The organism is Magnetococcales bacterium (assembly GCA_015232395.1).
GTDB lineage: Bacteria > Pseudomonadota > Magnetococcia > Magnetococcales > JADFZT01 > JADFZT01.
The window spans coordinates 1-57,671 of record JADFZT010000007.1 but is presented as its reverse complement, the minus strand read 5'-3'; the positions used below and the strand labels follow the sequence as shown (position 1 = coordinate 57,671).

The window sequence follows — 57,671 nt, the reverse complement described above, 5'->3', positions numbered from 1 at the left end:
CATCCACGAGGACCTGACAGACAACACCCGCATCGCTGGTGCGCTCTATTCGTTCACCTCCAGAGCCGAGCGGGACGCGTGGGTTTCCGAGGGATACGACCGCCGCGTGTCACACGACGTTGGCGAGTTTCGCCGCGCCATGACTCTCGACAATCTCCCCTCTGGCTGGATTGCCGAGGAGGCGATGCTGCTTCAGGCGAGTGAAAATGGCGACTGGGATGAAGCGGAATTTTAATCGGTAGCCGCCCGCCGGGAGCGTATCCCGGCAAACCTCAAACCAGAGGGATCGACATGCGTTTCTGGATAAAATTTGGCGGCGAAGTTTGGCATTTCCCCCTAAAGGTCAACTTTGCAACCAGAGGCCCTGGCGCGGGGCAAGCCACGTTCGGCCAGATGGAAAGAGGCTTTTTCTACCCGGAGACCCCCCTAGAGGCGGAGACCGCTTACTTCCATGCTGTCCGGAGCGTCAGGAGGGGCGACCCCGGCTCGATCAAACTCACCAGCGACATCCCGGGATTGCCCGGGGCGTATTTTCGCACGGATAGCGATTGGAGCGGCCCCAGAGAGCAGAACCCGGAGCGCCACAAAATGATCTGGGCCACCCCAGAGGAGGGGTGGACAGGCCCGACCAGGTGGCAACTCAAGGGGTCTGTCAAGGTGGCCGGGCTGACAAAACAGGGAGCCGCTGAATTGGTAGGAAAAAACCTTTCGCAGTGGAAAAAGTGGGAGTCTGACCCGGCAACAGCGAAAAATCACCACGGAATCCCCTGGGCATCCTGGTTTGCGTTCCTGATCAGGACGGGGATGTATCCCCCGCCGTATCCAGCTATCGAAACCCCATAAGCCGTCTATTTCTGAATCCAGCGGCTGCCGCGCGCACTGGCACGGCTTCTGGACCGGCCCACGCTCCCAGCCGGAGAAGCGAAAATTGAGGGTGAAGTGGGTCCCACCGATTGTGGTGGGCTCGCCCAGCCCGCTAGGCGTGACGGTGAAGAAGGTGACCAAATAATAGCGTCCGAGAAAAGCGGGCGATAGCTACCGACAAGCCTCAAATAGACACCCCAGACGGCCATCCGAGAAGAAAAAATAGACACCTGGGGTGGAAATTAGTGTTTTTAGTATAGATATCAATACACTGCATTAACTCGGATGGCGGGTGGTGCCGGACTTCCAAAGCATCCGAGAAAGAAAAAACCCCTTACACGCTCACCCACCCCCCCCCACCAAAGCCCCAGGCACGCACACCAAAACCAACCGAAACCCCTGATACACCGCCACTCTGAGGCTCTTTTGACCGCCCCACCCCCCCCAACACCCAAAACCCGCCCAAAACGCACCCCTTCCCGCCCAAAAATGCCAAACCAAGTGGACCAAACGCACAAAATCCGGCCAATCCGTCCAAAATCCCAGGCCGCATGGAATGGCACGGGAAAATGGACAAATGCTGGATTTTTTTGACTTTTTTTGGTTTTTTCCTTCTTTTCTTCTATGTCATTTCAATCGTAACCCCACAACATGGTGAAACTGGCAGGATGAATTTTTTTCCGTCTGCCCCGATCCGTATTCCAACCACATACCTCGGGAATTGGGTAAGGTCACACTCTCCAAGCGGCACGAACATCCATGACGTTTGGAACTTTTCTGTTTTCACAATACTCAAATTACTTAAACTCTAAAAAAAATGTCCAGTGAAGGCCGCCGGTCACGAAGTGGACCGGTCATCGTTAAGGGGACAGTTTGTCCTAGGAAGGGACGAACGGTCATCATTTCTGGACAGAGGCCATGTCGCTTGACTCCCCCGATACCGCTGCTTTTCTTACGACAGCTGAGCTGCCTGATCGCAGAGATGCTGGCAACAGGTTGAGCCTTGAGCTGAAAATCAGTAACGCCCTGGCTACACTATCCCGCCACCTGATGTCTGATGACTTCACCATCGAAGCCATGGCTGGCAAAGTGCTGGAGGTTTCCCTCAAAGTTTCCGCAAGCAGACACGGATATGTCGGTGAGATCGATCCTGATACCAAAGATCTGGTCGCCCATACCCTCACCGACATGATGGGCCGGGAGTGCTCCATTACTGCACTCAAAGACAAGATCGTTTTTCCTCCAGATCCAGACCTTACCTTCCCGAAGCTTTGGGGCGTCTCCCTGAACACACGGCAGGGTTTTTTTACCAATGATCCCCAAAACCACCCCTCATCAGGGGGAACCCCCGAAGGGCATATCCCCATCGAGCGCTACCTTTCGGTTCCGGTTATCATCGGCGGTGAGTTGGTGGGCCAAATCGGACTGGCCAATGCCGACCATCCCTACGATCATTATTGTCTGAAAAATGTCAGCCGGATCGCTGAACTTTTCGCCATTGCCATCCGCAATAAACGCTCCAAAGAAAAAATTCTCGAATCTGAACGGCTCTACCAGGATCTCTATGACAATGCGCCGGACATGCTTGCGTCGGTGGATTCCAAAACCACTCACATTGTCCGATGCAACCAAACCCTGATCGACAAAACGGGGTTTTCCAAGGAAGAGATCATCCATCACCCCATATTTGATCTCTATCATCCGAGCTGCCGCAATAAATCCCGGGAAATTTTCAAGCAGTTTCAAACGACCGGCAGTGTCCAGAACGCCGAACTTGTTTTTCGGACCAAAGATGGCTCCAAACTTTGGGTCATTCTCAACGTTACCAGTGTTCGGGACAGGCAGGGCCACATCCACTACAGCCGCTCCAGTTGGCGGGACATCACCAAACACAAAAAAGCCGAAACAATTATCCGGGAGCGGGAAGAAAAAATACGGCTTCTGCTGGAAGCGACGGGAGAGGGTATTTTTGAAACGGATCTCCACGGTAACTTTACCTTGGTCAACCGCGCCTGCCTGAAGCTGTTGGGCTATGATTCTCCTGGCGAACTTTTGGGAAAAAATGCCCATCAACTCATTCACTGCACCACCCGTAACGGTCCACATCATCCAGTCAAGGATTGTCCCATCCTCGATCCCATTTCCAAAGCGACCGGTATCCATGGTGATGGGGAGATTTTTTTTCGCAAAAACGGCACCCATTTCCCAGTGGAGTTTCACTCCTACCCCATTTTGCGCTACGGAAAAAATATCGGTTTTGTAGTCAATTTCAGCGACATATCCGACCGGATGAGAATTCAGGAAGAGACCCAACGCTCATTGGCAGAAAAAGAGGCCTTGCTCAAGGAAGTGCACCACCGGGTCAAAAACAACATTCAAATCATTTCCGGATTGCTGCAACTTCAGGCCAGCCGCCTGAAAAAAAAGAAAGCCTCCAAAAAAAACGCCTTGGCAGCTCTGGAAGCCAGCCGTGACCGCATACGCTCCATGGCTCAAATCCATGAGCGCCTCTATCGTTCCGAAAATTTGAGCCGGGTTAATCTGGCCGACTATATACAGGAATTGGCAACAAACCTTTTTCTTTCCTATGGCGCCAAGGAAAAAAATATCCGCCTCAAGCTGACTTTGTCGCCCGTATTTCTCAAGATAGAACAGGCCATTCCCTGCGGCCTGATCCTCAATGAGTTGATCTCCAACAGCCTCAAACATGCTTTTAATAAAAAGGGTGGGACGATAAAAATCCTGCTCTGCCAGATAATCAACAACTGGATCGACATGACGGTGATCGACAATGGCTCGGGTTTCGACTTTGACTTAGATAGTCCCAGGGATGGTTCTCTGGGTATCCAGCTGGTGAAAACGTTGGTCCGGCAGTTAAATGGTGAGGTGAATTGGAAAAATAATCAGCCTGGAACACGGGTCAGGGTGCGATATTTGGGGAGGTAACCATGAACGGTGACGGAATCCTGGTGGTGGAAGATGAAGGGATCACAGCCATGGCCCTTGAGGAGTCGCTATTGGATCTTGGTTACCACGTCGCCGGAGTGGTGGAAACCGGTGAGGAGGCGGTCACTCTGGCCATGAAAAGCCACCCCAAACTGGTTCTCATGGATATCCGGCTCAAGGGAAAAATGGATGGTATAGAAGCCGCCACTCGAATTCGGGCCAACCAGGACATACCCATCGTCTACCTCACCGCCCACACCGACAAGCAGACCCTCGCCCGTGCCAAGTTGACCGAACCCTACGGTTACCTGCTCAAGCCGTTTGATTCCCGGGAATTAAAATCCAACATCGAAATCGCCCTGCACAAATACAACATCGAAAAAGAAATCCGGGCCAACAGTGAGGAGTTGCGGTTTATCGTCAACTCGGTCAATGAGGCCATCATCACCGCCGATGAAACCGGTTGTATCCTGTTTTGGAACCTGGGGGCTGAAGAGGTTTTCGGTTACGGGGAGTCGGAGGTTTTCAACCAACCGGTGACGATGCTCATGCCGGAAAAATACCGCCTGTCCCACAGCGAAGGGCTTAGGCGTGTCAGCCAATCCGGACACAGCAATCTGGCAGGCCAGGTGTTGGAACTGGAAGGCCAGCGGAAAAATGGTCAAATTTTTCCCATGGAAATGTCCCTCACCACCTGGAGCCGGGCAGGCAAACGCTATTTCGTCGGTGTCATCCGGGACATTACCGAACGCCGCCGTCTGGAGCAGCAGGAGCATTTTGCCTCATTCCAATCAGGTGTGGCTGAAATGAGCGTGGCCATCCTCCACAATATCGGCAATGCCATCATGAGTATTTCCCATCGGGCGGAAAAAATGGTGACGGCCAGCCGGGAATTGGAAAAAATGGCGGCTATTTTTATGGATTTCAATACGTTATTGGTCAATAAGAGGCAACAGGGGGAGAGCGATCACAATATATTGAATGCTTTGGAAGGGGTGCTCGTTGAGGTCGGTGAGCGCTTGAAACATTTGGGGGCCGGCCTCTTCAGCAAGGAATCCCAGACCATTCAGCAGGGTGTGAACCACATTTCAGAAATCATCAAAATACACCAGGAAACGGCCCAACCAGCCATTCACAGTTCCCGTTTCAACTTGGCGGAACTGGTGGACAATGCCCTGCGGCTACAACTGGACCACTTGGACAAACACCAAATTCGCACGCAGATCAGCACCGATTTATCCCTGTATGAACTCAATATGCCACGCAGCCAAATGGTGCAGTTTCTAGTCAACCTGGTCAAAAACAGTGCTGAATCCATCTTGGAGCGTAGACGCTCCGAGACGGTGGAAGGTTTGATACAAATCACCGCCCAGTCCGACTCCAACGGTTTGGAAATTCGGGTGGTAGACAATGGCCAAGGCATTGCCCACGAACAGCTGGAAAATATTTTTTCCTTTGGTTTCACAACCAAAAACCGTGGGACCGGCTATGGATTGCATTCGGCGGCCACTTTCATCCAATCCCTGAACGGTTCGATTCATGCTGAAAGCCGGGGGCTCAACACAGGAGCGGAAATGGTCATTCGGTTGCCAAAATCGTGTCTGGAGAATAGCCATGACAAACCGAAACGTGTTGGTGGTCGATGACGATCAAAACATAGTGGATAGTTATCGGGAAATTCTTTCTCCCACACAGCCATCGAGTGGGATGTCCCAATTGGATAGTTTTGTCCACTCTTCATCTTCAAAGGAGGCCCCTCCTGAGCAGCGAACTCCGTTTCAGGTCAAAACCGCTAACCAGGGATTGGATGCTGTTTTGCTGGTAGTGGAGTCCCTTGCTCAGAAAGCCCCGTTTGCGGTGGCCTTTATCGACATCCGCATGCCTCCAGGAATCAATGGCCTGGAGACAGCCAGACGCATTCGGGAGTTGGACGAACGAATCCACATCATCATCGTCACAGCCTACAGCGATAAACATATCGAGGAGATCCAGGAAACCCTCTCCCATGACGTGATCTTTACCCGCAAGCCATTGGCCGGGGATGAAATTTACCAGCTGGCAAGAAATGGCTGCCTGAGCTGGGAAGCCCAGCAAGCCCATTTGCAGGAGCAAAACCGGCTGGAACATCAAGTGGAAAACCTGGATGCGATGCGTTGGTACTTCACCGACATCATCTCCTGCCTCAACGAAGGAATCATCGTCTGCTCACCATTTGGCCGAATCCGGTATATGAATCCTGCAGCTATCCGAATGAGTGGATACAAACCGTGGGATCTGACCATGAAGGGGGTGGGTATTCTGTTCCGGCAAACCGATGTCAGTCAGTTGGTGCGACGTATCGTCGAGACCAACGCCAAACCCCGGCATATCCACAAAACGTTGGTTCGCGCCGACCGTTCTACACTCCCGATTCTCATGAGTGGCACCACCATCTGCTCCACGGATGGGCGGGAACAGTCGGTTTTATTGGTATTGAATGATTTGACCGTCCTGAAAAACGTAACGCCGTGATGAAGTAAGTCTCAAGGAGGAACTCCCATGTCCCATGCCACCCACCGAATTTTGGTTTTGGATGACGACCAGCAGCTATTGGAGGTCTATCAGGACATTTTTTCTCCTTCCAGAGAGGAGCCATCCCTGCTTGATGGCTTTGCGGCCAACTCTGAATCCATTGGGGAGCCAAAACCCATTTACCAGGTCACCACTGCCACCCAAGGAGAGGAAGGGGTGGAACGGGTTCGGGAAGCCCTTGCGGACAATCACCCATTCCAGGTGGCCTTTGTGGATATCCGCATGCCCCCCGGTATCGATGGTCTGGAAGCAGCACGCCGTATCCGGGCCATGGATGATCGGATCTACATCGTTATCGTAACCGCCTATAGCGATAGATCCGTTGACGAAATTCAGGAAAGCATCCGCCATGATGTACTCCTGGCTCGCAAACCCTTAACCCGTGAAGAAATCCTTCAGCTGGCTCGTAACGCCTGCAACAGCTGGCGGGAAGATGATCGTCTGCGGCGTCTCCAGAGCGATCTGGAAAGACAGGTTGAAGAGCACGCCATGGCCCGTTGGTATTTGGAAAATCTCGTGTCTTCCCTGTCGGAAGGGTTGTTGGTTTGTACCGGGGAGGGATTGGTGACCTCTGTCAATCCAGCCACGGTCAAGTTTCTGGGCCGGAGTGAAGAGGCGCTGTTGGGATCTTATGTCAGTGAGCTTTTTCCAGAGAGTGACCTGACCGATTTGATGACCCGGATTCTCCATCAGGGTCCCCAGCGCAATATTCCTCAGACCTTTTCGACACAGGCGGGAAAGGAGGTCACGCTGATGGTCTCCGGCTCCATTCTCCAACAAGGAGATGCTTCAGGCCTGGATGGATCCCACTCCCTGGTCCTGGTCATCCACCAGCCGTCTCCTCCAAAAAAGGAGTGACTCCCGATGCATGGATTCGTTTTCCATAAATTGCAGGAGTTTTTTCTCTCCAGGGCTGATGGCAAAAGCTGGGCTGCTGTGGTGGCCAATATCAACCAGCGCCCCAGGGCTTTTCATGTGGGGATGATCTATCCCGATGAAGTCTTCGTCTCACTCTTTCAAAGTATGGCAGCCCAGCTGAATCTGGACCCCTATCAGGCCATGGTGGCGTTTGGCCGGTTCATGGCCAAAACGCTTGTGGAGACTGGGGGGCTTTTGGGGCTTATCCAGCCCGGTTGGAAAACTCTCGATGTCATCGAAAACACCAAGCACCTCATCCACTCTGCTTTGCACTCCTACAACCCCCAGCTGCAACCGCCGGATATCCGCTGCGTGCGTTTGCGGAGCAACGAAGTAGCCATCGCCTATCAATCCCCAAGAAAATTATGTGGGGTGGTCAAAGGGATTGTTATGGGGCTTGCAGACTATTTTGGCGAACAGGTGGATATCCACGAAAACATTTGCATGCTGAAAAAAGGACGCCTTTGTCGCATCAATGTACGGTTACTGGGGGTCCATGGTGAGTCGGAAGTGGGCGCCAATCATGAAATCAAGGAAATATTGAATCATGGCGGTGACCTGAAGCTGTTCAACCTCTACAAGGGAGTGCCCATTTCCTATCCCGCTCTGCTTTTGAAATATTCTGAAAATGCCATTCTGATCAAAGCGCCCCGAACCCAACTGGTCGCAGCTCAAGCCGAGGGGGTCACTTTCATGTCCAGCCCTTGGGTGGATATCGGCCTGCGTGGTCGGGTCAAGGGCATCAACTGGCAAACCATGAGCTTGACCCTCAGCCATATTGTCTATGCTGAAGGACAGGTAGGACAACGTGCTGCTGTCCGAATTGAACCTGGCGAAGAGGTGTCGGTGATCATCCGTTCTGCAGAGCAAACGCTCACAACACGTTTGCTGGATATTTCCATGAGTGGCATCAGTGTGGAGAGTCCATCATCCCATTTTTTCAAAGAGGATGAACTCTACCAAAACCTGGAGTTGGAACTCTCTCTGGCCGTAAAAAATTGGGATCCATTCCTGGGAGATCTTGAGCAGCGCCAAGTGGAACTCAAGCCTACCGGAGAGCTTCTGGGAATTTCATCAAAAGCTGATCGGCAAATCATGCGGTTGGTCTTTAGTGACATTTCAACCAAGGATCTGGCCACCATGGAGCAATACATCATGCAAATTCAATTGGAAGTACTTCGGGATCTGCGGGAACGCATTCAGTAGTCGGGTAAACCGCTTTTTTCTGAGGACCGACATGAGCTTGACCTTCAAACAACCGCGCCGAATCATAACCGACATTCTGTTGTTGGATGTGGTCGATTTTTCCACTTTGAGGGATGAGGATCAGTTCACGACTGTTTCCATCATCAACCACGGCATCATCGATGCGATTCATTTTATCGGCATTCCGGCCGTTCTGGATGAGCGGGAAATTGTCCGTGGTATGGTCCCGACCGGAGATGGTTGTTATCTAATCCTCCACGAAAGCCTGATGGGATATGCCCCTATTCTGGCTCTGGGTCTCAGAAACATCATTTTATTCAAAAGTCGGCAGGCCAGTCAGGTTTTTTCCGGAATTCGGCTTTCGGTACACAATGGAGTGGTCATTCCCTTTCAGGATGCCACTGGTAAGGTGAACTACATTGGCAGCGGCATGAACGACTGTGCCCGCCTGCAAAGTCTGCCGGACCATTTAAAACGAACAGCTGAAAGCTTTTCCGGAGACAAAAACTGGGTGAACGTCTCACAGGAGTGTTGGAACGCCTCCATTAAAAAATTTGATTATACACGATTTTCACAGATGAATTTTCGTTATTCCGATGAAGTGGGTTTCAAAGACAAGCACAACATCAGCCACATCTGCCGCTTTCTGGAGCTGTCGCGAGTTTGGGTCTCCGGGCTGTAGGCATCGCAAATGGTGGAAAAAATGGCCAATCAACCTGCTTTAGAACCCTATGAATTGATTGTTGGGAATGCATCGGAATGCACCAAACTGCTTGCTGCCGCCTTAACGGAAGGTCATCCTGTCCAGGTGGAGATGAGCAATGATGCGATTTTATTTTACTCCCGATTTGAAAACGAACTGGAGCGGATGGAGGATATTGTGGCCGGACGGTTTTTGGAAATCGGACCGCTGGATCCGCCAGTGGGAAATATCCGCATTCGTCGAAGTGAATATGTGAATCTCCATTTTTTCACCACCCGGCATGTGGCTGAGGCGCAGGTCAAATTTTTGGAAATGAGCCCAACCCGCTGCATTCGTCTTTCAGTACCTGAAAAACTGTTCCTGAACCGCCAAAAAAGAACGGCTTTCCGGGTGGATGTGGAGCCTTCCTGGAGATTGACGGTAAAAGTGATTCGCCCTTCCGGGATCTCTTTTCTAGCCAACCCTCTGGATCTGAGCATAGGTGGAATGCGTCTGGTCACCCTGGGTCCGGTTCCAAAAATGTCCAACAATGCTCGTATTGAAGTGGTGGTTGACTGGAAGGAGCGGGGGATTCAGGCGACAGCAAAGGCCAAAATTCTTCAACAGATACCCGTGGCTGGAAATATCAGTTTCCGGCTTCAGTTTTTGATCAGTTCAAGCAAACAAGCCCAACTTTTCGAAAATCTCGTCACTGCCCTCCAAAGACGGCGGATTGAAAAACGCAAAGAGCTGTTTGGCAAAACATAAAAAACAGTGGTGGCGGCCTATACTCAACCAGGAATTTCGGATGGAAGCGTTTCGGATTCCGATCATCCGGAGCTTGGGGGCTGAATCATCGGTCGGGAACAGGGCCGGGTGTTTCTCCTCCAGGGTGGTGAGTAGGGCCAATATCTTGATCTGATTGGGGGTGGTTTCGTCCTAAGGACGGTGGAGACGGCAATGGCGGTCTTGGTGACGGGCATGTCATATATATGCCCATCTGTCCCAAGAGAATGTACGCTGAGCTGTTCGTGTCTTGGATGGCCTGGAAAGAAAAGATGGGGTGGGGGGTGGGAATGCATGGCACAAAATCGGTGCATTTTCCCAAGGGCGGCACATTTTTCCAAGGGCGAGGGCGAGGGCAAGGGCAAGGGCGAGGGCAATAAAAAAGGCAGTTGGGAATGAATCCCAGCTGCCTGATTTTTCAGGAAAAAATGGTCGGGGCGAGAGGGTTCGAACCTCCGACCCCTAGCACCCCATCTTCAACAGCAGGCATGTTAATCTTCAAAAACAACAAGTTGCCATGATGGTTTCGTTCCCATTCTGTCAATATTGGCTATGGAAAATGTGAGGATGATCCTGGGCTGACACAATTCTGGCACATCCATTCCCCTCCCCATGGGGGGGCTGGTCGGGCATCGAGCGCCTTTGAGCGCCAGCCCGACCGAAAACCCGAAGGGTGAGGCGTGCGGCCTTCCCTTCGGGTTTTTTGTTTTTGGTCTCTTTACGTAATTGCTACCTGACACGTTCCTGGTTACACTTAGCCCATGATTCGACACTTCCGGCATAAGGGATTGAGAGCGTTTTTCGAGACCGGTTCCAAACGGAAGATCAAGCCGGAACACCTCAAGCGCCTTCGTGTCATCCTGGCCCGGTTGGAGGCGAGCGGTAGCCCTGAAGATATGGATTTGCCCGGCTTGGGGCTCCATGCGCTTGGGGGAAGCCTGAAAGGGCATTACGCCGTTTCCGTTTCAGGCAACTGGCGGGTGACCTTCCGGTTTGAGGGAAAAGACGCCGTAGACGTGGATTATCTGGACTACCATTGAGGGGCAACCACCATGCGCATGCACAACCCACCCCACCCCGGTGAAGTGATTCGAGAGCTTTGTTTGGAGCCCCTGGGGCTGTCGGTGACCAAGGCGGCAGAAGGGCTTGGCATTACCCGCAAAACCCTGTCGGCTGTGCTCAATGGCCGTTCCGGTATCTCCCCCGAAATGGCCATACGGTTGGCCAAAGCCTTCGGCGGCAGCCCCGAAAGCTGGCTCTCCCAGCAGATGCTTTATGACCTGTGGAAAGCAGAACAGAAGGTGGGTAATATCCAGGTTGCCACCTTTAAGGCGGCTTGACTCTGCACCGGGCATCGAGCGCCTTCGAGCTCCAGCCCGGCCTAAACCGAAGGGAGTTGGAGAGCCCACCTTATGATGTCTTCCAAAACGCTATCCTCAGTTCGCCTTGAGGATCTTCCAGCATCTTTTCAAGGGGTAGGCAGGGAGATCGGTCTTGATGCCGCATTGAAGCTTGTCGAGGCGTTTGGTGGAACAGATGTCCGGCTACCTAAGGAGCTGTCCACAAATAACTTGAACATTCTATGGGCCGGCGATAACCTGGATGCATGACCGGAGACACAGATCATGTCATTCGTGAGAAGTATGAATCGCTGAAGACCGTGCTGGATGAACGGACCCGCCGGTTATGGGCTGCCGCCGAGGCCAATGCTCTTGGCCGAGGGGGAATTTCGTGTATTTCCAGAGCCACCGGCGTTTCGCGTACTACGGTTCACCAAGGCATTCGAGAATTGGCGGCGGCCAAATCTGGAAAGGGAGCCAAGGCACTGTCGAAGCGGGTTCGTTCTCCCGGTGGTGGACGCAAACGGGTCACCGAAAACGATCCAACGCTACTGGCAGATCTGGAGCGGTTGGTTGATCCTATGTCCCGTGGCGACCCGGAATCTCCCTTACGCTGGACTTGCAAGAGTGTTCGCCAGCTTACGTCTGCCCTTGGAAATCAGGGTCATGTCATTGGGCGGCAGAAGGTGGCTGATTTATTGGAAGTTCTTGGATACAGCCTGCAGGCAAACCAGAAAAAACGGGAAGGATCACGACATCCGGATCGGGATGCCCAGTTTGAGCACATCAACAATCAGGTCATGGATTTCCAAAGGCGGCGCCAGCCGGTCATCTCCATCGACACCAAGAAAAAGGAGTTGGTGGGCGACTTCAAAAACGGCGGTCGGGAATGGAATCCCAAGGGAAAGCCAGAGCCGGTCCGTGTTCACGATTTTGCCGACAAGGAATTGGGAAAGGTCAATCCATACGGCGTTTATGACCAGACGGCAAACGTGGGCTGGGTCAGTGTTGGCACCGACCACGATACGGCTGAATTTGCGGTCGAAAGTATCCGGCGATGGTGGTACAAAATGGGGGCGAAGATGTACCCCACCGCCACGGAAATGCTAATCACCGCCGATTGCGGAGGAAGTAACGGCTACCGGGTCCGGCTCTGGAAAGTTGCCTTACAGAACTTGGCCAACGAAACCGGACTGCGGATTCATGTTTGCCATTTCCCCCCTGGGACCAGCAAGTGGAACAAGATCGAGCACCGTATGTTCTGCCACATCACCATGAACTGGCGCGGAAAACCTCTGACAAGTCATGAGGTGATCGTCAATCTGCTCGGGAACACCACAACCAAGGGTGAACTTACAATTAAGGCAGAACTGGATACAGATAGCTATCCCAAAGGGGTTAAGGTTTCCGATGAGGAAATGAAAGCGGTTAACCTCACCAAAGACGCCTTTCATGGCGAGTGGAACTATTTTATTGACATTAACTATTCAAGTTAAATATGGACAATTCCTTCGCCAAATGGAAACTTGATGATTTCCATGCGGCAACCTGGGGCGCGCAACCGCCCCGCACTTTCGATGAAGTGATGTTGAAATATTTGGAGGCCACTAGAGAGATTAAAAAGAGTTGGCAGTTGGACCAGTATGGAGCAAAGGCGCTGTATCGGTTTTTCACAGGCCAAAGACTGGACAGGATCGTGGGTGCGGATCTTCTTCAGTTCCGCAAGTTTCGGGAGTCAGAGGGGTGTGGAATGCACACCATTCGGCGGGAGTTGGCTTTGTTCAATCGTGCGATTTCATTCGCACAGGATGAATTGGGATGGATGATTCCTAATCCGGTCAAGGGGAGAGTCCCCCCTTTGCCAGAAGGTCGACTTCGTTGGATCAGTCCAGCAGAAGCAGTGGCTCTGGTTGAGGCAACCGGGAAGGTTGTTCGAGCGACACACTTGGCCGATTTCATCCTGTTGGCGTTGCATACGGGTTGCCGTCGGGGGGAGCTTTTGGGACTGGAGTGGTCCAGGGTGGATTTTCATGGGGGCTTGATCCACATGGAAGGGGAGCACACCAAGGCCGGAAAGCGCCGGTCGGTTCCCATCAATGAAACGGCACGGGCGGCGCTGTTGAGCCGTGCAAGGTTCAGGGCGGCCCACTGCCCCCACTCACCTTGGGTTTTTGCTCATCTGGATGGAAACCGGCTGGGATCTGTCAAAAACAGCTTCCGAAAGGCTTGTCAACTGGCCGGGATTGACGATTTTCGGGTGCATGATCTTCGGCACACCTGTGCAGCTTGGTTGGTTTCCAGTGGTGTGCCTTTGTCTGAAATCAGGGATCTCTTGGGGCATGCCTCTATCAAGCAGACAGAAAAATATGCCCATCTGGCTCAAGAGAATGTACGCTGAGCTGTTCGTGTCTTGGATGGCCTGGAAAGAAAAGATGGGGTGGGGGATGGGAATGCATGGCACAAAATCGGTACATTTTCCCAAGGGCGGCACATTTTCCCAAGGGCAAGGGCAATAAAAAAGGCAGTTAGGAGTAAATCCCAACCGCCTGATTTTTTAGGAAAAAATGGTCGGGGCGAGAGGATTCGAACCTCCGACCCCTAGCACCCCATGCTAGTGCGCTACCTGGCTGCGCCACGCCCCGCGACCATTATTTCAGACCCCTTGGGGTGGCTTTGTTGGGTAAAACCCAAAGCCCGGGAGCTGAAATCCGCACACAACTTACCCCACCCGTTTGCCGATGTCCAGACCTGCCATGATATAGTTTGCAGATGGTGGGGAGGGTTCTTGATAAGCAGTTGTTTTATTTGGAAAAATATCATCATTTTTCCTTGGGCCGGGGCTTTTGTCTCTACGGGATTGGAGAGAGGCCGGTATCAGCGTCGGGGAAGTCTCTGGCTGTGGGAAAGAATATCCAGCTGATCCTGCACATCCAGGAGGGTCATGAAGGAGATCATGATCGCACCGGGTTGGCCGTTGCGGATTTTGTGAAGTGCCTTCCAGGGATTGCGATTGGCTACCGTCCCCAGATAAATCGGAGCGTTCTCCTGCCCCAGATTGATCGCTCTACCCGAGGGGCCATGACAGATCGCACAGATCGACTGATAAAATTGCTCGCCGTTCTGGGCGATCCCCAATGCTTTGTTGGTGTCAGGGTCGATGAAGAGGTCCATATCCACCTGCCCCCGACTCAAAAAAGCCGCCAGGCGTTTTTCCGAAGCTTCCGAAATCATCTCAGGTGAAAACTGGTGGATATCGTCCCGGATGATGCCAACGATTTTTTCCACCGGCTTCCCCACCATCCGGCGCAGCCCCTTGATGCCGGTAAAATGATTTCCCAAGCCATACACACCGTCCCGCCCCTTGTAGTCCCAGCCGTGACAGGTGTGGCAAAGCCAGGTAGTCGGACCCTTTTCCTGGCCTTCAATGGGATAGCTGGGGTGGGTGGATTGGGGGAGGGGGGTGTCCTGGACGATGGCCCAGTTGTCGTAGAGAAGCCCCCCCTGGGTGATTTCCCAAAGCTCGGAGTGGGAGCTGGGGCGGGAACCACCTGAGGAATTGCCGGAAACCGCCGGTGAAGAAAACCACACCAGAGTCAGCAACCCAATCAGCACTACCCCACTTGTCAGAAAGCCGCGTTTTGCCATGATCTCTCCCACTGAAGACAAAGAAGTGGCAAATGGTAGCCAATCCCCTCTTGGCATCCAAGCAAATTCGACCGGGGGAGGGGGCTTGAGGGATCGGAAAGGGCAGCAGAACCCCCAAAAGTGGGGAGGTTTACTGGCAGGTTTGGCAGTGGTGGACCTCTACCGTGACATGATCCAGGCCGGGAAGTTTTTCCAGACGCTCCCGATAGTGGCTGGTCGGTTTGGGATCGTGGGTCACCAGGGAGACGATGCAGGCGTGGCTTGATGGACCTACCCGCCAGCGGTGAAAATCAGCAATTTCGCAAAGCTCTTCCGATGTGTCGTTCAGGGCCTTGAGACTCTTTTCCCGCCAGCCGGTGTTGCCCTCGGCATCCAGTAGCACCTGCCCGGTCTCTCTGAGTAGGCCATAAGACCAAAAGCCGATCACAACCGATCCGACGATACCCATGAAGGGGTCCATCCACACCCAGCCCAGATACATGCCACAGGTGAGTGCGATCAAGGCGGTGACAGAGGTCAAGGCATCCGCCAGTACATGGAGGTAAGCCGCCCGGAGGTTGTGATCCTTATGGTGGGGCTGTTCGGAGTGGGGGGAATCCGCCTGGTTGGCGTGCGCATGCCCATGGTCGTGACCGTGATCTTCTGCGTGATCGTGATTGTCATCATGTCCATGTCCGTGCCCATGTCCGTGTCCATGCCCGTGTCCATGCCCGTGTCCATGCCCATGATGATGATCCGCCCCACCCAGCATCCAGGCGCTCACCACATTCACCACCAAACCGAGAGCGGCGACCATCAAAGCCGATTGAAAATTGACCGGAATGGGGGTGATCAGCCGATCCAGGGACTCCACGGCCATGAGTACGGCAACCAGGGCCAGGGCGACTGCGCTGGTAAACCCTCCCAATGATCCGACCTTGCCGGTGCCGAAGGTGAATCGGGGGTTTTGGACATGTTTGCGGGCAAATACATAGGCAAAGGCGGTGATGGAGAGAGCGGCTGCGTGGGTGCTCATGTGCCAGCCGTCGGCAGTCAAAGCCATGGAGCCGGTGATATGGCCTGCCACAAGCTCCACCGTCATGGTGATCAGGGTCAGGCCAATGACCCAGTAGGTGCGGGCTTCCCCTTTTTGTTTAACGTCGAGACCAAAAACGTGCCCATGCGTCCATGCATTGAGATCGTGTCCGTTCATTCAACAAGCTCATTTTTGTTGGCAGGATGTATTGGTTACGCCCCATCAGTGATCCGGACCATCCCTTGAGGCGGGTGTATCTTCAGTCACGATGTGAATACCTGAAAATCACCGCTCAAGGGATGGCAGGGGACAGAGCCGACAATAATACATCTGATGCGTGCATCATCCAACAAGAAATGATTCTTATTCAGGATCTTTTTTTGTGGTCTCTTCCACCGGGGCTTGAATATGAGCCAGAACATTGACCAGCAGCATGCCATCCCCAGGGGTCAGGGAGTGGCCGGTAGCTGTGGGAATCACCCGGGAGCGGCCTCTGAGGGGGAGGATGTTATTCATATCCTGGCTGTAACCGGGCACCAACACATCCCCCATCAGCGGGAAAGATTGGCTGCGAATGACCGAAACATAGGTCACTGCCGGGTGGGGTTGCAGGTTGAGCCAGTGGAGCAGGGTGCCGGGACGGGGGCGGATGATATCCACCAGCAGAGGGCGGGAATATTCGAGATAGTTATAGGTTCCACCGCCAAAGAACTCTTTGATGATATCCAGGGGGCCGTCACTATCGGTCACATCCAGGGCTTGCTCGGCCCGGGGGGTGCCCAGATGGGGAGAGGCGATGGTGATGAGCGCTTTGACGTTGGGGCCGCCACTGCGCACGAGGGCCAGGCGGGCGACCACGCCCCCCACTGAATGCCCGGCCAGAATGAGATCTTCATCCGGATGGCGTTGGGCGATCAGGTTTAACATCCCTTCCAGTTGTTGGGTCTGTACCAGGATGGGGGCTTCCGAAGGCATGTTGACCACATAGACCTTATTGGCCGCATTGGCCCCTGGAGCCGGAGCCAGGTGAATCCCGTTGGGGCCACCCACTGTAAGCATGCCTGCACGGGGCCAGCCGTGGGCCTCTAAAATGGAAACAACCCCGCTTCTTTCCCAGGAGAGGGCATTACCCGAATAGCCGTGGGCCAAAATCAATACATCGGCTCGGAGTGGCGTCACCAAAAAGAGAAGAAAGAGAGCGGAAAGGAGGCCTGCGGTTTTTTTCATCGGATTGGATCCCTCTTAAAGAATGGTAACCCCGTCGCCATTGAAGGTGGACTGTGGGGTTTGTTCTACAGGTTATGGTGACAGGTCAAACAACAGGGTGCAATAGAGTAGGACACCCTGATGAAATGGAGGTTCCCAAGGGAAAGTGCTGGAATGCAGGCGATGGAAAAAAGGCCGAAGATGGGGGGAATGGCAGGGGCTTGAAAGAAAAAAATGGTATGGTTATCAAAAGCCTGGCAGGGAAAATTGTCAGAAGTTATCCCGGAATATTGAGAGATTCGGGCAGGTAAAGAGAACTTCAGCGGTTCCTGGCACTTGAAATTTTGATGAGAGAGTGGGAGTATGCGAAAAAGCCCAAACTTGGGCACCCCCTGTTGATTTTCCTGGCTGGGAAGCGCCACCATGGATTCACAAGTAAACCTGAAAAAAGCAGGCCTCAAGGCCACCATCCCCAGGCTCAAGGTGCTGGACCTCTTCCTGTCTGATCAGGGAGGCCCCCACATGACCGCTGAGGATGTCTACCGGCGTCTTCTTTCCGAAGGGGAAGAGATCGGGCTTGCCACCATCTACCGGGTGCTCACCCAGTTTGAGCATGCGGGGCTGCTGGTGCGCCACCACTTCGAAAGCGGCAAGGCAGTCTTCGAAGTCAATCAAGGAGACCACCACGATCACCTGGTCTGCCTGCAGTGTGGCAAGGTGGAAGAGTTTTATGATGAGGGGATCGAAAAAAGGCAAAAAGAGATCGCCATGGAAAGGGGCTTCCAGGTTCAGGATCACGCGCTCTACCTCTATGTGGATTGCCTGGATCCCAAATGTCCCAACAAAGAAAAAAAATAACGCTCTCCTCTTCTCTCCCGTTGCAGGCATTTCCTGGCCAAAATCATCCCCTCTGCGGCTGAAGTCCAGTCTGCCTGCGTTGTTCGGGGAAACGGCTGATGTCGCCTCTTTAGGTAAAGCTTTTCGATAGCTCCCGCCTTGTTGGCCCGCGATTGATTCCCCATTGGTAACGCTACGTACTCCAAGATTTTGATCCATCCTGGTCCTGGTTCGGAGGTGGGGTTCGTACGGCTGACCATATCCCGGGTGATCCTAATGAGGGTATTCGCCTGTCCGGGCCACGCGTGTGTGCCCTCCTTGAATTGGAACGGCTATATCTCCGACCCTTTTTGATCGGACGATCTTAAGCTGAAAGCCTCATTCACGGTTTGGCAGAGGGCGGCTTTTTGGATCGGTTTGGGGAGATGGAAAACAGCGGGAGGGAGGTGGCTGTTATCTTTGGTCGGGGCCTCATCGGAGGAAAAGAGTATAACGGGCAGGTGCGCAAGCCCCACTGTTTGGCGTAGTTCCTGAATCGCTTTGGTGGCATTTTCCGGGGAGTAGGCGCAATCGAGAAAGAGAAGCTGGTAGGGGGGGGCACCGTTGACCGTGAGGGTTTCACGGGTGGTGTCGCAATGGGCAGCTTCGGTCACCTCCAGCTCCATGCTGGTGAGGAGCTTGGTTAAAATCATCCGCTCCAGGGGATTACGGCCCGCGACCAAAACCTTGGCTCCCCGGTGCATCATCTCGAGGATTTCTTCACCACTGCCCTCAGAGGGGCGTTCGAAGGGCACCTCCAGAATGAAGGCGCTGCCCTCATCCATCTGACTCTCCACATGAATCTGCCCCCCCATCAGCTCTACCAACCGTTTGGAAATCGCCAAGCCCAGACCGGACCCCCCATAGCTGCGAGAGGCTGAAGAGTCCCCCTGGGTGAAAGCGCCGAAGATGGCATCCTGTTTTTCCTCTGGAATGCCGATACCGGTGTCCCGGATGGTAAAGCGGATGGTGGCTGTATTATTCCCTTGGCTGGATGGATTTTCCACCTTCAGAGTGACCCGGCCCTTGGGAGTAAACTTGATACCATTACGCAAAATATGCAGCAGCACCTGTCGCATGCGGATGGGGTCGCCAATGACCGTGCAGGGGGTTTCCGGGGCGATGTGGCAGAGCAGCTCCAGCCCTTTTTCGCTGGCTTGGGGAAGGATGGTTTCCCGGGCACTGCGGACCAATCGGGGGAGGTTGAAGGGGCTTTTTTCCAGGATAAACTGCTCGGTATCCACCTTGGAAAGATCCAGCAGGTCGTCGATCATCGACGTCAGGTTGTCGGCGCTTTCGAGGACATTTTTGAGATATTTTTTCTGTCCTTTCTGAATCGGGCCCAACTCCCCTTCCAGGATCAATTTGGAACAGCCGGTAATGGTGGCCAGGGGGGTGCGAAATTCGTGGGTAATGTTGGCTAAAAAATCATTTTTCATCTGGTTGGCCGCTTCAGCGGCAGCCTTGGCCTGCTCCCGATTGACCTCTATTTCGATATCCTTGGAGATATCCTCCTTGATGGCCAGCAGATGGGTGATCTCCAAGCGGGCATCCCGGATGGGGGAGATGGTGTTGGCTTCCCAATAGGAGTCACCGTTGCGACGATGGCGTTGCAGCTCCCCCCGCCAGGTGCGACCGGAAGCGACGGTGTTCATCACCTCACGGCGGATTTTCGGTGGAAAGTCGTCGGAATCCGGAAAGCCGAAATCCTGCCCGACTGCCTCTTGGGCCTGGTAGCCGGTGAGTTGGGTAAACTGCTGGTTGACATAGAGAATGCGGCCATCAGGATCGACAATCATCACCCCAGCCGGGCTCTGCTCCACCGCCTGGGAAAGCTTGCGGATTTCCGCTTCGGCCCGTTCCCGCTCGTGGAGTTCCTCCTGGAGATTGTCCCGGGTGAGGATGATCTCCTTCGTCAGGTGCTTGAACTGCTCGGCTAAAATGTGAAGCTCATCCTTGTTTTGCATCGCCTGGGGTTTGATGCCCAGAGCGTTCCAGGAAAAGTCGATGATACCCCGGGTCACCCGTTCAATCTGACGGGCGATGTGGATGACGATGATCACGCAGGAGAGAATCAATACGAACGCGGTGATGGCCCGTTGTTGCCGTTCAGCCAGCAAAATGGTGCCGCTCATCGATTCGAACTCTTCCGGGGAGACCAGGGTGATGAGCCGTACCATCAGGTCTGAAGAGCCGTAGTCGAAGGGCTCTTCCCCCTCAACCAAAAATTTATTACGAGCCCCACCAAGAGAGATGCCCGGTGGCACCAGAGTCGGTTGGTTGGAGGCGATGATTCGCGGGGTCTCTCCTTCGAGGAGGGCGACAATCCCCATATATTTGCGACCTGGATTGAGCAGTGCATCGGAAAGAAAGGTGTGATCCAGGGGGTTGGCGAGCATCAGGGTCGCCTTGGGCTGCCCTTGGGAGTCGGTGACGGTTTCCGAGGTGATGAGAAAGGGCAGGTCATCTATTCGTGTCAGAAAGGTTTGGTTGTGACTCAGGTGTTGCAGCAGTCGGGAAGGTTGCAATAGGGTCGCCGGTGGCGGCTCCATCTGCGCTTGATACACCTCTTTGACCTGCCCTTTGGGACCCAAAAGCAGGGCAAAACGCAAGGGCACCAAAATTCTCAGTACGGTATGCCGGGGTAGCCAATCCGGAGGCCGCTGATGAAAAATAATTTCAGCAAAGGGTTGGCTTTCCAGGGGATAGGCTTCGAGATAATCCAGGAGATTTTTTTGCGCAGCGAGGAGTCGCACGGCCTGATGATGGCTTTTGACGTGGTGGTCAAAAATGACCCGGTTTTCCTGGGCCCGCTCCCGGACACGCTCCTGGAGATAGTTTTGAAAGGTGGCTTTGACGTGGCCGGTCTGCCAATAGTCCAGAACACCCCAGGTAGCGATTCCAACCAGGACCGTTGCAAGGAACATCTTCAGAGACAACGGAATGCGGTTGAGAATCGTAAGGCGTGGACTACTCATGCCCTGTGCCGATCGGGTTTCGGGGATAGGGGTGGTTGGTCAGGTCGCAGGATCCAAAGAGGCCGACCGGAAGTAGGTTCCCCGCATCGGGATCCTGGGGCGAGCCCCTTTTGGATCCCGATGCGAAGGTGTGGCCGAATCAGTCCGCATCCACCTGAGGAATTTGGGGGTTGGAGGCCCCGGCTTTGCCTGAGGGATTGGTAAACTGATCGTTGAGATCCTGAACAAAGGCGTCGGTATCTTTCTGGACCTTGCGGATTTTGTTTTTGCTCATCATCCCCCAGCCTTTGGGACCACTGCGGAAGATGGAGTTGAGCATGGAGCCGGTGTTGAAGGCAAAACCCTTGCTGACTGCATCTTGAAGCTCGGGGCGGTCGATCTCTTTGGGGATTTTGCGGCTGATGTTCCAGGCGACCATTTTGCGCACCAGGTGGTGTACATAACCCACCGCACCCAGGGTGGCCAGTACCGACAGGATGTTGATCACCTGGGTCAGCATGTCCCGAGCCATCCATTCATCCATGCTGGGAGGCATGAGGCTGATGTCGTTGACCACGGAAACAATGCCGACGATCACAGCCAAGCTTCCGAAGAGGATGCTGTTCATGGTGAGAACACCACTGCGCCAGCGGGCCAGGAGATCGGTAAGCTTGGTGACCGATTCGTCGGAGATCATTTTGGCGGTGTTTTCCAGGGTGCCGATGATTCGGTAGGCCCGGTCCACTTCCACCCGGTGGATGCGCTCCTTGAGTTCGGCCATCTCTTCTTCAAGCTTGCCTTCAAAACGGGCCCGAATCGCTTCGTCGGGGATGGGATGGGCGATATCCTTGTTATAAATTTGGTAAAAACGCCCTGCCATCAGGCCGGATTGGGAGAGAGCCCGCTGCCAGGCAGCCACCACCTCTTCCAGATTGTCGTCCTGGGCGGTGCAGTCGATCTGGTTGAGGATAAAAAGAAACTTATTGGAGTCGTGGCGGTGGATGGTGTTGGCCACCAAGTGGTCCAGGGTATCTTTCATCGCCCCCGGTTCCGGATGGCGGGCATCGAAAAAGACCAGGACCAGATCCGACAGATCCATGATGTGATCGGTGATGCGCAGGGTGGAGTTGCGCTGGGCATCGGCGTCGAAACCGGGAGAGTCGATGAGAATCCGTCCCTGGAGTTCCGGGGTGGGACAGGTTTTCAGTTGCAGATAGGCATCGATCCGGCGACCTTCGCCGCTGGCCACATCCTCCACATCCTCGCTGATCTGATAGAAGGGGAAACGGGGGTCGGCATCCAGGGCAATGCCTGGCAGGGTGCGGACCTTCTCCTCCTTGCTGTAGCAGATCACGGTAAACTTGTCGTCTACCGCCTGGTTGCCGGTGCGTTGCAGCTTTTGGCCGAGATAGGAGTTGATAAAGCTGGATTTACCCGAGGAGAATGTACCCAGGATTGAGATCAGGGGCCACCAGGAGACCCGGGTTGCAAAAGATTCGTCCCGGTTAAGCAGGCCCATACCATAGGCCACCCGGTCCAAATCCCGAAAACTTTGCACCACCCGCAACAGAACCGGGTTTTCCTGTTTGAGATGCTTCTCCAGGCTTTGAATCCTTCTTTCGATCTGAGCATTTTGTCTGATGAACATGTCGATCTCCACGGTCCTGGGAAAAATGGTACGCTTTCCGCGCTGTTTGAGATAGGCTTTTGGGGTATGAAGGGATGGAGAGAGGTCGATAGGGGGTCTGTGACGCCCTGTCAGCCTCTGATCCAACCAGTCCGTTTTGTAATGTACCTTTTTGCCACCCGAAAAAAAAGTGGGGTAGAACATGGCCGACAAATCGTTAACGATTCGTGACAATCGTACAGGTAAGGAAATGGAGTTGCCCATCATCAACGGGTCCGAGGGACCGGGGGTGGTGGACATCACCAAATTTTTCAAGGAATTTGGCCTCTTTACCTTGGATCCGGGGTTTCGGTCCACCGCTTCCTGCGAAAGTCAAATCACCTTTATCGACGGTGCCAAGGGGGTTTTGCTCTATCGGGGCTACCCCATTGAGCAGCTGGCAGAAAAGAGCAGCTATCTGGAGGTGTGCTATCTCCTGATGAACGGTGAGCTGCCCAACGCCGCCCAGTTTGCCGAGTTTGAGGGCATTGTCGACAGCCACACCATGCTTCATGAGCAGATGCTCAATTTTTATCGGGGATATCGTCGGGATGCCCATCCCATGGCGATTATGGTGGGGGTGGTGGGGGCGCTTTCAGCCTTTTATCACGACTCTCTGGATATCAGTGATCCCCGGCATCGGGAAATTTCCGCCTTTCGCCTGATCGCCAAGATTCCCACCATCGCGGCGGCCTCCTACAAATATTCCATCGGCCAGCCCTTCATCTATCCCAAAAACGATCTGGGCTATACCGAAAATTTTCTGCGCATGCTGTTTGCCGTTCCCTGCGAAGATTTTCACATGTCGCCGGTGCTGATCAAGGCCATGGACCAGATCTTCATCCTCCATGCCGATCACGAGCAGAACGCCTCCACCTCCACGGTACGCCTGGCCGGTTCCTCCCAGGCCAACCCTTTTGCCGCCGCTTCAGCGGGCATCGGGGCGCTTTGGGGGCCTGCCCACGGTGGGGCCAACGAAGCGGTCCTGAACATGCTCAACGAAATAGGCTCCGTGGAAAATATTCCCGGCTTCATCAAGCGGGCCAAGGATCCCGACGATCCGTTTCGTCTGATGGGTTTTGGTCACCGGGTCTATAAAAATTATGATCCCCGGGCCAAGGTGCTCAAGAAATCGGCCCATGACGTGTTGGAAGAGCTGGGTCGGGAGAACGATCCCCTCTTCAAGGTGGCCCTGGAGCTGGAGCGTATCGCCCAGGAGGATGAATACTTCAAGGCTCGCAAGCTCTATCCCAACGTGGACTTCTATTCCGGCATCATCCAGTCCGCCATCGGTATTCCCAACAACATGTTCACGGTGATTTTTGCCGTGGCCCGCACCGTGGGCTGGATCACCCAGTGGATGGAGATGATCTCCGAAAAGGGTCAATCCATCGGTCGCCCGAGACAGCTCTATGTGGGTGCCAAGACCCGGGACTATGTGGATATGGATCAGCGGGGTTGATTTTTGGCCGGTTCACCGCTCCCGGTGTCGGATGGGGCGGTGAATCGGTTTTGAATCGAGAGAAGTACAGATGGAAAAGCAGCCCGGACTGGTGGTGATTGCCGGCCCCAATGGCGCGGGGAAGTCCACTTGTGCATCCGAACTGTTGGGGGGTCGGATCGCCTTCCTAAGGTGGGGAAGTCCCGACCCTTGGCATTTGGTGTTGGACACAACACCATCCATGTGTATGATGATCTCTTGTGGAAACGGATCAAGGAGATGGCAAATGTCTGATAAGCAACCAATTTCCGACGAACTTCTCGCCGAGCAGGAAGAGTATCTCCAAGCGATCAAGCGGGGGGTTCGCAATGCCATGATTTATCATAAAAACATGGGGTTGCCGGTGGTCGGCACGGAAAACGGTCAAATCGTCTGGGTGCCAGCAGAAGAGATTGTCATTCCTGAACTGCCCTGATAGCTGCCAGATTCAACCATATGCCTCTGCCTTTACGCTTTGGAAGGTTGGGGGCGTTTCCGCAACAACGCCATCTTGACTCTCAGAAGACACACGCCCTTAGAAGACACACGTGAAAGATCCCGGTTTTTTTCAGATTTTTACCCCCATCTCCTACTGGATCCTGGTCTTTCTCTGGTCCCTGATCCTGGTGCTTTATCTGGCCCACCTGAAAAACCGCCGGGCCCATGGGGCAGTGATTGCGACACTCCTGACCGTGCTCGCCATCGATGCCTTTCGCACTTTTTTCGAAAGCCTCTATTTCGGTCTCTATTTTAATTCGAAATTTGGCATTCTGCCGGAGTGGATTTTTTCGCTTCTTTCCCAGCCCCACTATATCTTTATTCCCAAATTTATGAACGTCGTGGCCGGGATTGCGGTATTGATCATCCTGATTCGCCGCTGGCTGCCCCGACAATTGGCCGACGAGCGCCGCAGTCGCCGGATGTTGGTGGAGAGCGAATCCCGTTTCCGGGCCATCACCCAATCCACCCACGATGCCATTGTTGCCGTCAATGAGGATAGCCAGGTCACTTTTTGGAACCGGGGGGCCGAAACGTTATTCGGCTACTTGTGTGATGAAATAATAGGGCGTCCGGTCTCTCTGCTCATCCCTCAATCCAGTAAAGGCGCGTCAGAAGATGGGCCGCCCCATGGTAACGGCTGGGGATTGGAACGCACCCGGCGACAGGAGGAGGGGTTTCCGGCACCCAATATGGAAAGTCTGGGACTCAAAAAAAATGGTGAGGTGTTTCCCGTTGAGGTTTCCCTGGGGATCTGGAGTGAGGGGAATCAGCGCTATTTTTCCATCGTGATTCGGGATATCACCCAGCGTAAGGAGGCGGAGCGGATTCAGCTGGAAAAGCAGGAGGCGGAAGCCGCCAATCGGGCCAAGAGCCTCTTTCTGGCGACCATGAGTCACGAAATCCGTACCCCCATCAATGCCATTCTCGGCATGGGGGAGCTGCTGCTGGATACAAACTTGAACCAGCAACAGCGCAACTATCTGGAACGTTCCCACCATGCCGGAGAATCTCTGCTCGCCCTGGTCAACGATATTCTCGATCTTTCCCGGGTGGAAGCTGGGGAATTGGTTTTGGAATCAGTTCATTTCGATCTGAACAACCTGTTGGAGTCAACTGCGGATCTTCTGGATCTGATGGCTCGGGAAAAGGGGATCGATCTCATCCGTGAATGGCCCAACCTCCCTTCCACCTGGGTCAGGGGAGATCCGGGGCGTCTGCGGCAGGTGGTGATCAATCTCCTCAACAATGCCATCAAGTTTACCGGGCAGGGGAAGGTTTGCCTCCAGGTGGTCGGTGATGAGGAGGGGCTCCATACTTTTTCCGTGATCGATTCGGGCATCGGAATCCCCCCCGAAAAGCTGGAAACCATTTTTCAGCCCTTTACCCAGGTGGACGCCTCCATGACCCGGCAGTATGGCGGTACCGGTCTGGGCTTGACCATCTGTTCCCGGTTGGTGGAAGCCATGGGGGGGCGGATGCAGGCGGAAAGCCGGGTGGGGGAGGGGAGTACCTTCTCTTTTACCTTGCGCCTGCCTCCGGTTGCAGTGGGTGAGGTAGAGTCTGTTCCCAAAGAGAGCATTCCTCAAGAGCGGCGATCTGCTCCCAAGCTTGGATCAGTGGCGGCTCGAAGCCATTCGCAATATGGTGGGATATCCAACGGACCAGGATTGCGAATATTGTTGGCCGATGACGCGGAAGACAATCGCCTGTTGATCGAGGTGTTTCTCCGAAAGAGTCCCCATACGGTGGAATCGGTCAGCAACGGCGAAGAGGCGGTTACCCGATTTATGCAGGAGAGTTTTGATCTGGTGCTGATGGATCTGCAGATGCCGGTGATGGATGGCCTGCAAGCCACCCGGCGGATTCGGGGCTGGGAGAGTGATCAAGGAAGTCCCATCACCCCGATCATCGCCCTCACCGCCCACGCCTTCCAGGATATGGAGAGGGAAGCCCTGGAGGCGGGGTGCACCCTGCATCTGGCCAAACCCATCCGCAAAAACCGCTTGCTTGAGGTGATCGATAACCTGGCCAAAGGATTTTGACCCGTCAGGGCTTGGGTTTGGCGTCATGGCCCGGGTTTCTCAAGTCGCTGGGAAGGGGTTTGAGCGGGGTTTTCAGGTTATGGATGGACCCCGGCACCAACAAACGAATGTCAGCCTTTTTGACCAGCCCCTGATACCCCTGTTGACACCATCCATCAGGAACTTCATATTCTTTCGGTTGGTCTTTGGAGAAAGCCCTTTTGAGGGGGGATCTCATTTCCAGGAGTGATAAGGTGGAGTTGACAGGATCAGAAATCATCGTACGCAGCCTGCTGGACCTGGGTGTCAAGACAATTTTTGGCTATCCGGGCGGTGCCGTGCTGAACATCTACGACGCTATTTTTAAAGAAAAAAAGCTGGAGCATATCCTGACCCGGCACGAGCAGGGTGCCCTGCATGCTGCCGACGGCTATGCCCGGGTGAGTGGCGAGGTCGGGGTGGCCCTGGTGACCTCCGGCCCCGGGGCGACCAACGCGGTAACGGGGTTGGCCACCGCTTACATGGACTCCATTCCCATGGTTTGCATCTCCGGTCAGGTGCCTTCGCCGATGATTGGCAACGACGCCTTTCAAGAGGCCGACACCGTTGGGATTACCCGTTCCGCGACCAAGCACAACTATCTGGTCAAGGATGTCAACGACCTGGCGCGGATTCTCCAGGAGGCGTTTCACATCGCCGCCACGGGGCGACCGGGGCCGGTTTTGGTGGATATCCCCAAGGATATCACCGCCGCGACTGCGCCCTACAAGACCCACCGTGGGGAGGTGAAGATTCGCTCCTACAAGCCGACGGTGAAAGGCCATACAGGTCAGATCCGCCGGGCGGTGAAGATGATCCGCAACGCCAAGCGGCCCCTGTTCTATACCGGGGGAGGGGTGATTCTCTCCAATGCTTCTACCGAGTTGACGGAGCTTGCCCGAATCGTGGGCGCACCCATCACCAACACCCTGATGGGTTTGGGGGCGATTCCTGCATCGGATCCGCTCTTCGTGGGAATGTTGGGCATGCACGGCACCTATGAAGCCAATATGGCGGTGCACCGTTGCGACTTGCTGGTGGCGATTGGGGCCCGTTTTGATGACCGGGTGACGGGCAAAATTTCTGAATTTGCCCCGGAAGCGGATATCATCCATGTGGATGTGGATCCCACCTCCATCTCCAAAAATGTCACGGTGGATTGCCCCATTGTCGGGGACATCAAAAATGTGTTGGAGCGGATGTTGCCGGAAGTGAAAGAGGCTGCATTCAAGGAAAAGCAGCCCAGCCTTGAGCCTTGGTGGAAAGAGATCGAAGAGTGGCGGGCCAAGGATTGTCTGGCCTACACTCAGAAAAAAGGCACCACCGAGGCTCAGTTTGTTATTCAAAAGCTCCATGAATTGAGCGAGGGTCGGGCCATTGTTGCAACTGACGTGGGCCAGCATCAGATGTGGGCAGCGCAATTTTATGGCTTTGAAAAACCCCGGCGCTGGTTGACCTCCGGGGGACTTGGCACCATGGGCTATGGATTGCCTGCGGCCATCGGTGCCCAGTTGGCGGATCCCGGACGACTGGTGATCACCGTCACCGGTGAGGGCTCCATCCAGATGAATATCCAGGAGATGGCGACCATCCTCCAATATCGCCTGCCCATCAAAATCGCCATCATCAATAACGGCTTTTTGGGTATGGTGCGTCAGTGGCAGGAATTTTTTTACGAACGCCGCTATGCCGAGTCCGACATGTCGGTGCAGCCTGACTTCATCAAGTTGGCCGAGGCTTACGGGGCCGTCGGGCTCAAGGCGGATCGTCCCCGGGAGGTGGAGCCGGTGATCCGCGAGGCTTTTGATACCCCTGGCCCTGTGATCATGGATTTTCGCGTCAACCGCGAAGCCAATGTCTATCCCATGGTGCCGGCTGGGGCGGCCTTGAATGAAATGATCCTTCTGTAAGGGGAGTGGGCGATGCGGCACGTGATTTCGGTTTTGGTGGAAAACGAGGCTGGGGTTCTCTCCCGGGTGGCAGGCCTTTTTTCTGCCCGTGGTTTTAACATCGACAGCCTCACCGTGGCCCCGGTGGGAGATGGGGAGACTTCCCACATCACCCTGGTCACCTTTGGTGAGGACAATATCATTGAGCAGATTCTCAAACAGCTCAACAAGCTGATCCCGGTGATTCAGGTCACGGACTTGACCGACGGCCCCCACGTCGGACGGGAGCTGATGCTGGTCAAGGTGTCGGCGGAGCGGGATGTGCGAGCGGAAGTGCTGCGCATTGCCGATATTTTTCGTTCCCGGGCAGTGGATGCCACGCCGACCTCATTTATCGTTGAGGTGACCGGTAGCAGTGAAAAGCTCGATGCCTGTCTCAATCTTTTGATCCCCCTTGGTGTGACCGAGGTGGTGCGTACCGGACAGGTGGCCATGGCCCGGGGAGCCGGCAAGGGATCTGATCGCAAATAGACTGAATATTTTCTCTGATGCTTGCAAAAACATCACAATCCATCCAGTAAGGAGTGTAGTTTCCATGAAAGTTTTTTATGACCGGGATGCGGATCTGGCCCTCATCCGGGAGCGGAAGGTGACGGTGGTCGGTTTTGGTTCCCAGGGGCATGCCCATTCCCAAAACCTGAAAGAATCAGGGGTGGATGTGGTGGTGGGGTTACGGGCTGGTTCAACCTCCTGGGCCAAAGCCCAAGGGGCAGGGCTCAAGGTCGCTGAGGTTGCTGAAGCGGTGTCCGGGGCCGATGTGGTGATGATTTTGGTGCCCGACGAGCATCAAGCCCGGGTCTACCGGGAGGATATCGCCCCCAACCTGAAGGATGGTGCGGCGCTGGTTTTTGCCCACGGTTTTAATATCCATTTTGGCCAGATCGATCCCCCGGCCTCCACCGATGTTTTCCTGGCAGCCCCCAAGGGTCCGGGACATCTGGTGCGGGCGGAATTTTTGCGGGGTGGCGGTGTTCCGACCCTGATCGCGATCCATCAAAATGCCTCGGGCCGCGCTCAGGAGATCGCCCTGGCCTATGCTTCCGCCATCGGCGGGGGGCGTGCCGGTATCATTGAGACCACCTTCCAGGAAGAGACCGAAACCGATCTTTTTGGCGAGCAGGCGGTGCTGTGTGGTGGGATTACCGCGCTGATCCAGGCGGGCTTCGACACCCTGGTGGAAGCGGGCTATGCCCCGGAGATGGCCTATTTTGAGTGCCTCCACGAGACCAAGCTCATCGTCGATCTGATTTATGAGGGGGGTATTGCCAACATGCGCTACTCCATCTCCAACACCGCTGAATATGGCGATGTGACCCGTGGTCCCCGGGTGGTGAACGACGAAACCCGCAAAGAGATGAAGAAAATCCTCACGGAAATCCAGACCGGTGAGTTTGCCCGGGAGTGGATTGCCGAAAACCAGGCGGGCCGGGCCAAATTCCAGTCTCTGCGGCGTCTGGGTCGGGAGCACCCCATCGAGGTTTTGGGGGGGCGCCTGCGGGAGATGATGCCCTGGATCCAAAAGGGCAAGCTGGTGGACAAGGCCAAAAACTGATCGACTTGGCTTTTCCCGCCGGATGGATGGGAAGTTTGGCTCCAGCCATCCGGCGGGGCGTTTGGATGGGATAGAGGTGCGTGGCTGTGAAGCGTCCAGGCATGGGGGCGCTGTCGGCAGGTGTTTATTTCGAGTGGGCAGTCACTTCAAACAATCTTTGCTTCAGGATTCGAAAAGGGGTTTTGAATGGCGGGTTGGCGGAGTCCGGTGGCAAAGGAGGGGTTTCCCTTTATTGCCGCTTTTGCAGGTGTGGCAGCTTTGGGGAGCTGGTTTTGCCCGGTGGTGATCGGGGATATCGGGCTGTGGATTCTCACTGCTTGGTGTATCTGGTTTTTTCGGGATCCCGAACGCGAAACCCCTGATGGTCCGGGGCAGGTGATTGCGCCAGCTGATGGCCGGGTGATTGTGATCGAAGAGGTCGCCGCCGCCCCCCTCTCTGGGGAGCCAGCCCGAAAAATTTCGATTTTTATGAATGTGTTTAATGTTCATGTCAATCGGTCTCCGGTCCAGGGGCGCGTGCTTGAGACCCAATACCATCCGGGGAAGTTTTTGAATGCCGCCCTGGACAAAGCCTCCACCGAAAATGAGCGGATGGATATCCTGCTGGAGATGGCAGATGGAGGTCGGTTGCCATTTACCCAGGTAGCAGGGCTGGTGGCTCGGCGCATTGTCTGTCATCTTGATCAGGGGCAGGAGCTTGTCCGGGGGGAGCGGTTTGGTTTGATCCGTTTTGGTTCCCGGGTGGATGTCTATCTGCCCCTCTCGGCCAAACCCGGGGTGACTCTTGGGGACACGACCCGGGCGGGGGAAACCGTCATCGCGGTATTGGATGGAGATCATGGTTGACGTCAAACAAAAGCGAGGGGCCTACCTTCTTCCGAGTCTTTTGACCACGGGGGGGATGTTTTTCGGCTTTTATGCGGTGATGGCGGGTTTGACCGGGCGCTATGAGCAGGGGGCGCTGGCGATTATCGCAGCAGGCATCTTCGATGGTCTGGATGGGCGGGTGGCCAGGGCTCTGAATGCCGTTTCGGCTTTTGGCAAAGAGTATGACAGCCTGGCGGATTTTCTCTCTTTTGGTATTGCGCCAGCGGTTTTGATCCACCAGTGGGCGCTGACCCCTTTCAATCGCCTGGGGTGGGCGGGGGCCTTTCTTTTTACCGTATGTGGCGCCCTGCGACTGGCCCGGTTTAACGTCCAGCACTACCACCAGGACGAAAAAATCACCAAACGCTATTTCCAGGGGTTGCCGGTTCCGGCTGCAGCGGCCGTGCTGGCGGCGACACTGCTGTTTTATCTGGAGATCGGGGTTGATCTCCAGGCAGATTCCCAAGGGGCGGGGCTCTATCGTTGGCTACCCCTGGGGTTGGTCTATATCCTGGGCATTCTCATGGTGAGCCAGGTGCGTTTTCGCTCTCTCAAGGATTTTTCCTGGCACCGGGAGCGACCCTTTCTCACCCTGGTGGGGGTCGTGGTTTTTATCACCCTGCTCTCCATCCATCTGGCCGTCACCCTTTTCATCGTCGGTTGGGCCTATCTGCTCTCCGCCATTCAGAGCCACCAGGAGTATCGCAAGCTCCTGGCCGAGGGCAAAGAGGTGGAGGAGGATGAGGTGAAGGATTTTACCGTCTAAGCGCCTGTGGTCATGGGTCGATTTTGGTCTTCAGGTGAGGTTTGCGAATTTTGAGAATTGCAGCATAGACAGATCGTTGAGAGTCGCAGCATAGATAAATATATGTGAGGCTCGCAGAGAGTCGCTTAACGCTATATCCAGGCCACAAGCAGCCTGGTGCAACAGGCTTTGAAGGAGTGATGGCCATGGCCACCGACCGCGTCATCATATTCGATACCACCCTGCGGGATGGAGAACAATCCCCTGGGGCCTCCATGAACATGGAGGAAAAGCTGCGCATCGCCCGGCAGCTGGAACGCCTGAGAGTGGATGTGATCGAAGCCGGTTTTCCCATCGCCTCCACCGGGGACTTTGAGGCGGTTCGGGGGGTGTCGAAGGCGATCAAGGAGTGCAGTGTCGCAGGGCTTGCCCGGGCCAAGTTGGCCGATATCGATCGGGCCTGGGAGGCCTTGCAGGGGGCAGTGGATCCCCGGATTCACACCTTTATCGCCACCAGCCCCATCCACATGCGCCATAAGCTGCGGATGCAGCCGGATGAAGTGTTGGAAGCGGCTGTGGCGGCGGTGAAGCACGCGGGCAAATATACGCAAAATATCGAATGGTCGGCGGAGGATGCGGGACGCACGGAGATAGACTTTCTCTGCCGTATCGTCGAGGCGGTGATTGCGGCGGGTGCCACCACGGTCAACATTCCCGATACCGTGGGCTATACCCTGCCCTTTGAGTTTGGCGAGCGGATTCGCCAGCTGGTGGAGCGGGTGCCCAACGTCCACAAGGCGATCATTTCGGTCCATTGCCACAACGATCTGGGGCTGGCGGTAGCCAACTCCCTGGCCGCAGTGGCTAATGGTGCCCGGCAGGTGGAGTGCACCATCAACGGCTTGGGGGAGCGGGCGGGCAACGCCTCCATGGAAGAGGTGGTGATGACCCTGCGCACCCGGCGTCAGCTCATGGCCGAAAGCACCGGGCTCGATCTGGAAAACCCCACCCGTATCAACACCCGGGAGATCATGCGTGCCTCCCGGCTGGTTTCCAACATTACCGGTTTTGCGGTACAGCCCAACAAAGCCATCGTCGGCGCCAATGCTTTTGCCCACGAGGCAGGCATTCATCAGGATGGTGTCCTCAAGGAGGCCACCACCTACGAAATCATGACTCCGGAGTCGGTGGGACTCTCCACCAACCGCATGGTGCTGGGCAAGCACTCCGGTCGTCACGCCTTCCGGGACAAGCTGGAACATCTGGGCTATGAGCTGGATGGGGAACAGCTCGATCGGGTGTTTCATCGTTTTAAGAGTCTGGCGGACAAGAAGAAAGAGATCTTCGATGAGGATATCGAAGCCCTGGTGGATGATGAGGTGTTGCGCCAGGATAATTTCTACAAGTTGACTCGCCTGCACGTAGCCTCCGGCACCCAGGATACTCCGGTCGCGGCGGTCGAGATGGAAATTCGGGGGGAGTCTTTTCAGGGGGCAAGCTGGGGAAAAGGTTCGGTGGAGGCGGTCTACAAGGCTTTGGGCCATTTGATTCCTGGTGCCGACCGGGTACATCTGACCGATTATCAGGTACACTCCATCACCGGTGGTCTGGATGCCCAAGCCGTGGTGACGGTACGTATGGAACAGGATGGTCGTTCGGTCCTCGGCCAGGGTACGGATAACGATGTCATCGTTGCTTCAGCCCGCTCCTTTGTGAATGGCTTGAACAAACTCACCCGCAAACGGGAAGCGGGCAAAAAGAGTGAAGAGTCTGTCGGGCAGGGGGTTTAAGTCAGCCGGAAGAGGGATTGGCGGGATAGCTGAGTTGGTTTTTTCGAAAAAACTCCCTCCCTGGCATGAAGTTTGATACGCTGGAGGCAACCACAGATGTTATAGCGGTGGGCCTTATTGATCCGACAGCGGGAGAGCTCCATGAGTATTCGCCGAGTTGGCAAGAGTGACAGGAACCTGACCGGCGTTGGTAAGAGTCGGGCAGGACGGGAAACCGGTGCTGTTTCAGGGGCAAATTTTGCCCAGCAACTGGATACTATTGCCGCATTGCGTGAAAATACCGCTGTGGAGGATGTGGCGCCTGCCACTGCGACTCAAGCTGCGGGCGAGGCGATGCCAACCCCTTATCAGCGGCGGGAGCAGCTGGCCCAGACCGATGAACTTTTGGACTCCCTGGGGGATCTGGAAAAAAATCTGGGGGCGGACAATCTGGAAGAGGAAGCTGTAGAGGATTCCCGGCGCAGGCTGCGTGAAACCCGGGATCAGGCATTGCGCACCCTTTCTGAAACCCCGAAGTCGGGGAACGAGCGGGCGCTTTTGCACCGCACAGCGGTTTTGGCTACCGTGGAACTGGCCAAATCCGAGCGGGGGGATTACAACTGACAATAATCGATCAGGGGGGGATCCCCCTTCCTGTCTCCGAAGAAAGCACCACGGCGGCTTTCATCATTCACGGCCATCAAGAGGCCACATACCAGGGAGTGGAACATCTCACTGGTAGTCGGCCGCTTCCGTGGGAATGGGTTCTTACCGTACATGTCACTGGATCGCATTCGTAATTTTTCCATTATCGCCCACATCGATCATGGCAAGTCCACCCTTGCCGACCGTCTGATCGAGCATACCGGTACGCTGAGTCAGCGGGATATGACCGAGCAGGTTCTTGATTCCATGGACCTGGAACGGGAGCGGGGCATCACCATCAAGGCCCAGTCGGCACGGCTGGAATATACCGCCTCGGACGGTGAAAAATATATTCTCAACCTCATCGACACCCCGGGGCACGTGGATTTTTCCTATGAAGTCTCCCGATCCCTGGCCGCCTGTGAAGGGGCGCTGCTGGTGGTGGATGCCGCCCAGGGGGTGGAGGCCCAGACCTTGGCCAACGTCTACCTGGCGTTGGAAAATGATCTCGAAATCATCCCGGTTTTGAACAAGATCGACCTGCCCTCCGCCGATCCGGATCGGGTGCGCCAGCAGATTGAGGATGTGATTGGCCTGGATGCGTCGGATGCTTTGGAGGTGTCGGCCAAATCGGGTATTGGCATTCCGGACATTTTGGAAGCCATCGTCAAGCTTGTTCCGCCACCCAAGGGAGACGTGGATGGCCCGCTGAAAGCCCTCATCGTTGACTCCTGGTATGACAACTATCTGGGGGTGGTGGCGCTGACCCGGGTTTATGATGGCCTGGCTCGCCCGGGACGCAAAATTCGTCTGATGTCTACGGGACGCACTTTTCATCTGGATCGGGTGGGGGTTTTTACCCCGCGCCTGGAGGATGTCAAACAGCTGAGTGCCGGGGAAGTGGGGGTGTTCATCGCGGGCATCAAGGATCTGGCCGAGGCCCGGGTGGGGGATACGGTCACCCTGGACAACAAGCCGGCGGAAGCCCAGCTCCCTGGCTTCAAAGAGGCCAAGCCCATGGTGTTCGCCGGGCTCTATCCGGTGGATTCCGCCGACTATGAGGATATGGTCGATGCCTTGGACAAGCTCTCTCTGAACGACGCCTCCTTCACCTTCGATGCCGAGACTTCGCCTGCCTTGGGATTTGGTTTTCGCTGCGGCTTTTTGGGTATGCTGCACATGGAGATCATCCAGGAGCGGCTGGAGCGGGAATTTAACATCAACCTGGTAACCACCGCACCTACCGTGGTCTATCAGGTGGTTACCCGGGATGGGGTGGTGCAGGAAGTGCATAATCCCTCCTATATGCCCCCCACCACCAAAATCGAGCGTATTGAGGAGCCATTCATCACCGCCTCCATCATGGTGCCGCCGGATTTTCTTGGGCCGGTGCTGGCGCTCTGTCTGGAGCGTCGCGGGTTGCAGAAGGAGATCACCTATATTTCCGAATCCCGGGTGATGCTCAAGTTTGAGATGCCCCTGAACGAAGTGGTGATGGACTTTTTCGACCGGTTGAAATCCCTTTCCCGGGGATTTGCCTCCATGGATTATGAATGGCTCGAATATCGTCCATCGGATCTGGTAAAATTGGATATTTTGATCAATGGCGAGGCAGTGGATGCCCTGTCGGTTATTGTTCACCGGGACAAAAGCGCCCCTCGGGGGCGGGATTTGGCCAAGCGGATCAAAAAAATTGTCCATCGCCAGATGTTTGAAATAGCCATTCAGGCGGTGATTGGGGCCAAGGTGGTCGCCCGGGAAACCGTCGGGGCGATGCGCAAAAATGTCACAGCCAAATGCTACGGTGGCGATGTCAGCCGCAAGCGTAAACTATTGGAAAGACAGAAAGCCGGCAAAAAGCGCATGAAGCAGATTGGCCGGGTGGAAATTCCCCAGGAGGCTTTTTTGGCCGTCCTCAAAGTGGATTAGAGTGTGACAGTGATGCCCAGGGCATGGAAGAAAAAACATTTTTGGCACGGGGCGCTTTTCCTCGCAGCTGGTCTCTTTATGCTGGGCAGCTATGTGGTGATCGGTGAACCGATTCCCAGAGAGGCCTCTGAGGAGATTGGCCCGATCATCGCTCTGGTGCTGATTGGTGTGGGCATCTTTCTGTTTGTCTGGGGCGAGGATATTCTCAAGCGGGAAAGTCTGGCGGTTGAATATTATGATGCCATCGTCATGGCGGTGGGTTTTGCCCTGTTGATTCGCACCTTCATTCTGGAACCCTTCAAAATTCCCTCAGGCTCCATGATTCCGACCCTGCTGGTGGGGGATTATCTTTTTGTCGATAAATCCGCTTACGGCATGCGGGTGCCCTATTCCCGCACCCGGATTTTTATGGGAGAAGGGCCGGAGCGGGGTGATATTGCGGTGTTTGAATATCCCAGGGATCCCAGCAAGGATTATATCAAACGCATCGTGGGGCTACCTGGCGACAAGGTGGTTTACCGCAACAAGCGGCTCTATCTCAACGACATCCCCGTGGAGTATCAACCCGGTGGCCCCTTTATCTATCGGGATGAGCGGGGCAATGAGGTGGAAGCGGCCAATTTTCAGGAGATGCTGCCGGGGGCTCCCCATCCTATTTTGGTGAGGCCCTTCGTTTTTGCCGAAGACAACACCGAAGAGGTGATTCCCCCTGGCCACTATTTTGTCTTGGGAGACAACCGGGATAACAGCAACGACAGCCGTTTTTGGGGCTTTGTGCCGGGCTATCGTTTGGTTGGTAAAGCCGTTTTTCTGTTCTGGTCCTGGGATCGTCAAGAGGGTAGCCTGCGCTGGGAGCGGGTGGGGCAGGCAGTGGAGTGATGCCAGTGGGGCCGGGTGGATGAGAGCCGCTGATAACGGAGGAAAAAAATATGCTGGGTAAACAGCCATCCAAGGGAAGATGGGATCGGATTCGGGATCCACAGGCGGGGATGATCAGTCTCAAGACCCTGGTGATTCTCGTGGTGATCGTCTGGATCGTCATGGTGGGTGGTACCCTGGTGCCCGCTGCGTATGAATATCACATTTTGCGGGAGTTGGCCGACCGGGTGGCGGGTGACTATTCAGACCTCACCGACAAGGAAGTCCGGCAGCGGATCGAGTATGAACTCAACCGCTCCCGGATGAAGCTCGACGAGGGGACTTTCGTCTATAAAAAACTCCGTCGCAACCAGGGCTACAAGGTGAATATCGATTTTCGGGTAGACATGCATTTCAATGTCGCCGGTTTTGTGATTCCCATGGGGCAGTATGAGGAGTTGCAGTGGACGTACGAGGTGGAGACCCCTCAATGACCGATGCGGATTCCGGGAGGGTGATGACCGATATTCTCCCTGAATTGCAGGATGTTGACTCTGCTTCTCCCCACTCGGGGGGCGCATCCCGGGTGGAGGCCCCCCTGGAGTTGGTGGATCAGATGGATGCCTTGACCCTGCCGGGAGAGGATCCCGACTCCCCTGAAACCTGCCTGGAATACCGCTTCCAAAACCCCGACTATCTGCGTCAAGCCCTGACCCATCGCTCTGCCCCCCCTCCCGAAAAAGATCGCTTAAGCGGCTCCTGGCACAACGAGCGATTGGAGTTTCTTGGGGATTCGGTTTTGGATCTTGTCATCGCCGAGCTTCTCCATGAGCGTTTTCCCAAGGCGGCTGAAGGGCTTCTTTCCGGCTGGCGGGCCTCTCTGGTCAACACCCGCTCCCTGGGGGAGTTGAGTGCCGAGTTGGGGTTGGGAGAGCGTATTCTGTTTGGCCGCGGCGAGGCGATGAGCGGTGGCCGGGAAAAAAAATCGATCTTGGGCAGCGCGTTGGAAGCGATCCTGGGGGCGATTTTTCTGGATGGCGGCTATGGTGCAGCCCGCCAGGTGGTTGATCGACTTTTTTCTCCCCGGCTGAAGGCGCTGGAAAAGGCCCAGGAGAAGGATTATAAAACCCTCCTTCAGGAGCACTTGCAAGCCCGGGGAGAACCTTTGCCAAGCTATGAGGTGACTGCTGTGGATGGTCCTCCCCACGCTCGAATTTTTTCCGTACGTTGTCATGTAATTCCTCTGCCGTCGGGGGAGGGCAACGGCTCTTCCAAACGCCGCGCCGAACAGGAAGCAGCTCGGGAGATGTTGCTGCTCCTCCAGGATGATGCCCGGAAGGCGGTCTGAACGATGGGAGAATTTCGCTCTGGATTTATCGCGATTGCCGGTCGCCCCAATGTGGGCAAGTCCACTCTTTTAAATCATATTTTGGGTCAAAAGGTCGCCATCGTCACCCACAAGGCCCAGACCACCCGCACCCGGATTTTGGGGGTACATAATCGCCCCGATGGGCAGCTGGTTTTTCTGGATACCCCGGGAATTCATGCCACGGGTCGCAACCTGCTCAACCGCTCCATGGTGAAGGTGGCTGTGGAGAGTTGCCAGGATGTGGAGGTGATTCTGTTTGTGATGGATGGGGCCAAAAAATCGTTTGAGGCGGATTGGGAGGTGCTTTCCCGTCTGCCGAGGGCTGAAAATATTCCCTTGGTGGTGGCGCTCAACAAGGTGGATCTGGTGGATCGGCCCAGCCTGCTTCCCCGCATTGCGGAGCTTTCCCAGCGCGGGATTGGCATGACCGAGGTGGTGCCGGTCTCTGCATTGACGGGTGAAAACATTCCCCGCTTGGTGGATGTGCTCCGCCAAACCTTGCCTGAGGGTCCGCGTTATTTTCCGGAAGGTCAGTTGACCGACCAGCCGGAATCATTCCTTGCCGGGGAAATTGTCCGGGAAAAGCTTTTCATGAATCTCAACCAGGAGCTGCCTTATTCTCTGGCGGTGCGGGTGGAGCGGTTTGAGGAGCGGGAGGCGAGCAAGCCGGGTGCCCCGCCTATTTTGGATATTGGGGCGGTGGTTTTGGTGAGCCGGGATTCCCAAAAGGGGATTGTGATTGGTAACAAGGGGGCGTTGCTGAAAAAAGTCGGCCAGGCTGCCCGGTTGGAGTTGGAAACGATTTTTGGCACCAAGGTGTTTTTGGAGATTTGGGTGAAGGTGCGCAAAGAGTGGTATGCCAATCCCCAGCTGCTGGGTGATCTGGGCTATCCGGATGGCAAGGGCGGGGGGAGTGGTTCGGTGGAATGAGCCGTGGTGTGGATTTGGCGTGGGGCTGTGGTTAGTGGGGCTGCGGGTTTGTTTGGTGAGGCTGTGGGATTGTTTGGAGTGAGGTGACGTGCGGATTCGGGATGAGGCTTTGGTGTTGCGCCGGATTCCGTTTCGGAACACTTCCCTGGTGGTCCATTTTTTGACCCGGGAGCGGGGATTTTTGGCTGCTCTGGCCAAGGGGGTGCGCAAGAGCCGCAGGGGGGAGCGGGCGGCTTTGGCGGGGTTTCATACGGTGGAGGTGCTCTGCCAGGGGCGCGCTTCCGGGGGGTTGGTGACTTTGACGGGTGTGGAGATTCACACTTCCCGGCATCATATTCAAACCGATGCCAAGGGGTTGGCTGCCGCACAGCTGTTGTTGGAGATTGCTTATCGCCACTGTCCACCGGGGGAGCCGCAGCCGGTTTTTTTTGCGGAGCTGACCGAGGGGTTGGATTTGATGGATGCCGGGGGGGATCCACTGACGGTGACGGTGGCGCTTCAGGGGCGGATGCTCAGGCAGTTGGGGTATGGTTGGCAGTTGGATCGGTGTGCGGGGTGTGGGGGTGAGGGGGATTTTGCCTGGTTTTCCCCCAAGAGTTGTCGGGCGGTGTGTCGCGGGTGTGGTGAGCCTTGGGCTGATCGGCTTTTGCCTTTGGGTGAGGGTTTGAAAAACGCGATGGAACAGCTGGCGTGGCCCCCTGATTTCAATCTATTATCTCCGGCTGATGGGGCTTTGCTTTATCATCTGGAAAACATCTGCCTCACTCGTCATGGGGGTGAGGCTCTCAAGAGTGATCCTTCGTTTCGCCGGGCTTTTGTGGGGCTGAACGGGGAAGAGGCGTAAGGGAACGAGCTGATGATTGATTCGGAGCTGATGGACATTTTGGTTTGCCCCCAGTGCAAGGGTGGGTTGGAGTTGGATTTGGAGACGAAGGAGTTGATTTGTCGTCCTGAGCGTTTGGCGTTTCCCATTCGGGATGAGATTCCGGTGATGTTGCTGGATGAGGCGCGGCAGATTCCGGCGGAATAGCAGGTTTTACTATTAAAAAAAAGATGGGGGTTTGGGGGAATTCTTTCCCCCAAGGTTCTGTTTTTGAATTTGATCCTGTCTTTTGATTTTGAACTTGTTTCACACCCCCCGGGGGTGTGGCGGCTTGCCCCCACGGTTTTGCCTTTAGCCTTGTCTTTGCTTTGTCTTTGTTTCCTGACAACACGACAAACCCTTGTTCCAGCGGGTTCATCCCCTTTCATCTCTTTCTATCCTGTTCGTTACCTTTCATCTCATTCTAAAGCTTATCCCCACTCTGACCATACGCCCAGCCCAGAGCAGCAGGATGCCTCCCCCCAGAAGAGCGATCCAGGCATGCCGGCTGCTCTCCAGCCAGCCAAGGCTCCCTCCTGTTTTCAGCAGCACCACACCCAGCCATCCCCAGATCAGCCAGCGTAAAAACCGATCCGATAATTGATGGGTCACTCCTGTGTCGCTCCCGAAGGATAGAGGGTTCTCACTCTCTGGAATGGGCTCAACAGCCTGAGGGGATTTGCCTGGGGCGGGCGGTAGGATGGCCCCGTATATGCCTGGTAAAAGCCGCCAAATTCCAATGGTAAGCGCCCCCATGGTGAGGAGGTGGAGTGCTGTTTCCAATCCCGTGAGTGGGCGGATGATGAGGAGGAGGGCGGCGAGTCGGGCACAGGCGACCCCCAACAGCATGGCGAGGCTCAAGGAGGTCAATCCCTGTTTTTTGACCATCCGCCAAAGTCCGCTGCCCATAGCCAGGGTGATCAAAGCCAAAAACCATGGCACGCCCGCCAAGCGCCACCAGGGCCAAGGGGGCAGGGTGTGGCTCAGGGAGAGGGGGTGCTCCGGATTCAGCCCCGTCAATACGGCACAGGTGGAAACAATCCAGGCTAAAGCGGTCAGGGCTGCCAGGGTTTTGGTCATGCCGTCCCCCATGGTTCGTCCCCCGGGGGTATATGAAATTTGCTCCAGAATCAGTGGGATGATGTAGGTCAGATGGCCGCACCAGACGATCCAGAGAGCCACTTGGGGATTGTCCAGGGGGAGCCAGGGGGCGGCGGCCAGGGGGAAAAGGGCGGCCAGCTGGAAGCTGATTTTTACCCTGGGAGCCTGTTTGGATATCAATGACTCCTCTGGACCACGGGTAGACTCTCCCCTCTTTCCCAAAAAGGCTCGAAGCAGCGGAAACATGGCCAGCACAAAGGGCAGGCTCAAGAACAATTGCCCAAGCCCGGTCACCCACGGTAAATGACTCAGGGTGAGGCCAAAACCCAGCCAGAGCAGGCCAATCGATCTGGGGAAAGGGTGAAACGCTCTGCTGCTTTGGAGAGGATGGGGATCGATGCTTTGGACATTTTGCTCCTTGGAGCGACCCGCAAGCCAAAGAAGGGGTGAGCCCAAAAAAAGCAGCAAGGCAAGCCGGGCATGGAGGAGGGGAAAGTCCTGAAGGCGGCCACCCGGGGAAGGATCCCCCTGACTGAAGAGCCATAACCCACTGCCCAGAGCCAAAAGGCTCCCGGAAATAAGGGCCAGGTACAGACCACGCCCCGCTGGGTGGCTGGGGATGGGGGCGTAAACTTTGGGGGTAGAGGGCGTGGTCAAAAGCCTGGTCGATCAGATGGCGGATGGATTGGTCGGTTGCTTTATCAATGAAGAGGCCGAAGATTAAATCGCTCAGCTGATTGGCCTGATCAACAGAGCCGGGAAAGTCTTTAGTCTCAATATCGACGTGGGGCATTCAATCGAATACCCAGGGGGTTGGCAAGGAGAAATGGGGAGAGTCGGGGGTGTTTCGCGGTGGCGGGACATTGGCGCGAGGTTGTTGTAGTATGCGACAGATACCATTTATCGACCAAAGAACGAGGTGGCGCATCATGAAAAAGATGAGGGGTTTGGTTTGGCTTGGGATGTTAGGGCTGGTTTTTACCCTGGCAGGAGAGGCCCAAGCGGGTGGCGAAGCAAAAATCGGCGTGGCTGGTCCCTTCAGCGGCGCTTATGCCGCCTTTGGTGAGCAGCTCTGGCAGGGTGCGGAACAGGCCGCCAAAGACATCAACGCCACGGGTGGCATCAATGGTAAAAAAATAAAGCTTTTCAAAGGGGATGACGCCTGCGAACCCAAACAGGCCCTGGCTGTGGCCAACCGCCTGGTGGATTTTGACGAGGTTTCTGCGGTGGTCGGCCATTTTTGCTCCTCCTCCACCATGCCCGCCTCCGAGGTTTATGCCGATGCCGGCGTTTTGGGCATCACCCCCGCTTCCACCAATCCCATGGTCACCGAACGGGGCCTGCCGACCATCTTTCGTACCTGTGGCCGGGACGATCAGCAAGGGGTCGTCGGGGCTGAATTTATGGTGAATAAACTAGGCGCCAAGCGGGTGGCGGTGCTGCACGACAAAGACACCTACGGTCAGGGGCTGGCCGATGCCATGAAGGCCCACCTGAAAAAATTGGGTCAAAAGGAAGTCCTCTACGAAGGGCTGACCCGGGGGGAGAAGGATTTCAACGCCCTGGTGACCAAGCTCAAGTCGGTGAAGGCCGATGCGGTCTATTTTGGTGGACTGCACTCCGAGGCAGGCCCCCTGGTGCGCCAGATTAAGGAACAGGGTCTCAATGTCCATTTTGTCTCTGGGGATGGCATCGTTTCCGAAGACTTTTTGATCGCCGCCGGTGGCGCCAAGTATGCCCAGGGGGTCTACATGACCTTCGGTGCGGATCCCCGCAAGATCGAAGCCGGAGCCGCTGCGGTCAACAGCTTCCGCAAGGCAGGTTATGAGCCGGAAGGCTACACCCTCTACTCCTACGCCACCCTCCAAGCCATCGCCGCCGCCATGGCCGCTACGGGCAGCGACGATGGCGAAAAGCTGGCCCGCTGGCTCCATCAAAACAGCGTCGATACCGTGATGGGTAAAAAAGCCTGGGATGCCAAGGGGGATCTGCAGGTTTCCGACTATGTGATGTATCAGTGGGATTCTTCCGGCAAGTATGCCGAGGTGGAATAAGCGGGATAAAGTGAATATTTCAATCGTATCGGTGAGGTGTTAACCCCAATGGATCCCAAATCGCTGGAGTGACCTGAACCCCGATGGATCCTTATATCGTTTTGCAGCAGGCGGTCAACGGGCTGGTGTTGGGCTCCATCTACGGCCTGATCGCGGTAGGCTATACCATGGTCTACGGCATCATCGGCATGATCAACTTTGCCCATGGCGAAATCTATATGATTTCCGCCTACTTTACCGCCATCATCATCGCCTTGCTGGCTTTTTTCGGCATCCAATCCGCTCCCTTCATCATCCTCGTTACCTTGGCTTTTACCATCCTGCTCACCTCCCTCTATGGTTGGGTTGTGGAGCGGGTGGCCTATCGCCCCCTGCGCAGATCCACAAGACTCGCCCCTTTCATCTCCGCCATCGGTATGTCCCTGGTGCTGCAAAACTATGTGCGCTTGAGCCAAGGGGCGCGTAATCAAGGGGTGCCGGTATTGCTGGAAGGGAGTTTTCGTTTTCCCCAGGGGGATGTCGAGAGCTTCGTGCAGATCACCTATATCCAGCTGCTGTTGGTGGTGGTGTCGCTGCTGGGGATGGGATTTCTCACCTGGTTGATCAACCGCACGGCGTTGGGGCGCGCTTGCCGGGCGACCCAGCAGGATCGGGTGATGGCGCAACTGCTGGGGGTGGATACGGATCGGATTATCTCCACCATCTTCGTGTTGGGAGCTGCCATGGCGGCGGTGGCGGGGGTGCTGGTCTCCCTCAACTATGGCTCCTTCGATTTTCACATCGGCTTCATCACCGGCATCAAGGCTTTCACCGCAGCGGTATTGGGGGGGATCGGTTCCTTGCCCGGGGCGATGTTGGGGGGGCTTGTTCTGGGGGTGAGTGAGTCGTTTTTTTCCGGCTTTGTCAACACCGACTATAAGGATGTTTTTGCCTTTGGGATTTTGGTGTTGGTGTTGATTTTCCGCCCCAGTGGTTTGATGGGGAAGCCTGAGGTGGAGAAGGTGTGATGACAATGGGAGGGGCGCAGCCCAAACAAAACGGAATGGGAGCGGCCTTGACCGATGCTCTGCGGGTGGGGTTGGTGGCGCTGTTGATTTTTGGCCCCATGACCGGCTTGGTATTGAATGGCTACGGATTGGACTTTGCCTGGCAGCGCACCGGCTGGTTGGTGGCAGGGGTCTTTTTCGGGAGGCTGGCTATCTCCCTGGCCTTGAATCATGGCTTGGCGGGGCCTTTTCTGAAAAAAATATTCGGCAAGCGGGATGCCGGGGTGGTGGTGGCCCGTGTGGATGGGGGTAACCCTTGGCTGCTGGTGGGATTGGTGGTGGCTGCCTTGATCCTGCCCTTTTTCCTCTCCAAATATTGGTTGAATGTGGCCGCTCTGGCGCTGATCTATGTGCTTTTGGGCTTGGGGTTGAATATCGTCGTGGGGCTGGCGGGGCTGTTGGATCTGGGCTTCGTGGCTTTTTATGCCGTTGGAGCCTACGGCTATGCCTTGGGCCATCAATATCTGGGGTTGGGCTTTTGGGGGGCGCTGCCGTTTGGGGCCTTTACCGCCGCCTGCTTTGGGGTGATGTTGGGGTTTCCGGTGCTCAGGATGCACGGGGATTATCTGGCCATCGTCACCTTGGGCTTTGGTGAAATCATTCGCCTGGTGCTCAACAACTGGATGGAATTTACCGGCGGCCCCAACGGTATCCGGGCACCCTATCCTTCGTTTTTCGGTCTGGAATTTACTCGCCGCGCCAAAGAAGGGGGGGTGCCGTTCCATCAATATTTCGAAATCGACTACTCCTCCGGCTATCGCTACATCTTTATCTATCTGGTTTTGTTCATTGTGGTGGTGGGGATGATTTTTTTCCTCTCCCGTTTGCGCCGAATGCCCATTGGTCGAGCTTGGGAGGCGTTGCGGGAGGATGAGATCGCCTGCCGCTCTTTGGGTATCAACCATGTGATGGTGAAACTGTCGGCTTTTGCCATGGGGGCGATGGTGGGGGGGATTGGTGGGGTCTTTTTTGCCGCTTCCCAGGGGTTTGTCAATCCCACATCCTTCACCTTTTTTGAGTCCGCCTTGATCTTGGCGATTGTGGTGCTGGGGGGGATGGGTTCCACCCGGGGGGTGATCATCGCTGCCTTGGTGCTGACCATCCTGCCGGAGCTGCTGCGTGATTTTTCCGACTATCGGGGGCTGATGTTCGGTATCGCCATGGTGGTGATGATGGTGTGGCGACCCAGGGGCTTTTTGGCCAGCCGCCGTTCGGCCTTTTCAGCAAAGCAGGCCGGGGAGGCGGGGGCATGACGCTGCTTTCGGTGGATCAGCTCTCCATGCGCTTTGGTGGCATTCAAGCCCTCTTGGGGGTGTCGTTCCAGGTGGCGGAAGGTTCCATCACCGCCCTGATCGGCCCCAATGGTGCGGGTAAGACCACGGTGTTTAACTGCATCACCGGTTTTTACAAGGCCACCTCTGGGGATATTCACCTGGGAGACCGGGAGGGGGGGGATTTGGTGGATCTGGTGGCGGTGCTGGGGGAGCCCTTTGCGCCGGGTGATTTTCTCCACCCATCCCGTTTTGGCAGGCGGCTGTTTTATAAAATGTTCGGCGGCTCCCACCGGGTGGCTCGGGCGGGCGTGGCGCGCACTTTTCAGCATGTGCGGCTTTTCAAGGAGATGACGGTGATGGAAAATCTCCTGGTCGCCCAACATCGACGCATCAACCGCAACATTATATCAGGCGTGGTGCGTACGGCTGCTTATCGCCAAGCGGAGGCCGAAGCGGTGGAGCGGGGCCATTTTTGGTTGAAGGTGTTTGGTTTGGAGGGGGATCTCAATCGCCTGGCCGGGGAGTTGCCCTATGGTCACCAGCGCCGTTTGGAGATCGCCCGGGCCATGTGTATCGGCCCCCGCTTGATCTGCCTGGATGAGCCCGCCGCCGGATTGAACCCCAACGAAACCCTGGAGCTGTCCGCCCTGATCCGCACCCTGCGGGATGAGCATCAGGTGACGGTATTGTTGATTGAGCACGACATGGGGTTGGTGATGGATATTTCCGACCGGGTGGTGGTGTTGGATCATGGTGAGGTGATTGCGCGGGGCGCGCCGGAGCAGATTCAAAACGACCCCAAGGTGTTGGAGGCCTATCTGGGTGTTTCTGAAGAGGAGTCTGCATGATGGGGGCGGGCGGGGAGGCATTGTTGGAACTGGAGGGGGTGGATGCCGCTTATGGGCCGGTGTCGGCGCTTTCCGGGGTCTCTTTGACGGTCCATCCGGGGGAGATCGTCACCCTGATCGGGGCCAATGGCGCGGGCAAGACCACGCTGTTGATGACGCTGTTTGGCAATCCCCGGGCGGGTGAGGGGAAGATTGTCTTTGATGGTCGGGATATCACCGGGTTGCCTACGCATCGGATTGCCCGGATGGGATTGTCCCTGGTGCCGGAGGGGCGGCGGGTTTTTTCGGGGATGAGTGTTGCCGAAAATCTGGAGATGGGGTTGGTGGCGGCGGGTGAGCGGATGGATGAGGCCCAGGGGCACCAGGAGCTGGAAAAAATATTTACGCTTTTCCCCAGGCTGTTGGATCGCCGGGAGCAGCGGGCCGGGACGCTATCCGGGGGGGAGCAGCAGATGTTGGCCATGGGGCGCGCCTTGATGAGCCGTCCTCGCTTGCTGCTGCTGGATGAGCCGAGTTTGGGATTGGCACCGATGATCATCAAGCAGATTTTTTCCACCTTGAAGGAGATCGCCCGGGAGGGGACGACGATTTTTTTGGTGGAGCAAAATGCCAACCAGGCTTTGCGGCTGGCGGACCGGGGCTATGTGCTGGTTAATGGCCGGGTGCGGATGGCGGGTAGTGGTTTGGAATTGTTGCAAAATGCCGACGTGCGCAAAGCCTATTTGGGGGGACATTGATTTTCCCATGGCGAGCCCCCACAATGGCGACATGGATATAGGTGACAAACAGTTACCCGCCAACGGCTTGAGCCGGTTGGCCGTGGGAATTGCGACCCTGGGGGGGGTCGGGCGGTTACCCAAGGCTCCGGGCACTTTCGGCACCCTGGCAACGCTCCCTCTGTGTGTGTTGGCTCTGGAGGGGGGGGTGTGGGTGGTGGGTGGGGTGTTTTTGTTGGTGACGGCGGTGGGATTTTGGGCGTCGGAGGTGGCGAGCCGGGCTTTGGGTCACAAGGATCCCAAAGAGGTGGTGGTGGATGAAGCCGCTGGGATGTTGCTGACCACGCTGTTTATGCCGGTGGGTTGGTTGTGGATTGGGCTTGGATTTATTCTTTTTCGTTATTTTGACATCGTAAAACCCTGGCCGGTGGGGTGGTTGGACCGGCATCTTCCCGGGGGGGTTGGGATTATGGCCGATGATTTGGCTGCCGGGGTTTGGGCGGGAATTGTGTTGACGATAATCGACAAGGTGATTGGGTCATGAAATGTTTGTTGGTGGTGCCGCGCTGGAGTGAGTTGGAAAGTTTCATGCCCCCTTCGGGACGACCGCATCTGGATCTGCTGTTGGAGACCTTCGGCTTTGTGGAGCTGGGGATTCGGGAGCTGGAAAAGGGGGAGCCTTTTGATCCCACCGAGGTGGATGAGGAGTATAAGTTGATCCTGATCCAGGGCCGCAACCGCCCGGGTGGGGGACGCCTGCGTCGTTCGGTGTTGTCGAGTTTGGGGTTGTCGTTGGGGTTGGATGGGGATGAGTCGGACCGCTTGCGGGTGGTGGGGGCGCGGCCTCTTTATAATAGTGAGGGCCACCCGGCGGGGTTTGCCATCAAGCGCCGGGGTCGGATGGTGACCTATTTTCAGGAGTCGATCTGGTCGTTGCGCGGGGAGTTGGTGGGGGCGTTGCACGCCATGCGTCGGGATGAGGGTCAGAGTGCCCGGCGGGGGGCGGGGCGACCTGGCAGCTGCTGGATGATTGAGGGCGCTGGGGATCCTCTGGATCTTTCCCGTTATATGGGGGAGGAGGAGCGCAGCCAATGCACGGTGCGCAATTTGCCGGATGGAGACGCGGCGCTTTTTATGCCGGCCCTGATGGGGGATGAGTTTAAAAGGCGCGTTCAAAATCGCCTGGGCAGTCGCATGTATTCCACCGAGCCGCGACCTCTGGAAGATCTGGTGGGGGAGCGGTTGCGGGAGTCCGGGGTGCGGGTGGTGGTGTCGGAGTCCTGCACGGGGGGGTTGGTGACGGCGCGAATTTCGGCGATGCCGGGGTGTAGCGACTATCTCTCTTCGGGCTATGTGACCTACAGCGACCAGGCGAAGTTTCGTTGTTTGGAGGTGCCGCCGGTGCTGCTGGAGCGGTGTGGCGCGGTGAGTCCGGAGGTGGCGTTGGCCATGGCTCGGGGAGCGCTAAGGGCGGCGGGGAGTGATTTGGCCATTTCGGTGACGGGGATTGCGGGGCCTGCCGGGGGTTCTGATGAAAAACCGGTCGGCACGGTCTATCTGGCAGCGGTCTCCCGGGATGGGGGGGCGTTGGAGCACCACGGTTTTTACAATGGCGACCGCGACCGCATCCGCTTCCAGTCGAGCCAGACCGCTTTGCACCTGTTAAGACGCATGCTGGTGGATCAGGGGTAGTGACGTAACCTGTTGGGGAGTGGGGAATGGATTATCTCAACGACCACTGGACCACTGAAATTGAGCAGCTGGGCTATGTGCCGTTTGCGGTGAAGGCCCAAGATTTAATTCTCAACGCCCGCACCCCGTTTGCCTTCACCATCGGCGGTGCTTGGGGCTCCGGCAAAACCTCCATGCTGCGCACCTTGATGCGTTCGTTGGGGGGGAAGCCTCTGGCGGTGCGTTCCGGCTCCAGTCCAGAGGAAGAAAAGGAGACCCTGGAGGAACAAAGTCTGCCTGATGTGCTCCAGGCTTGGACCAAGCTGCGACCCAACCCAGATGAGCGCGTTCGGGCCGTCTGGTTTAATCCTTGGCACTATCAGAACGAGCCCAACCCGGTTATTCCCCTGCTTCACGAAATCCGCGAACAGATTCGGTTTCAACTTCTTAAAAAAGACCTCACCTCAGCCACCCATGTGGCTATGGACACAGCCCTCAACTCCCTGGGCTCCCTCCTGGATGCAGCAGTGCACTTGGTCTCTGGCAAAAAGGTCTCCGTCGGTAAAGAGATCACCATCAACCTGGAAAAAGCCCACGGAAAGCAGCAGCGGGAGAGTTTTTCCGAACCGGTGGATGCCCAGCGGTTTTTCCTGCAATTTGAAAAAGCGGTCCGGCAGGTAGTCAATCCCGAAAATGATGATGACAAAGCGCGCTTGGTGATCTTTATTGATGATCTGGATCGCTGCCACGATCAGGTGGTTTTTTCATTACTGGAGGCGATCAAGCTCTATCTTTCCAGTCGCCATTGTGTGTTCGTTTTTGGGCTCGACCGCACCCATGTGGAGTCGGCGGTGGCCAAGGCGGGGGAGTATGGTCAGGCGGAAGCCGCTCAGTATGTGGAAAAGCTGTTTCAGGTACGGTTGCATTTGCCAGCACCAGAAAAGGATGAGCTGTGGTGGTTTGTCTATTGCCTGATGCGTCAGTTGGAGATGGATATGGGCGAGGCTGCGATTGATTTTTTGATGCCTCTTCTGCCCGCCAACCCTCGGGTGATCAAGACCGCTCTGAATGGTTTGAAACACTATCAATTTTTAGTCTCCAGCGACGAAACGGATCCTGAGAATAAACAGGCGGATACTGAAAAATTGATCCTGGTGCATCTGCTGCGGTTTTATTTTCCTGATGCCTATGAATTGTTGCTTCAGGATCCGGATGCCGGTTTGGTGAGCCTTTTGGAGGTGTTCAAGGATAGGAAGGGATCCCAGAATGAGGCCCAGAGATATCTGCATCGGGTAGTGGAAAATCCCCTGGTGGAAGCTCCAAGAACCACTGCTGGGAGTTCGGGGGGAGGGGAGCTGGATAAGAAAAAAGAGGAACCCCCCATGGACGATGACCGATTTCGTCAGTTGCGGGCGGGGGCTGGGCGGGCGGGGGCGATCAAGTTATTTAAAAAGAAATTTGAGGAACAGTTCAAACTGGCGGCAGAGCTCGAACCCTATCTGATCTGATCCGGGAAAAACGATCATGGATGAATGGAAGCTGGAGGGTTATGAACGGGTGTTGGGGGAGATCGCCTCATCCACCCGCTGGATCTCCCCAACCTTCGATGGCTCCGAGCAGCGGGAGTGGTTCAATCACTATGCCGACTATCTGATTAAGACCTACACCGGTGCTGATTTTGCCGGGGTCTCCGATGCCGACCAGCAAACCCCCATGGCGCTGGCTTCCATCTTTGTGCGGGAGCATTATACCAAAAAAGATCTGACCCTGGAGGAGGGAAAAGAAAATTTCAAGGAGATTCTCGATAAGGATCAGGGGGAGGAAATCGAGGATCTGCTGGTGGATTTTGATCCTGATGAATTTACCCCCAGAGCGGTTAATGGTCGTGCAGTTTTGATCGGTTTGCCAGGTTCTGGGAAGTCGGCGCTGGTTCGGGTGATCGCTGCTTCCTGCCCACAGATGGAGCCCAACTCCTTCAACTCCCGCTTGGGTCGTCGCCTGATTATTCCTTTTATTCTTCGAGAGCTAAGTCTCTCGGATATAAAAACTACTGAGGATTTGCTGATACTTTGGCAAGAGCGGGTGAAAAAGCAGTCTAAGGGCAAGTTTTCGGTGGACTTGGATTTTGCTACGTATTATTTGAGAATGGGCTGGGCTATCGTCGCTTTTGATGGGGTTGATGAGGTTGGGGAAGGAATTCGGCCTCAGTTGCGGGATTTAGTCTATGCCTTTGCCGCCCGTTTTCCAGGTGTGGCAATACTGGTGACGGGGCGGCCGGTTGGATTTGAGCAGCTTCCTTTTACGGCTCCCAATTCAGAAAAATGGGAGGAAATTGCCAAACGGGAGGGATGGAAGTCTACTCCCCAGGTTCCGGCCGACTTTCCCCGCCGCTTTATGCGTCCTTTCGATGATGATCAGGTGGCCGAATATACCCGACTTTGGTATCTCGCACGCCACCCTGAAGACTACATCAAACAGGAGGTGGAACAGGGGGTGTTGTCGAGAGCTTTGAAGAGCTTCAAGGGGTTACAGAGGCTGAAAAGAAGGCCCATCTATCTCGCCAGCCTTACCTATATCCACGATGTTAAAGGTAAGCTCCCCAACTCCCAGGTAGCGGTCTATGAATCCATGGTGGAAGCCTACCTGGAGGTGTTGGACGCTAAGAAGCGGTTGGCTGATTCAGAACGCCGCAGGCATGGAAAGGATGTCTCCCCTCCCTTCGAGGCCAACGACAAATGGCGGGTGCTGGAGCGGTTGGCCAGGGATCTTCATCGTCAGGAGATTGGTGAGGCTGGAAGAGAGGATGAAGGCCACTCTTCCAGGCAGAGGGAGGAGAAGAAACCCTACCATCTGCGGATTTCCAGGGAGGCCTTTGTAGCGTGGCTGAAGGCGTGGCTGGATGAACCGGGCTGCCCCCTGACTTTTGAACGGGAACGGATAGATGAACTGCTGCATTTTTTTCTGGCCCGTTCCGGTTTGCTGGTGGAGCCGGAAGAGAACATCCTCCAATTTTCCCACCTCTCCTTCCAGGAGTTCCTGGTGGGTTCCTGGATCTATCGGGAGTTGGGGAATCACTCCTTTGATCTGATTCCATTTCTTAAAGTGGAGCTGCTGGATCTTCTCCATATTCCTGCTTGGCAGCAGGTGGGGATTGCTTTTTTTGGTTTGCAAACCAAGCATCAGGGGGGGAGCTTCCAGGAGGAGGTGTTTCGCAACAGCTGGTTAAAAGAGAAGAGATCAAATAAAGAGGAGGTAGGCCGTTTCCAGTTTATCCATCGGTTGATGGCGGAGGGGGAGCCTACTTTTTCCCCTCAGTTTAAGAGTGAAGTTTGGCTTCACTATTGGCATCGTGCTCTGGCTGATTTCGATTATAAATGGGTAGAGGTGTTCTATGAAAAAGCCCAACAGTGGGAGCTATGGCAGGAGGCTACCCAGGAGGCCATGGCGAACTCTTTCGAAAAGCTCCCGGCTGGCAAGAAGGCCGCAGATGAGCTGATTCTTTTTTCCCTTTTACCCGAAGGATGGCTCTCTGATCAGTGGCAACGGATGGGGTCAGAGTGGGCGGTAAGTCGTTGGGGTGAGGGGAATAAAAAAGAGGATCATCTGCGCTGGACGCTGGATCTACATGCCTTCTATCCTCAGACGCACCCGGCACTAAAAAATCTTTACTCATATCGGCTTAACTTCCTGGCCCGCCAATTTCCCCCCCCCCCGGTTTACTCCTGGCTGGCTTTGACCGAAAGTGATCCGATAGAGGAGGGGTTGTCTCTTTATTGGGGGGTATTGACTCAAAGTTATGATGGCTTGATGGGGGAAATGGATCTGGCTCTGGATTTGGATCTGGCTCTGGATCTGGCTCTGGATTTGGATCGGGCTCTGGATCTGGCTCTGGATTTGGATCGGGCTCTGGATCTGGCTCGGGCTCGGGCTCGGGCTCGGGATCTGGCTCGGGCTCGGGCTCTGGATCGGGCTCTGGCTCGGGCTCTGGATCGGGCTCGGGATCGGGCTCTGGCTCGGGCTCTGGCTCGGGCTCGGGCTCGGGCTCTGGCTCTGGCTCGGGCTCGGGATCGGGCTCTGGATCTGGCTCGGGCTCGGGATCTGGCTCTGGCTCGGGCTCTGGATCTGGCTCTGGATCTGGCTCTGGATCTGAACTGGGATCTTCTGGCCGTATGGGTTTTTTTGCAAACCTATGCGGCCAGCAGCCCCAAGCTATTTGTCACCCCCCGGCAGGCTTTGGAAGCCTTGGAAGCTCATGGAGAAAAAGAGCCGGAGTTCAGGGAACTTTTTCAAGAAAAGTGGTTCCCATATGCAACCCTGAAGGAGCTGGCCCAGGATCCACCCAAGCCCGAACCTCTGGAAGCCAAGAGCCACCGCTTTTATCGTCACCTGCGGCATGTCTTGGTGAAAGCAGAGGCGGACATCAGCGTCCTGCCGGAGCATCTCTCTCTGAAGCCGGGGGAGTCGGTGAGAAAATGGCATGGGGATGAGGTGGCGGATCGATATTTGGCGGATTTGAAGAAGGCGGGGTGGGATGTGGATCAGGAACCCTGGCCGCCTCTGGATGTGGATGCCTGGGTGGATGGGGTGCCGGAAAAATAGCTGGGAAATCTTTGATTGACGGGATCTTGGCAGGTGTGAAAAAATTCCCTTTTTAACCTAACAAAAATAAAGGAGGCATCGATGCATCGTTTGGCTGCGCTGGGGATGGTTCTGGTTCTGTTTGGCTGGCTGGGAGCGGGGGGGGTTGAGGCTTCTGAAGGAGAGATGGAGGCGCTGCAAAAAGCCGCCCGGGGAGGAGATGCCCAAGCCCAGTTGCAGCTGGGAGTGCGCCACTTTCAGGGGGATGGTCTGCCCCGCAACCCCGCCATGGCCGCCAGCTGGTTGGAAAAATCGGCCCAACAAGGCAACGTCAACGCCCAAGCCAACCTCGGCACCATGCTGCTCAATGGTCTCGGTATCCCCCCCAATCCGACCCAGGCCGCCCACTGGTTGGAAAAAGCCGCCGAACAAAAAAATCCCATGGCCCAGCTCAGCATCGGTTCCATGTATGCCAACGGCATCGGCGTTCCCCCCGATCCCAAAAAAGCCCTCCACTGGATCACCCAAGCCGCCGAACAAAACCAGGTCATAGCCCAGTTTAACCTGGGCAGCATGTATGCCACCGGTAAAGGGGTGAAACAAGACATCGCCAAAGCGATCCATTGGCTGGAAAAATCTACGGAACAAGGCAGCTCTATAGCCCCCTTCAACCTGGGGCGTATCTATGAACGGGGGGATGGAGGTGTGCCGAGAGATTTCCCAAAGGCCCGGGAGTGGTATCGCATCGCTGCTGAAAGGGGCAACGTCCAGGCACAAATCAACCTGGGTCTGTTTCATCGTCAGGGGCGGGAGGGGATCCGGGTCAGCCCCAAGGTATCCTATCAATGGTTCCTGAAAGCCGCTGAACAAAACGATACCATGGCCCAGGTGCAGGTGGCCTCCATGTATGCCAGTGGGCTGGGCGTTAAAAAAGACTTTATAAAAGCCAGACAATGGTATGAAAAAGCGGCCAACAAGGGAGACTCCTCCGCCCAAACCTCCTTGGGCTCCCTCTTGGCCAACGGCCTGGGAGGCAAGCAGGATTTTAAAAAAGCCCGGCAGTGGTATCAAATGGCTGCTGACCAGGGCAACCCGGTAGCCCACCTCAAACTCGGCAATCTCCTCGTCTCAGGCACCGGGGGAGAAAAAAATCTGGTCAAAGCCTACCGCTCCTTTATCCTGGCAAGCCAAGCCGGGGTTAAGTTTGCTGAAGATAACAAAACCATCACTGCCAGTTACATGACCCCGGAACAGATCGCCCAGGCAGAAGAAGAGGCGAAAAACTGGCGTCCCAAACAGAGTTCTCAAAAATCCACCCCCAAAAGCATGTAATCCACCCAGGGACAAACCCCCCATGACGAACCCATTTTCAGCCGTTTTATCCCATCTGCCAACGATGGGTTCGTCATGGACAGGGGTATGGGTGGCAGTGTTCTTTTTGTGGGGGTCCGTCCCTGCCCATGGGGGGATTTATCAGTGGCAGGATGCCAACGGCAAATGGCACTTCAGCGACACCAAACCCCCCGAACCCTCCCAAAAGGTCAACCTCCCCACCACAACCACCTCCACCCGGGAAATTCCCCTCACCCAGGATGGCAGGGGCGATCTTTTTTGGTTGGAAGCCAAACTCAACGGGGTGAAAACCTTCCCGTTTATTCTCGATACCGGGGCCAACATCATGATCATGCCCCAGGGGTATTATGATGAACTGCTGAAAAAAGGGGCCATCGGACCCGGAGATGACATGGGGGTGGTCACCTCCACCCTGGCCGACGGCTCCACCACCCAATCTCCCAAAGTCCACCTGAAGTCAGTCACCATCGGTGGCCTCACCGTACACAACGTCACCGCCGCCGTCGGCACCACCCGCACCCTGCCCCTGCTAGGCACCTCGGTGCTCTCCCTTTATGATCATTGGCGCATCGATCAAAAAAAACAGCGCCTGGTGCTCACCGGCCCCACCGCCGCGTCAGCCAGAACCACCCGGGCCAAATCCGACGCCGTCGCCGCCAATTGTCTCCTGAAACGTTCCACCCTGGATCGCCTCTACGACGATTTGAACAGCTATATCGAAGATGAAAAGGTTGAAAAGAACCAGGTTAACGCCCGCATCGCACAATTCAACAGCCGTCGGGAAGCGTATCAAGCGGTCTACAACCGGAAAAACAAATCCAACACCTTGATCAAACGCCTGCGTCGGGAATATGAGGAGCTGAGCCAGGAGAGTGCTGAAATCAAAAGCGAACTCAAAGCCTATGATGCCCGCTCCCTCCGCCGCAAAAACCGCTTCGACCTGGAAGTGCTCGACCTCAAAAACAAAACCGCCGCCTACAATAAAACCTGCCCCAGGTTGGCTTATCGCCACACTTCCGGCAAATGGGACGTCTTTCCCCAACTCTCAGGCCCCAAAATAGTCGAGTAACCCAGGCACCTCGCTGAACGATCTCGGAATATGGCCTTTTCCCCGGCACACTTTATGCTATCTTCCCCAGCATCATGCCCACCCAACGCCTTTCTTGTTTACTAAAACCCACCCCCCCCACCTTGGGGCGTTTGGGGGTTTTTCTGTGCCTGCTGGCCGCTTTACCTGCCTGGGGGGGGATCGACCGCAAAAAAATTGGCAGAAAAGTCAGCCTGCCCGCGATTTCGGTACCAGCCCCCACCGAGATTCCGGAAGCCGTTCCCGACACCCCCCCCGGTGAGCCGGAGATCGAGATACCCATCATTCCCGAACGGCCAAAAGCGACACCCCCCCCAGCTGTTGAAGCCCCTGCCACTCCCACTCCCCGTTTGGGGCCGGAACCGACGCCATTTGCCATCAACTTGCAGCTCTCCCCCGAGGCCCCCTGGCAATGGCCCGTCCCCACCAGAGGGGATGACGTGATGGGGGATGGCCCTTATTTTTATCAAGTCAAACAGGGGGAAACCCTCCTGGAGCTGGCCCGGGGATTGGGGCTCGGCTATAACGAAATCATGGATGCCAACCCCGGCATCAACCCCTGGCTTCCCCCGGCAGGTACCCAGGTGCGCTTTACCCGGCAACGTATCATCCCCATGCCGGACAAACCCTGGAAAATATTGATCAATCTTCCGGAAATGCGCCTCTATCAGCGGCTGGAGCGGGGCTTGGTGGGGAGCCATCCAGTGGGGGTGGGGCGGGAAGGATTTGAGACCCCGGTGGGCTGGACCAAGCTCGTGCGCAAAAAATCCGCCCCCTCCTGGTATGTGCCCCAATCGGTACGCAAGGAGGATCCGCGACTTCCCCCGGTGGTGGGCCCCGGCCCCGATAATCCCCTGGGCACCCACGCCCTCTATCTCGACTGGCCCAGCTATCTCATCCACGGCACCAACCAGCCCTTCGGCATCGGTCGCCGGGTGAGCCACGGCTGCATCCGTCTCTATCCCGAGGATATCCCCAGGCTTTTCAAGCGCGCCAACGTCGGTGATCGGGTGGTGTTTGTGCATCGTCCAGCCAAAGCGGGTTGGTTGAATGGCGAACTCTATCTGGAACTCCACCGCCCCATCACCCAGGAGCTGGCCAGCCGCTCCCAAAAAAGCCTCCAGAGCTGGACCCATGAGGCGATTAACGCAGCCCTGGCCCGCAGACCCCGCACCCCGGTGATGCTCAACTGGCCCATGGTGGAACAGATGATCGCCCAGCCTGACGGGGTGCCCTACAAGGTGGGGCGCAGATTGACCCCGGAAGAAAAACTGCAATTTCAACGGGCAGGCCAGCAAAAAAATCCCATTCCAAAATCCACCACCAGCCAAAAACCCCTGGTCAGCCCACCTACGAAACCCGGCACCCAGCCCGCGACCAGCCAAAAACCTCTGGTCAGCCCACCTGCGGCACCCATCCCCCAGCCAAGCACAACCCAACCGGCTACGATCACCCAACCCATCGCCCAGCAACCCTCAGCCATCCATAAAAAGCCTGAGGATCCCCTCAGCATTGAGGAGCGTAATTTGCGGGTGCTGCAACAGTGGCGGGAAAAAAAGGATCGGGCCAGACGGGAAAACAGCGTCGTTCCAGCTGGAAATTAAACCCCCATTCCCACGCCATCATCCCTTTCCGAACAGAGTGAACAAGCGTTTGGCTCGCTCTATAGCAATTCTATCTCAAAATTGGACACTCTTCCCTGACTCGTCATCCCCGCGAATGCGGGGATCCAGGGAGCTGATGATTGCC

The 57,671-nt window shown here is 55.7% G+C and carries 49 protein-coding genes and 1 tRNA gene (1 of these 50 running past the window's edge); 43 read left to right on the top strand and 7 right to left on the bottom strand.

The window, feature by feature from the left end; translation table 11 throughout:
• The 13 genes from HQL52_03750 to HQL52_03690 form a co-directional block, all read left to right on the top strand.
• A protein-coding gene (locus tag HQL52_03750) for a hypothetical protein (GenBank protein MBF0368551.1) crosses the window boundary here: on the top strand, positions 1-235 show its 3' portion. 101 nt of this gene lie to the left of the window's left edge; only the last 235 of its 336 coding nucleotides appear in the window; the start codon falls outside the window, past its left edge; the stop codon is at positions 233-235.
• A gap of 56 nt (positions 236-291) precedes the next feature.
• Positions 292-843 (top strand): hypothetical protein, encoded by a 552-nt coding sequence (locus HQL52_03745; protein ID MBF0368550.1) that lies wholly within the window; start codon positions 292-294, stop codon positions 841-843.
• A 939-nt stretch (positions 844-1,782) separates the two neighbouring features.
• A complete protein-coding gene (locus HQL52_03740) occupies positions 1,783-3,810 on the top strand; it encodes a PAS domain S-box protein (protein MBF0368549.1) in 2,028 nt (675 codons plus the stop codon).
• 2 nt (positions 3,811-3,812) lie between these two features.
• Positions 3,813-5,456 carry a PAS domain S-box protein gene (locus tag HQL52_03735; protein ID MBF0368548.1) on the top strand — a complete coding sequence of 548 codons (1,644 nt, stop codon included), beginning with the start codon at positions 3,813-3,815 and terminating at the stop codon, positions 5,454-5,456.
• Positions 5,425-6,321: a response regulator gene (locus HQL52_03730; GenBank protein ID MBF0368547.1), complete on the top strand. Its 897-nt coding sequence runs from the start codon at positions 5,425-5,427 to the stop codon at positions 6,319-6,321. The genes HQL52_03735 and HQL52_03730 overlap by 32 nt, the downstream gene beginning before the upstream one ends.
• Positions 6,322-6,348: 27 nt before the next feature.
• Positions 6,349-7,239 carry a response regulator gene (locus HQL52_03725; protein ID MBF0368546.1) on the top strand — a complete coding sequence of 297 codons (891 nt, stop codon included), beginning with the start codon at positions 6,349-6,351 and terminating at the stop codon, positions 7,237-7,239.
• A gap of 6 nt (positions 7,240-7,245) precedes the next feature.
• A complete protein-coding gene (locus tag HQL52_03720; GenBank protein ID MBF0368545.1) occupies positions 7,246-8,505 on the top strand; it encodes a heme NO-binding domain-containing protein in 1,260 nt (419 codons plus the stop codon).
• A gap of 31 nt (positions 8,506-8,536) precedes the next feature.
• On the top strand, positions 8,537-9,187 hold the full coding sequence (locus HQL52_03715; GenBank protein MBF0368544.1) for a hypothetical protein: 651 nt from the start codon (positions 8,537-8,539) through the stop codon (positions 9,185-9,187).
• A gap of 21 nt (positions 9,188-9,208) precedes the next feature.
• A complete protein-coding gene (locus tag HQL52_03710) occupies positions 9,209-9,955 on the top strand; it encodes a PilZ domain-containing protein (GenBank protein MBF0368543.1) in 747 nt (248 codons plus the stop codon).
• Positions 9,956-10,734: 779 nt separating this feature from the next.
• Positions 10,735-11,013 carry a type II toxin-antitoxin system RelE/ParE family toxin gene (locus HQL52_03705; protein ID MBF0368542.1) on the top strand — a complete coding sequence of 93 codons (279 nt, stop codon included), beginning with the start codon at positions 10,735-10,737 and terminating at the stop codon, positions 11,011-11,013.
• A 12-nt stretch (positions 11,014-11,025) separates the two neighbouring features.
• Complete coding sequence (locus tag HQL52_03700; protein ID MBF0368541.1) at positions 11,026-11,313, top strand: HigA family addiction module antidote protein; 288 nt, start codon at positions 11,026-11,028, stop codon at positions 11,311-11,313.
• Between the two features lie 266 nt (positions 11,314-11,579).
• Positions 11,580-12,809 (top strand): ISAzo13 family transposase, encoded by a 1,230-nt coding sequence (locus HQL52_03695; GenBank protein MBF0368540.1) that lies wholly within the window; start codon positions 11,580-11,582, stop codon positions 12,807-12,809.
• 200 nt (positions 12,810-13,009) lie between these two features.
• The gene (locus HQL52_03690) at positions 13,010-13,711 is read left to right on the top strand and encodes a site-specific integrase (protein MBF0368539.1); all 702 of its coding nucleotides are present in this window, start codon (positions 13,010-13,012) and stop codon (positions 13,709-13,711) included.
• A 167-nt stretch (positions 13,712-13,878) separates the two neighbouring features.
• Here HQL52_03690 and HQL52_03685 read toward each other — a convergent pair.
• From HQL52_03685 to HQL52_03670, 4 genes are all read right to left on the bottom strand, one after another.
• Positions 13,879-13,955: transfer RNA gene (locus tag HQL52_03685), tRNA-Pro, on the bottom strand.
• A gap of 232 nt (positions 13,956-14,187) precedes the next feature.
• A complete protein-coding gene (locus HQL52_03680; protein ID MBF0368538.1) occupies positions 14,188-14,958 on the bottom strand; it encodes a c-type cytochrome in 771 nt (256 codons plus the stop codon).
• A 130-nt stretch (positions 14,959-15,088) separates the two neighbouring features.
• Positions 15,089-16,150: a cation transporter gene (locus HQL52_03675; protein MBF0368537.1), complete on the bottom strand. Its 1,062-nt coding sequence runs from the start codon at positions 16,148-16,150 to the stop codon at positions 15,089-15,091.
• Positions 16,151-16,336: 186 nt separating this feature from the next.
• A complete protein-coding gene (locus HQL52_03670) occupies positions 16,337-17,200 on the bottom strand; it encodes a hypothetical protein (protein ID MBF0368536.1) in 864 nt (287 codons plus the stop codon).
• Positions 17,201-17,602: 402 nt separating this feature from the next.
• Here HQL52_03670 and fur point away from each other — a divergent pair, with 402 nt between their 5' ends.
• Positions 17,603-18,037 carry a ferric iron uptake transcriptional regulator gene (fur, locus tag HQL52_03665; protein MBF0368535.1) on the top strand — a complete coding sequence of 145 codons (435 nt, stop codon included), beginning with the start codon at positions 17,603-17,605 and terminating at the stop codon, positions 18,035-18,037.
• A gap of 311 nt (positions 18,038-18,348) precedes the next feature.
• On the opposite strand, the gene HQL52_03660 is transcribed toward fur, so the two are convergent.
• Complete coding sequence (locus HQL52_03660) at positions 18,349-21,033, bottom strand: PAS domain S-box protein (GenBank protein ID MBF0368534.1); 2,685 nt, start codon at positions 21,031-21,033, stop codon at positions 18,349-18,351.
• Between the two features lie 139 nt (positions 21,034-21,172).
• A complete protein-coding gene (locus HQL52_03655) occupies positions 21,173-22,660 on the bottom strand; it encodes a dynamin family protein (protein MBF0368533.1) in 1,488 nt (495 codons plus the stop codon).
• A gap of 181 nt (positions 22,661-22,841) precedes the next feature.
• Between HQL52_03655 and gltA the strand changes: the two genes are divergently transcribed.
• The 17 genes from gltA to HQL52_03570 all read left to right on the top strand — a co-directional run bounded on the left by gltA (position 22,842) and on the right by HQL52_03570 (position 40,362).
• Positions 22,842-24,140 (top strand): citrate (Si)-synthase, encoded by a 1,299-nt coding sequence (gltA, locus tag HQL52_03650; GenBank protein ID MBF0368532.1) that lies wholly within the window; start codon positions 22,842-22,844, stop codon positions 24,138-24,140.
• Positions 24,141-24,405: 265 nt separating this feature from the next.
• On the top strand, positions 24,406-24,594 hold the full coding sequence (locus HQL52_03645; GenBank protein ID MBF0368531.1) for a hypothetical protein: 189 nt from the start codon (positions 24,406-24,408) through the stop codon (positions 24,592-24,594).
• Between the two features lie 112 nt (positions 24,595-24,706).
• Complete coding sequence (locus tag HQL52_03640; protein MBF0368530.1) at positions 24,707-26,701, top strand: PAS domain S-box protein; 1,995 nt, start codon at positions 24,707-24,709, stop codon at positions 26,699-26,701.
• Positions 26,702-26,934: 233 nt separating this feature from the next.
• A complete protein-coding gene (gene ilvB, locus HQL52_03635; protein ID MBF0368529.1) occupies positions 26,935-28,629 on the top strand; it encodes a biosynthetic-type acetolactate synthase large subunit in 1,695 nt (564 codons plus the stop codon).
• Positions 28,630-28,641: 12 nt separating this feature from the next.
• On the top strand, positions 28,642-29,139 hold the full coding sequence (gene ilvN, locus HQL52_03630; protein MBF0368528.1) for an acetolactate synthase small subunit: 498 nt from the start codon (positions 28,642-28,644) through the stop codon (positions 29,137-29,139).
• Between the two features lie 64 nt (positions 29,140-29,203).
• Entirely contained in the window at positions 29,204-30,220 is a 1,017-nt protein-coding gene (ilvC, locus tag HQL52_03625; GenBank protein MBF0368527.1) for a ketol-acid reductoisomerase, read from the top strand.
• Between the two features lie 186 nt (positions 30,221-30,406).
• Positions 30,407-31,066 (top strand): phosphatidylserine decarboxylase family protein, encoded by a 660-nt coding sequence (locus HQL52_03620; protein ID MBF0368526.1) that lies wholly within the window; start codon positions 30,407-30,409, stop codon positions 31,064-31,066.
• A complete protein-coding gene (gene pssA / locus HQL52_03615) occupies positions 31,050-31,853 on the top strand; it encodes a CDP-diacylglycerol--serine O-phosphatidyltransferase (protein ID MBF0368525.1) in 804 nt (267 codons plus the stop codon). The genes HQL52_03620 and pssA overlap by 17 nt, the downstream gene beginning before the upstream one ends.
• Before the next feature lie 185 nt (positions 31,854-32,038).
• Positions 32,039-33,622, top strand: a complete 1,584-nt coding sequence (locus tag HQL52_03610) for a 2-isopropylmalate synthase (protein MBF0368524.1) — start codon at positions 32,039-32,041, stop codon at positions 33,620-33,622.
• Positions 33,623-33,763: 141 nt separating this feature from the next.
• Positions 33,764-34,225, top strand: a complete 462-nt coding sequence (locus HQL52_03605; GenBank protein MBF0368523.1) for a hypothetical protein — start codon at positions 33,764-33,766, stop codon at positions 34,223-34,225.
• Positions 34,226-34,378: 153 nt separating this feature from the next.
• Complete coding sequence (gene lepA, locus HQL52_03600) at positions 34,379-36,175, top strand: elongation factor 4 (protein MBF0368522.1); 1,797 nt, start codon at positions 34,379-34,381, stop codon at positions 36,173-36,175.
• A 12-nt stretch (positions 36,176-36,187) separates the two neighbouring features.
• Entirely contained in the window at positions 36,188-37,054 is an 867-nt protein-coding gene (gene lepB / locus HQL52_03595; GenBank protein MBF0368521.1) for a signal peptidase I, read from the top strand.
• A 50-nt stretch (positions 37,055-37,104) separates the two neighbouring features.
• Positions 37,105-37,527, top strand: a complete 423-nt coding sequence (locus tag HQL52_03590) for a hypothetical protein (GenBank protein MBF0368520.1) — start codon at positions 37,105-37,107, stop codon at positions 37,525-37,527.
• A gap of 122 nt (positions 37,528-37,649) precedes the next feature.
• Entirely contained in the window at positions 37,650-38,381 is a 732-nt protein-coding gene (rnc, locus tag HQL52_03585; protein MBF0368519.1) for a ribonuclease III, read from the top strand.
• Between the two features lie 3 nt (positions 38,382-38,384).
• Complete coding sequence (era, locus tag HQL52_03580) at positions 38,385-39,332, top strand: GTPase Era (GenBank protein MBF0368518.1); 948 nt, start codon at positions 38,385-38,387, stop codon at positions 39,330-39,332.
• A gap of 88 nt (positions 39,333-39,420) precedes the next feature.
• Positions 39,421-40,176, top strand: a complete 756-nt coding sequence (gene recO, locus HQL52_03575) for a DNA repair protein RecO (protein ID MBF0368517.1) — start codon at positions 39,421-39,423, stop codon at positions 40,174-40,176.
• A gap of 12 nt (positions 40,177-40,188) precedes the next feature.
• Positions 40,189-40,362, top strand: a complete 174-nt coding sequence (locus tag HQL52_03570; protein ID MBF0368516.1) for a Trm112 family protein — start codon at positions 40,189-40,191, stop codon at positions 40,360-40,362.
• A gap of 246 nt (positions 40,363-40,608) precedes the next feature.
• On the opposite strand, the gene HQL52_03565 is transcribed toward HQL52_03570, so the two are convergent.
• Positions 40,609-41,859, bottom strand: a complete 1,251-nt coding sequence (locus HQL52_03565) for a hypothetical protein (GenBank protein MBF0368515.1) — start codon at positions 41,857-41,859, stop codon at positions 40,609-40,611.
• Between the two features lie 365 nt (positions 41,860-42,224).
• Between HQL52_03565 and HQL52_03560 the strand changes: the two genes are divergently transcribed.
• From HQL52_03560 to HQL52_03505, 12 genes are all read left to right on the top strand, one after another.
• On the top strand, positions 42,225-43,349 hold the full coding sequence (locus tag HQL52_03560) for a branched-chain amino acid ABC transporter substrate-binding protein (protein ID MBF0368514.1): 1,125 nt from the start codon (positions 42,225-42,227) through the stop codon (positions 43,347-43,349).
• An 83-nt stretch (positions 43,350-43,432) separates the two neighbouring features.
• Positions 43,433-44,356 carry a branched-chain amino acid ABC transporter permease LivH gene (locus HQL52_03555; protein ID MBF0368513.1) on the top strand — a complete coding sequence of 308 codons (924 nt, stop codon included), beginning with the start codon at positions 43,433-43,435 and terminating at the stop codon, positions 44,354-44,356.
• Entirely contained in the window at positions 44,356-45,648 is a 1,293-nt protein-coding gene (gene livM, locus HQL52_03550; GenBank protein ID MBF0368512.1) for a high-affinity branched-chain amino acid ABC transporter permease LivM, read from the top strand. Before HQL52_03555 ends, livM begins: the two co-directional genes overlap by 1 nt.
• On the top strand, positions 45,645-46,517 hold the full coding sequence (locus HQL52_03545) for an ATP-binding cassette domain-containing protein (protein MBF0368511.1): 873 nt from the start codon (positions 45,645-45,647) through the stop codon (positions 46,515-46,517). The genes livM and HQL52_03545 overlap by 4 nt, the downstream gene beginning before the upstream one ends.
• Positions 46,517-47,254, top strand: coding sequence for an ABC transporter ATP-binding protein (locus HQL52_03540; protein ID MBF0368510.1), 738 nt, complete (start codon positions 46,517-46,519; stop codon positions 47,252-47,254). The genes HQL52_03545 and HQL52_03540 overlap by 1 nt, the downstream gene beginning before the upstream one ends.
• A 31-nt stretch (positions 47,255-47,285) precedes the next feature.
• The gene (locus HQL52_03535; GenBank protein ID MBF0368509.1) at positions 47,286-47,777 is read left to right on the top strand and encodes a phosphatidylglycerophosphatase A; all 492 of its coding nucleotides are present in this window, start codon (positions 47,286-47,288) and stop codon (positions 47,775-47,777) included.
• On the top strand, positions 47,774-48,925 hold the full coding sequence (locus tag HQL52_03530; GenBank protein MBF0368508.1) for a CinA family protein: 1,152 nt from the start codon (positions 47,774-47,776) through the stop codon (positions 48,923-48,925). Before HQL52_03535 ends, HQL52_03530 begins: the two co-directional genes overlap by 4 nt.
• Positions 48,926-48,951: 26 nt before the next feature.
• Entirely contained in the window at positions 48,952-50,412 is a 1,461-nt protein-coding gene (locus HQL52_03525; GenBank protein ID MBF0368507.1) for a hypothetical protein, read from the top strand.
• 16 nt (positions 50,413-50,428) lie between these two features.
• Positions 50,429-53,503: a hypothetical protein gene (locus HQL52_03520; protein ID MBF0368506.1), complete on the top strand. Its 3,075-nt coding sequence runs from the start codon at positions 50,429-50,431 to the stop codon at positions 53,501-53,503.
• A gap of 81 nt (positions 53,504-53,584) precedes the next feature.
• Positions 53,585-54,814 (top strand): sel1 repeat family protein, encoded by a 1,230-nt coding sequence (locus HQL52_03515; GenBank protein ID MBF0368505.1) that lies wholly within the window; start codon positions 53,585-53,587, stop codon positions 54,812-54,814.
• A gap of 91 nt (positions 54,815-54,905) precedes the next feature.
• Positions 54,906-55,904, top strand: coding sequence for a retroviral-like aspartic protease family protein (locus HQL52_03510; protein ID MBF0368504.1), 999 nt, complete (start codon positions 54,906-54,908; stop codon positions 55,902-55,904).
• Between the two features lie 131 nt (positions 55,905-56,035).
• Entirely contained in the window at positions 56,036-57,526 is a 1,491-nt protein-coding gene (locus tag HQL52_03505) for a L,D-transpeptidase family protein (protein MBF0368503.1), read from the top strand.
• Positions 57,527-57,671: the final 145 nt, after the last annotated feature.

What these genes read in the sequence shown, in the direction of transcription:
- HQL52_03745 (MBF0368550.1), top strand. Translation starts at nt 292, where the DNA reads ATGCGTTTCTGGATAAAATTTGGCGGCGAAGTTTGGCATTTCCCCCTA.
- HQL52_03740 (MBF0368549.1), top strand. Translation starts at nt 1,783, where the DNA reads ATGTCGCTTGACTCCCCCGATACCGCTGCTTTTCTTACGACAGCTGAG.
- HQL52_03735 (MBF0368548.1), top strand. Translation starts at nt 3,813, where the DNA reads ATGAACGGTGACGGAATCCTGGTGGTGGAAGATGAAGGGATCACAGCC.
- HQL52_03730 (MBF0368547.1), top strand. Translation starts at nt 5,425, where the DNA reads ATGACAAACCGAAACGTGTTGGTGGTCGATGACGATCAAAACATAGTG.
- HQL52_03725 (MBF0368546.1), top strand. Translation starts at nt 6,349, where the DNA reads ATGTCCCATGCCACCCACCGAATTTTGGTTTTGGATGACGACCAGCAG.
- HQL52_03720 (MBF0368545.1), top strand. Translation starts at nt 7,246, where the DNA reads ATGCATGGATTCGTTTTCCATAAATTGCAGGAGTTTTTTCTCTCCAGG.
- HQL52_03715 (MBF0368544.1), top strand. Translation starts at nt 8,537, where the DNA reads ATGAGCTTGACCTTCAAACAACCGCGCCGAATCATAACCGACATTCTG.
- HQL52_03710 (MBF0368543.1), top strand. Translation starts at nt 9,209, where the DNA reads ATGGCCAATCAACCTGCTTTAGAACCCTATGAATTGATTGTTGGGAAT.
- HQL52_03705 (MBF0368542.1), top strand. Translation starts at nt 10,735, where the DNA reads ATGATTCGACACTTCCGGCATAAGGGATTGAGAGCGTTTTTCGAGACC.
- HQL52_03700 (MBF0368541.1), top strand. Translation starts at nt 11,026, where the DNA reads ATGCGCATGCACAACCCACCCCACCCCGGTGAAGTGATTCGAGAGCTT.
- HQL52_03695 (MBF0368540.1), top strand. Translation starts at nt 11,580, where the DNA reads ATGACCGGAGACACAGATCATGTCATTCGTGAGAAGTATGAATCGCTG.
- HQL52_03680 (MBF0368538.1), bottom strand. Translation starts at nt 14,958, where the DNA reads ATGGCAAAACGCGGCTTTCTGACAAGTGGGGTAGTGCTGATTGGGTTG.
- HQL52_03675 (MBF0368537.1), bottom strand. Translation starts at nt 16,150, where the DNA reads ATGAACGGACACGATCTCAATGCATGGACGCATGGGCACGTTTTTGGT.
- HQL52_03670 (MBF0368536.1), bottom strand. Translation starts at nt 17,200, where the DNA reads ATGAAAAAAACCGCAGGCCTCCTTTCCGCTCTCTTTCTTCTCTTTTTG.
- fur (MBF0368535.1), top strand. Translation starts at nt 17,603, where the DNA reads ATGGATTCACAAGTAAACCTGAAAAAAGCAGGCCTCAAGGCCACCATC.
- HQL52_03660 (MBF0368534.1), bottom strand. Translation starts at nt 21,033, where the DNA reads ATGAGTAGTCCACGCCTTACGATTCTCAACCGCATTCCGTTGTCTCTG.
- HQL52_03655 (MBF0368533.1), bottom strand. Translation starts at nt 22,660, where the DNA reads ATGTTCATCAGACAAAATGCTCAGATCGAAAGAAGGATTCAAAGCCTG.
- gltA (MBF0368532.1), top strand. Translation starts at nt 22,842, where the DNA reads ATGGCCGACAAATCGTTAACGATTCGTGACAATCGTACAGGTAAGGAA.
- HQL52_03645 (MBF0368531.1), top strand. Translation starts at nt 24,406, where the DNA reads ATGTCTGATAAGCAACCAATTTCCGACGAACTTCTCGCCGAGCAGGAA.
- ilvN (MBF0368528.1), top strand. Translation starts at nt 28,642, where the DNA reads ATGCGGCACGTGATTTCGGTTTTGGTGGAAAACGAGGCTGGGGTTCTC.
- ilvC (MBF0368527.1), top strand. Translation starts at nt 29,204, where the DNA reads ATGAAAGTTTTTTATGACCGGGATGCGGATCTGGCCCTCATCCGGGAG.
- HQL52_03620 (MBF0368526.1), top strand. Translation starts at nt 30,407, where the DNA reads ATGGCGGGTTGGCGGAGTCCGGTGGCAAAGGAGGGGTTTCCCTTTATT.
- pssA (MBF0368525.1), top strand. Translation starts at nt 31,050, where the DNA reads ATGGAGATCATGGTTGACGTCAAACAAAAGCGAGGGGCCTACCTTCTT.
- HQL52_03610 (MBF0368524.1), top strand. Translation starts at nt 32,039, where the DNA reads ATGGCCACCGACCGCGTCATCATATTCGATACCACCCTGCGGGATGGA.
- HQL52_03605 (MBF0368523.1), top strand. Translation starts at nt 33,764, where the DNA reads ATGAGTATTCGCCGAGTTGGCAAGAGTGACAGGAACCTGACCGGCGTT.
- lepA (MBF0368522.1), top strand. Translation starts at nt 34,379, where the DNA reads ATGTCACTGGATCGCATTCGTAATTTTTCCATTATCGCCCACATCGAT.
- lepB (MBF0368521.1), top strand. Translation starts at nt 36,188, where the DNA reads ATGCCCAGGGCATGGAAGAAAAAACATTTTTGGCACGGGGCGCTTTTC.
- HQL52_03590 (MBF0368520.1), top strand. Translation starts at nt 37,105, where the DNA reads ATGCTGGGTAAACAGCCATCCAAGGGAAGATGGGATCGGATTCGGGAT.
- rnc (MBF0368519.1), top strand. Translation starts at nt 37,650, where the DNA reads ATGGATGCCTTGACCCTGCCGGGAGAGGATCCCGACTCCCCTGAAACC.
- era (MBF0368518.1), top strand. Translation starts at nt 38,385, where the DNA reads ATGGGAGAATTTCGCTCTGGATTTATCGCGATTGCCGGTCGCCCCAAT.
- HQL52_03570 (MBF0368516.1), top strand. Translation starts at nt 40,189, where the DNA reads ATGATTGATTCGGAGCTGATGGACATTTTGGTTTGCCCCCAGTGCAAG.
- HQL52_03560 (MBF0368514.1), top strand. Translation starts at nt 42,225, where the DNA reads ATGAAAAAGATGAGGGGTTTGGTTTGGCTTGGGATGTTAGGGCTGGTT.
- HQL52_03555 (MBF0368513.1), top strand. Translation starts at nt 43,433, where the DNA reads ATGGATCCTTATATCGTTTTGCAGCAGGCGGTCAACGGGCTGGTGTTG.
- livM (MBF0368512.1), top strand. Translation starts at nt 44,356, where the DNA reads ATGACAATGGGAGGGGCGCAGCCCAAACAAAACGGAATGGGAGCGGCC.
- HQL52_03545 (MBF0368511.1), top strand. Translation starts at nt 45,645, where the DNA reads ATGACGCTGCTTTCGGTGGATCAGCTCTCCATGCGCTTTGGTGGCATT.
- HQL52_03540 (MBF0368510.1), top strand. Translation starts at nt 46,517, where the DNA reads ATGGGGGCGGGCGGGGAGGCATTGTTGGAACTGGAGGGGGTGGATGCC.
- HQL52_03535 (MBF0368509.1), top strand. Translation starts at nt 47,286, where the DNA reads ATGGATATAGGTGACAAACAGTTACCCGCCAACGGCTTGAGCCGGTTG.
- HQL52_03530 (MBF0368508.1), top strand. Translation starts at nt 47,774, where the DNA reads ATGAAATGTTTGTTGGTGGTGCCGCGCTGGAGTGAGTTGGAAAGTTTC.
- HQL52_03525 (MBF0368507.1), top strand. Translation starts at nt 48,952, where the DNA reads ATGGATTATCTCAACGACCACTGGACCACTGAAATTGAGCAGCTGGGC.
- HQL52_03520 (MBF0368506.1), top strand. Translation starts at nt 50,429, where the DNA reads ATGGATGAATGGAAGCTGGAGGGTTATGAACGGGTGTTGGGGGAGATC.
- HQL52_03515 (MBF0368505.1), top strand. Translation starts at nt 53,585, where the DNA reads ATGCATCGTTTGGCTGCGCTGGGGATGGTTCTGGTTCTGTTTGGCTGG.